The 49,293-nt window shown below is 72.5% G+C and carries 30 protein-coding genes (1 of these 30 only partly in view); 19 read left to right on the top strand and 11 right to left on the bottom strand.

All coding sequences use genetic code 11. The annotated features are described in order from the left end of the window. The 6 genes from AWX74_RS31740 to AWX74_RS31715 form a co-directional block, all read left to right on the top strand. Positions 1 to 2,283: SDR family NAD(P)-dependent oxidoreductase (locus AWX74_RS31740; protein ID WP_114476442.1), on the top strand; the 2,283-nt coding region annotated here is incomplete at its 5' end. Beyond that, positions 2,276 to 7,801: a type I polyketide synthase gene (locus AWX74_RS31735; protein ID WP_114476441.1), complete on the top strand. Its 5,526-nt coding sequence runs from the start codon at positions 2,276 to 2,278 to the stop codon at positions 7,799 to 7,801. The genes AWX74_RS31740 and AWX74_RS31735, both read left to right, overlap by 8 nt. Beyond that, entirely contained in the window at positions 7,798 to 8,142 is a 345-nt protein-coding gene (locus AWX74_RS31730) for a phosphopantetheine-binding protein (RefSeq protein ID WP_091284280.1), read from the top strand. Before AWX74_RS31735 ends, AWX74_RS31730 begins: the two co-directional genes overlap by 4 nt. Before the next feature lie 136 nt (positions 8,143 to 8,278). Continuing rightward, on the top strand, positions 8,279 to 9,265 hold the full coding sequence (locus tag AWX74_RS31725; protein WP_091284276.1) for an alpha/beta fold hydrolase: 987 nt from the start codon (positions 8,279 to 8,281) through the stop codon (positions 9,263 to 9,265). A gap of 65 nt (positions 9,266 to 9,330) precedes the next feature. Next, positions 9,331 to 10,521 carry a glycosyltransferase gene (locus AWX74_RS31720; RefSeq protein WP_091284274.1) on the top strand — a complete coding sequence of 397 codons (1,191 nt, stop codon included), beginning with the start codon at positions 9,331 to 9,333 and terminating at the stop codon, positions 10,519 to 10,521. 135 nt (positions 10,522 to 10,656) lie between these two features. Next, positions 10,657 to 12,516 (top strand): class I SAM-dependent methyltransferase, encoded by a 1,860-nt coding sequence (locus AWX74_RS31715; RefSeq protein WP_193209737.1) that lies wholly within the window; start codon positions 10,657 to 10,659, stop codon positions 12,514 to 12,516. A gap of 216 nt (positions 12,517 to 12,732) precedes the next feature. Here AWX74_RS31715 and thiC read toward each other — a convergent pair whose 3' ends face one another. Further along, complete coding sequence (thiC, locus tag AWX74_RS31710; RefSeq protein ID WP_479724504.1) at positions 12,733 to 14,628, bottom strand: phosphomethylpyrimidine synthase ThiC; 1,896 nt, start codon at positions 14,626 to 14,628, stop codon at positions 12,733 to 12,735. Positions 14,629 to 14,666: 38 nt separating this feature from the next. After that, a complete protein-coding gene (locus AWX74_RS42710) occupies positions 14,667 to 15,749 on the bottom strand; it encodes a hypothetical protein (RefSeq protein ID WP_423212984.1) in 1,083 nt (360 codons plus the stop codon). Between the two features lie 298 nt (positions 15,750 to 16,047). Between AWX74_RS42710 and AWX74_RS31700 the strand changes: the two genes are divergently transcribed. Further along, positions 16,048 to 16,932, top strand: coding sequence for a L,D-transpeptidase family protein (locus tag AWX74_RS31700; protein WP_091284270.1), 885 nt, complete (start codon positions 16,048 to 16,050; stop codon positions 16,930 to 16,932). A 179-nt stretch (positions 16,933 to 17,111) separates the two neighbouring features. On the opposite strand, the gene gnd is transcribed toward AWX74_RS31700, so the two are convergent. Further along, a complete protein-coding gene (gene gnd, locus AWX74_RS31695; protein ID WP_091284269.1) occupies positions 17,112 to 18,128 on the bottom strand; it encodes a phosphogluconate dehydrogenase (NAD(+)-dependent, decarboxylating) in 1,017 nt (338 codons plus the stop codon). Positions 18,129 to 18,401: 273 nt separating this feature from the next. Here gnd and AWX74_RS31690 point away from each other — a divergent pair, with 273 nt between their 5' ends. Further along, the gene (locus AWX74_RS31690; RefSeq protein ID WP_091284267.1) at positions 18,402 to 19,901 is read left to right on the top strand and encodes a dihydrolipoyl dehydrogenase family protein; all 1,500 of its coding nucleotides are present in this window, start codon (positions 18,402 to 18,404) and stop codon (positions 19,899 to 19,901) included. Positions 19,902 to 19,945: 44 nt separating this feature from the next. Here the strand turns inward: AWX74_RS31690 and AWX74_RS40335 are convergent, their stop codons facing one another. Together AWX74_RS40335 and AWX74_RS31685 are read right to left on the bottom strand one after the other, a co-directional pair. Beyond that, the gene (locus AWX74_RS40335) at positions 19,946 to 20,089 is read right to left on the bottom strand and encodes a GPGG-motif small membrane protein (protein WP_165615870.1); all 144 of its coding nucleotides are present in this window, start codon (positions 20,087 to 20,089) and stop codon (positions 19,946 to 19,948) included. Between the two features lie 114 nt (positions 20,090 to 20,203). Next, the gene (locus AWX74_RS31685; protein WP_091284266.1) at positions 20,204 to 22,006 is read right to left on the bottom strand and encodes a glycerol-3-phosphate dehydrogenase/oxidase; all 1,803 of its coding nucleotides are present in this window, start codon (positions 22,004 to 22,006) and stop codon (positions 20,204 to 20,206) included. Between the two features lie 655 nt (positions 22,007 to 22,661). Here AWX74_RS31685 and AWX74_RS31680 point away from each other — a divergent pair. Together AWX74_RS31680 and AWX74_RS31675 are read left to right on the top strand one after the other, a co-directional pair. After that, complete coding sequence (locus AWX74_RS31680) at positions 22,662 to 23,834, top strand: acyl-CoA dehydrogenase family protein (protein ID WP_054564530.1); 1,173 nt, start codon at positions 22,662 to 22,664, stop codon at positions 23,832 to 23,834. A 24-nt stretch (positions 23,835 to 23,858) separates the two neighbouring features. Beyond that, entirely contained in the window at positions 23,859 to 25,097 is a 1,239-nt protein-coding gene (locus tag AWX74_RS31675) for an acyl-CoA dehydrogenase family protein (RefSeq protein WP_091284264.1), read from the top strand. Between the two features lie 116 nt (positions 25,098 to 25,213). Here AWX74_RS31675 and AWX74_RS31670 read toward each other — a convergent pair whose 3' ends face one another. Both AWX74_RS31670 and AWX74_RS31665 read right to left on the bottom strand, forming a co-directional pair. Then, entirely contained in the window at positions 25,214 to 26,860 is a 1,647-nt protein-coding gene (locus AWX74_RS31670; protein WP_091284262.1) for a glycerol-3-phosphate dehydrogenase/oxidase, read from the bottom strand. After that, positions 26,857 to 27,597 carry a TetR/AcrR family transcriptional regulator gene (locus AWX74_RS31665; RefSeq protein ID WP_091284260.1) on the bottom strand — a complete coding sequence of 247 codons (741 nt, stop codon included), beginning with the start codon at positions 27,595 to 27,597 and terminating at the stop codon, positions 26,857 to 26,859. Before AWX74_RS31665 ends, AWX74_RS31670 begins: the two co-directional genes overlap by 4 nt. 152 nt (positions 27,598 to 27,749) lie before the next feature. On the opposite strand from AWX74_RS31665, the gene AWX74_RS31660 reads away from it, so the two are divergent. The 6 genes from AWX74_RS31660 to AWX74_RS31635 all read left to right on the top strand — a co-directional run bounded on the left by AWX74_RS31660 (position 27,750) and on the right by AWX74_RS31635 (position 37,040). Continuing rightward, positions 27,750 to 29,459, top strand: a complete 1,710-nt coding sequence (locus tag AWX74_RS31660; RefSeq protein ID WP_091284258.1) for an FAD-binding oxidoreductase — start codon at positions 27,750 to 27,752, stop codon at positions 29,457 to 29,459. A 103-nt stretch (positions 29,460 to 29,562) separates the two neighbouring features. After that, the gene (locus AWX74_RS39210; protein WP_131799591.1) at positions 29,563 to 29,970 is read left to right on the top strand and encodes a hypothetical protein; all 408 of its coding nucleotides are present in this window, start codon (positions 29,563 to 29,565) and stop codon (positions 29,968 to 29,970) included. 46 nt (positions 29,971 to 30,016) lie between these two features. Continuing rightward, a complete protein-coding gene (locus AWX74_RS31650) occupies positions 30,017 to 30,820 on the top strand; it encodes an SDR family NAD(P)-dependent oxidoreductase (protein ID WP_091284255.1) in 804 nt (267 codons plus the stop codon). A 358-nt stretch (positions 30,821 to 31,178) separates the two neighbouring features. After that, entirely contained in the window at positions 31,179 to 32,738 is a 1,560-nt protein-coding gene (locus AWX74_RS31645; protein WP_091284253.1) for an LmeA family phospholipid-binding protein, read from the top strand. A 606-nt stretch (positions 32,739 to 33,344) separates the two neighbouring features. After that, a complete protein-coding gene (locus AWX74_RS31640; RefSeq protein ID WP_091284251.1) occupies positions 33,345 to 35,873 on the top strand; it encodes an ATP-binding cassette domain-containing protein in 2,529 nt (842 codons plus the stop codon). Between the two features lie 345 nt (positions 35,874 to 36,218). Continuing rightward, the gene (locus AWX74_RS31635; RefSeq protein WP_091284249.1) at positions 36,219 to 37,040 is read left to right on the top strand and encodes a hypothetical protein; all 822 of its coding nucleotides are present in this window, start codon (positions 36,219 to 36,221) and stop codon (positions 37,038 to 37,040) included. Here the strand turns inward: AWX74_RS31635 and AWX74_RS31630 are convergent. The 3 genes from AWX74_RS31630 to AWX74_RS31620 form a co-directional block, all read right to left on the bottom strand. Then, a complete protein-coding gene (locus tag AWX74_RS31630) occupies positions 36,958 to 39,138 on the bottom strand; it encodes a protein kinase domain-containing protein (RefSeq protein ID WP_091284247.1) in 2,181 nt (726 codons plus the stop codon). The two genes, AWX74_RS31635 and AWX74_RS31630, sit on opposite strands and share 83 nt — an antisense overlap. A gap of 401 nt (positions 39,139 to 39,539) precedes the next feature. Further along, a complete protein-coding gene (locus AWX74_RS31625; RefSeq protein ID WP_226932150.1) occupies positions 39,540 to 41,720 on the bottom strand; it encodes a DUF6461 domain-containing protein in 2,181 nt (726 codons plus the stop codon). Between the two features lie 1,097 nt (positions 41,721 to 42,817). Beyond that, a complete protein-coding gene (locus tag AWX74_RS31620; protein WP_091284243.1) occupies positions 42,818 to 44,029 on the bottom strand; it encodes an acyl-CoA dehydrogenase family protein in 1,212 nt (403 codons plus the stop codon). A 187-nt stretch (positions 44,030 to 44,216) separates the two neighbouring features. Here AWX74_RS31620 and AWX74_RS31615 point away from each other — a divergent pair, with 187 nt between their 5' ends. From AWX74_RS31615 to AWX74_RS31605, 3 genes are all read left to right on the top strand, one after another. Beyond that, positions 44,217 to 45,176: an alpha/beta fold hydrolase gene (locus AWX74_RS31615; RefSeq protein ID WP_207550461.1), complete on the top strand. Its 960-nt coding sequence runs from the start codon at positions 44,217 to 44,219 to the stop codon at positions 45,174 to 45,176. A 119-nt stretch (positions 45,177 to 45,295) separates the two neighbouring features. After that, positions 45,296 to 45,964, top strand: a complete 669-nt coding sequence (locus AWX74_RS31610; RefSeq protein WP_054564517.1) for a hypothetical protein — start codon at positions 45,296 to 45,298, stop codon at positions 45,962 to 45,964. A gap of 337 nt (positions 45,965 to 46,301) precedes the next feature. Next, the gene (locus AWX74_RS31605) at positions 46,302 to 48,914 is read left to right on the top strand and encodes a HelD family protein (protein ID WP_091284241.1); all 2,613 of its coding nucleotides are present in this window, start codon (positions 46,302 to 46,304) and stop codon (positions 48,912 to 48,914) included. On the opposite strand, the gene AWX74_RS31600 is transcribed toward AWX74_RS31605, so the two are convergent. Then, positions 48,883 to 49,293: the end of an ABC transporter ATP-binding protein gene (locus AWX74_RS31600; RefSeq protein WP_091284239.1), read on the bottom strand. The gene runs 1,917 nt beyond the window's last position; 411 of the gene's 2,328 nt are visible here — the last part of the coding sequence; its start codon lies beyond the right edge, outside the window; it ends in the stop codon at positions 48,883 to 48,885. The genes AWX74_RS31605 and AWX74_RS31600 overlap by 32 nt on opposite strands.

Raw genomic sequence — 49,293 nt, 5'->3', positions numbered from 1 at the left:
CTGCCGGGTGTGGGTGCTGGTGGTGCGGGTTCCGGTTTGTCCGAGGTGGATGAGTCGGTGGTGGAGGAGTTGGCGGCGGTGAAGACGGTTCGGGGCATCGCGTCCTGGATCGTCGAGCGCGGGGCCGCGGGTGGCTCCGAAGCCGGCGGCGCGGGCGCTGCCCCGGCGGGCGCTGCCCCGGCGGGCTCCGGCCCGGGGGACACCGGTCGACCGGGCACTGGCCGGGCGGGTGCTGTGCCCGTCTCGGCCGGCCGCGCCGGCGGTTCCGCGGAGTTCGGTGGGTCGCTGGGGCTGCCCGAGCAGGGCGGCGGCGACCGGCCTGGCGGCGGGATCGCGCGGCCGGCTCCCGTCTCCGTGGGTGCCGGCGCCGGGCGGGCGTCCACGGCCGCGCCGGCCTCGGCCGTTGCCCCCGTCTCCCGCAGCGGGCGCGCGGGCGTCGCGGTCCTGGACGGAACGCCCGTGACCTCGGCCTCGGTGCCGGTGCCGTCATCGGCGGAGCTTGCCGGCCGCACGGCTCAGGCGTCGCTGGCCCCGGAGAGCTGGGGTGTGCTGTCCGCTCCGCGGGGCGCCACGGATCCGACGTTCGCCGCCCGCGTCACCGCACCGGCCGTGCCAGTGGCACCGGCCACACCGACCGCACCGGCCACGCTGACCGCGCCAACGGCACGGGCCGTGGGCGAGGCCCTCCCCGTGACGCGGATCCCGTTGCGGCGATTCGTGATCGACCATGTCACGCTGCCGGCTGTCCCCTCCTGGGACGCGCTCGTGGCGGCGGGCCGGGCCTCGTCGCTGGCCGGCACGCGGTTCGTCGTCGTCGAGGGTGACCTCGGCATCGGGCTGGCGTTGTCCTCCCTGCTGGAGCAGGCCGGAGCCCAGGTCCGCATCGTCTCGGCGGACAACGTGGAGGCGGTGGCGCAGCTTGAGGCCGAGCCCGGTGCGGACGGCCTGTTCTGGGTCGCGTCGGCGGGCTCGCCGGCCAGCGTGGGCAGTGGCCTTCCGGAGGCGTTCGGAGCCTTGCGGGCGGCCGCGCTTGCCGGGCCGCGGCGCCTGTTCGTGGTGACGGGCCTCGGCGGGGATCTCGGCCGTGGCGGCGATGACGCCGAGCTGGCGCCGGGTGTCGGCCTGGCCGGCCTGGTCCGGACGCTCGCGCATGAGCTGCCGGACACCGAGGTCAGGCTGGTCGATGTCCATCCGAAGGAGGCTCCGCGCCGGATCGCGGAGCGGTTGCTGGCCGAGATGTTCGACCCGGCGGCGCCGGTTGTCGTCGGCTATCGGGAGAACATCCGGATCACGCCGGAGCTGCGAGCGGTGGAGCTGGCGCCCGACGGCCGTGGCACGGCGGGTCCGGCGGGGCTGGACGCCTCCGGAGTGGTGCTGCTCACCGGCGGCGCGCGCGGCATCACCGCCCGCACCGCCGTGGCGCTGGCGCGGGCCACCGGCTGCGCGGTCGAACTGGTGGGTCGCACGCCGCTCCCGGACGGACCCGAGGACCCGGCGACGGTGGCCGCCCTGGACGCCCCGGCGTTGCGCCGGGCGTTGATCGAGACCGGTGTGCGCAGGCCGGCGGAGATCGAGAAGCGGATCGGACGCATCCTGGCGGAGCGGGAGATCCGCGCGACGCTGGCAGCGCTGGGCGAGGCCGCCTCGTCCGTGCGCTATCACGCGGTGGATGTGCGCGACGGCGCGGCAGTCGCGGCGGTCGTCGCCGACGTGTACGCCCGCCACGGCCGCCTCGACGGCGTGGTGCACGGGGCCGGCGTCCTGGAGGATCGACTGCTGAGGAGCAAGACGCCGGAGTCCTTCGACCGGGTGTTCCGCACGAAGGTCGACGGCGCGGGCGCGCTGCTGGACGCCCTGCGGCCGGATGTGGGCTTCGTGGTGCTCTTCGGCAGCGTCGCCGGGGTGTTCGGTAACCGCGGGCAGGTCGACTACGCCGCTGCCAACGACGCCCTCGACGTGCTCGCCCACCGGGCCTCGGCGCGTCTGACCGGCCGCGTCGTCAGCGTCGACTGGGGCCCGTGGGGAGTCGAGGCCGGCGCCGCGGCCGGCCGCGGCATGGTCTCCGAGGAGCTGGCGCGGGAGTACGCCCGCCGCGGCATCGGCCTGATCGATCCTGACGAGGGGGTCGCCGCGCTGCTCAGGGAGCTGCGCGAGCCGGTCCCGGGCGCGCCCGTCCAGGTCGTGCAGATGTGCGGCGACGCCGCGTCCTTCACCTCCCGGCCGTCGTCCGCCGGCTCGTCGTCCGCGGGGTCGTCGTCCGCGGGGTCGTCGTCCCATGCCTGAGCGTTCGACGCCCGGCCGCCCGCTGCCCGATCGCGGGGGCGGCGGGCACGAGATCGCCGTGGTCGGGATGTCCGCGCTGTTCCCCGGCGCGGGCGACCTGGGCACGTACTGGAGCAACATCGTCGGCGGGGTCGACGCGATCCGCGACGTCCCGCCCGGCCGCTGGGACCTCGACGAGTACTACGCGGCGGAACCCGACCGCGGTGGTCCCGGTGATCGCGGTGACCGGCGTCCCGACGGCGGCGGTTTCTACTGCCGCCGTGGCGGGTTCGTGGATGACTTCGCCACGTTCGACCCGGCGCGCTTCGGCATCGTCCCGGTCTCGGTGGACTGGGCGGAGCCCGACCAGCTGCTCGCCCTGCGGCTCGCCGCCGAGGCCATGGACGACGCCGGCGGTGTCGAGGCACTCGGGGACACCGGTCGCGTCGGCGTCGTGGTCGGCCGCGGCGGGTATGTCGGGCCCGGGGTCGCCCGTCTGGAGCAGCGGGTCCGGACGTCCCACCAGCTCGCGACGACGCTGCGCGAGGTGCTGCCGGACGTCCCGGACTCCGCCGTGGACGAGGTGGTCGACGCGTTCCTGGCCCGGCTCGGCCCGCAGCGGCCCGAGGCGTCCATCGGGCTGGTGCCCAACCTGGCGGCGTCGCGCATCGCGAACCGCCTCGACCTGCACGGCCCGGCGTACACGGTCGACGCGGCCTGCGCCTCCTCCCTGATCGCGGTCGACACCGCGATGCGGGAGCTGACGAGCGGCCGGGCCGGCGCGATGATCGTCGGCGGTGTGCACCTCGTGCACGAGGTCTCCTTCTGGAGCCTGTTCACCCTGCTGCGCGCGCTCTCGCCGACGCAGCGGATCCGTCCGTTCGACCGCCGGGCCGACGGCGTTCTGATGGGCGAGGGCGTCGGCATGATCGTCCTCAAGCGGCTCGCCGATGCCCGGGCGAACGGAGACCGGGTCTACGCGGTGCTGCGCGGCGCCGGCTCGTCCAGCGACGGACGCACCGCGAGCCTGATGGCTCCCGCGTCCTCCGGGCAGATCCTGGCGATCGAACGGGCCTGGGCGGACGCCGGCCTCGACCCGGCGCGGCCCGGTGCGGTGGGCCTGATCGAGGCACACGGCACCGCGACCCCGGCCGGGGACGGCGCGGAGCTCGCGACGCTGACGAAGGTCTTCGGCGACGACGCGGCCGGTGCCGGTCCGGTCGGCCTCGGCTCGGTGAAGTCGATGATCGGTCATGCCATGCCCGCGGCCGGTATGGCCGGGCTGATCAAGGCCGTGCTCGCGCTGCATCACCGCACCCTGCCGCCGACCCTGCACTGTGAGGAGCCCCATCCGCTGTTCGAGGGCAGCCGGTTCGCACCGGTGCCCACGGCGGTCCCGTGGGAGCCGGTGGGCGCGGCGCCGCGCCGCGCCGGTGTGAACGCCTTCGGCTTCGGAGGTGTGAACGCCCACGTCGTCCTCGAGGAGTGCCTGGACGAGCACGTGGGCGCGGTCGACCCCATCGGCGGCGGCGGCGGTCGCGTCGGCGCCGCAGCCGGCGCTGGGGCCCGTGCGGCTGCCGGCGCGGGTGTCGGCGCGGCCTGGACGGGCGCGGCTCTGGTCGCCGACCCGGCGGCCGAGCCGGTGCTGCTGCTCGCGGGCTCGTCGGCGGCGGAGATCGTCGAACAGCTCTCCGTGGCCGACGCCGAGCTGCTCGGCCGGGACGACGCGGCCCAGGCCCCGACCGGCGGGCCGGTCCGGCTGGCGCTGGTGGCGCCGACGCCGCGGCGCCTCGCCCTCGCTCGCACCGTGGCGGCCCGTGGAACCGCGTGGCGGGGCCGCAACGACCTCTGGTTCACCCCCGCGCCACTGCTCGCCGAGGCGGGGACAGCCGCAACCACAGCCGCAACCGCAGCTCCGGCCACAGCCGCGCCCGGAGCCCCGGCGGCGACCGCGGCGCCGGCGCCGCGGCTGGCGTTTCTCTTCTGTGGGCTGGAGGACAAGTTCACCCCGCGGATCGACGACGTCTGCGATCACTTCGGGCTGCCGCGCCCGGCGCTCGGCGACACCACGGATCTCGGGCTTCACGGCGTCGCCAGCGTGCAGGTCGGCCGGGTCCTCGACCAGGCGCTACGTACCCTCGACGTGCTCCCCGACCTGGTCGGTGGGCACAGCGTGGGCGAGTGGAACGCCATGATCTCCGCCGGCCTGATCCCCGAGGACTACGCCGACGACTTCATCGGTGCCTTCGACCCGGCGTCGGTGGAGGTGCCCGGGGTCGTGTTCGGCGCACTGGGCTGCGGCGCGGACGTCGCCGCCGAGGTGATCGCGGACCTGCCCGACATCGTCGTCTCCCACGACAACTGCCCGCACCAGTCGATCATCTGCGGGCGGGTCGAAAGTGTGGACACCGCGCTGGCCCGGCTGCGTGCGCGGGGCGTGCTGGGGCAGACGCTGCCCTTCCGCTCCGGCTTCCACTCGCCGTTCCTGCGTCCGCACCTTGCCCGGCTCCGCGACGGGCTGTTCGCCACCCCCCTGCGCACCCCGAATGTGCCGGTATGGTCGGCTACTACTGTGGCTCCGTATCCACCCGAACACGCAGACATCCGGGAGCTCGCTGTCCGGCACCTGCTTGAGCCGGTGCGGTTCAGAGAGCTGACGCGGAGCCTGCACGGCGCGGGCGTCCGCGTGTTCGTCCAGGTCGGGATGGGCAGCGTCGCCGGTTTCGTCGACGACACCCTGAGCGGCCCGGGCGACGAGCATGCGTCGCTGGTGACGAACACGACCAAGCGGTCCGGTCTGGACCAGCTCCGGCGGGTCGCCGTGGCGCTGTGGGCGGAAGGCGCCGCGCCGCGCCTGGACCTGCTGCCCTGCCGGGCCAGGCCGGCGAGGGGCGACCTGCCCGCGGCCTCAGCCCCCGCCCGCACACCCGGACCCGCAGCCGCGTCTGCGTCCCCGGCTGCGGTTGCGGGTGACAGGGCGGGCAGTGGTCCGCGTCAGCCGGTGAGGGCGGTGTCCGCGTCGCGGCCCGCCCGCGAGGTGCGCCTGAAGCTCGGAACCCCGCTGGTCCGGCTTGGGCCGGACGCACCGGACCTGTCGGCAGCGGTGGTCGCGTCGCGGGTTCGGCCGGCCGCCGCGGCGAGCCGCGTCCAGCCTGCGGGCGCGGCGGGTCCTGCGAGCACGGCGCCCGCCGCCGGCCCCCGCCCGGTGACCACCGGGGCTCCCGCCACTGACGGGCACCCGGTGTTGGCTGAACTGGGCGCCGCGATCGCGGATGCCTCCGCAGCGCTGTCCACCGTCACGGACCGCTGGGCGGGCCGTCAGCGACCGACCTCGGTCACCCCGGCACCCCCGACCGGGCTGCCCACCCCGGCGGCCCTGCCCACCCCGGCGGCCCTGCCCACCCCGGCGGCCCTGCCCACCCCGGCGGCCCCGGCCGCGTCGGCGGGTCCGGTGGCCGCGTCGGCTCCGGTGGCGGTCGGACCCGACGGTCGTCACACCGTGCGGCGCGAGCTCTCGCTGGCGACGATGCCCGAGGTGATCGACCACTGCTTCTACCGGCAGCCGCCGGGCTGGCCCGATCCGTCCGACCTGTTCCCGGTCGTGCCGCTGACGGGCGTGCTCGAGATGATCATCGCGGAGGCCGCCGCGCTGCGTCCGGGCCGGGTCGTGGTCGAGGTGAAGGACGTCCGCGCCACCCGTTGGCTCGCGATCGAACCGCCGGTGCAGGTGACCATCACCTGCACCCCGCTCACGCTGGACGAGATCAGGGTCGACGTGGTCGGCTACACCCGGGCGACCGTGGTCTTCGCCGCGAACCACCCGGCACCGCCCGCGACGACCGACGTCTCCACCGGGTTCGCCCCGTGCGCGGGGGCGGCGGGCGAGGTCGTGATCCCCGGCGAGGCCTCCTCGCCGCATTCCGGCCGAGCCATCTACGACGATCGGCTGCTGTTCCACGGCCCCGGCTACCAGGGCATCGAGTCCGTCGACGGGCTGGCGCCGACCGGCCTGCGGGGCCGGCTGCGGGTGACGCACGCCAGCGGCGCGCTGCTCGACAACGCCGGCCAGTTCTTCGGCTACTGGGGAATGCAGTACCTCCCGTCGGACTGGCTGCTCTTCCCCGCGTCGGTGGCGTCGATCCGCTTCTTCGGCCCGCAGCCGGGCACCGGGGCGGAGCTGTCCTACCTGGGGCGGATCCGGGAGGTCACCGACCGCTCCGCGACCGCGGACATGGAGCTGCGCCACACCGACGGCCGCCTGTGGGCGCACGTGCGCGGCTGGACCGACCGGCGTTTCACCGAGGACGACGTCCTGTGGTCGATGGCGATGGCGCCGGAGGCGAACACGCAGGGCCAGTCCACCGCGGACGGCTGGCTGGTCGTGACGGAGCACTGGCGGGATCCGGCCTCCCGGGAGCTGTCGCTGCGCCACTACCTCGACGCGGCCGAGCGCGAGCAGCTGGCGCGGCACAACCCGCTCGCGGCCCGCTCCTGGCTGCTGGGACGTATCGCGGTCAAGGACGCGGTGCGCCGGCACTGGTGGGAGCGTGGGGCCGGCGAGGTCTGGCCGATCGAGGTCGGCGTGTCGAACCAGGCGTCGGGCCAGCCGGTGGTGGCCGCGGTACCGGCCCGGCCCGGGCTGCCCACATTGCACCGACCGGCGGTCAGCGCCGCGCACCGTCCGGAGATCGCGGTCGCGATCGTGGCGGACGGGGCTCCGGAACGCGGGTCGGGCGTGGACGTCGGCGTAGATGTAGGCGTAGGCCGGAACGCGACTGCCGGGGCAGGCCTGGGCATCGGGCTGGGCCGGGTGGAACGGCGGGACCGGGCCGCGGAGGCGGTCGTGCTCGCCGAGCCGGAGCTGCACCTGCTCGACGAGCTGGCCGGGGACGACCCGGACACCCGGGCGGTGTGGTTCGCCCGGTTCGCGGCGGCGAAGGAGGCGGCGGCGAAGGCGACGGCGGCGGACGCGGGCGCGGGCGCGGCGGTATCGGGCGCGGCGGAGTCGGACGTGGCGACGTCGGGCGCGGCGGTGAAGCCGGACGGGAGCGGACCGGCCGGGGATCCCCGGCGGTTCGTCGTCGGCCGACCGGTTCAGGGCGGCCGGCCGGTGGCCGACGGGGTGACGCATGGTCCCGGTGGGGTGGTGGTTCGTCCCGTCGGCGAGCCGGGTGAGCGGCCCGGACTTCCGGCGCCGCTGCGGATTCCGGTCCTCGCGGCCGCGCCGGCGCGGATCTCGGGCGGCCGGGGTGACACTGACGGGCCGCGCTGGGTCGCGCTGCGCACCATGGACACCACCGGGCGTCCGCGGACGGACCTCGAGCCTGCCGACCGGCTGGTTGCTCAGGCCGGGGGCTACCTGGGCAACTATGTCGTGGCGTGGACCTCGCCACAGCTCCAGCCGACCGGACAGATCCAACAGGCCGAACAGCTCGAACGGACCGGACAGGGCGAGCAGGCCGGGCAGGCGGCGAGGGCCGGAGCGGAGCGGTTCGCCGACCCGCGACCCCAACAACAGAAGGAGCAGAGACAGCGATGACCACCGACCAGCCGACCGCCGCCGCGAGCGCGGACCAGACGGCCAGCGCGGAACGTGTGCTCTCCGAGGTGGCGGCGATCCTGCGCGACGTGATCGGCGAGGAGTACATCGTCGACATGTCGATCGAGATGGACACCTCGTTCAACGAGGACCTGGAGCTCGAGAGCATCGAGTTCGTGACCTTCGCCGACCGGCTGAGGGAGACCTACGGGGAGCACGTCGACTTCGTCGGCTTCCTGTCGGAGATGGACGTCGACCAGGTGATCAACATGAAGGTCGGGGAGGTCGTCGACTTCATCGTCGACAGCGCCCACGACGCCGCACCGTCAGCGGCCCGGTAGCACTCGGCAGCCCGGTAGCACTCCGCGGCCCGGTAGCACTCCGCGGCCCGGCGGCACCGGGCCGAAATCTCATCTCGTGTGGGTCCTGAGCGGACCGCGTGGGCAACCTCTGTGAACGAAGCTAGGGAGAAGGCGCGTGGCTGAGATCGTCGCCAACGGCGTTCGTCTGCATGTGCAGCGGTTGGGACCGAAGAGCGGGGCCGGCGCGGACTCGCCGGTCGTCGTCATGGTGCACGGCATGGTAGTGGACAACATCTCCAGTTTCTACTTCGCGCTGGGCAACTGCCTGGCCGGCGCGGGGTGCGACGTGATCTGCTACGACCTGCGTGGCCACGGCCGCAGCGAACGGACGCCGACCGGCTACACCATGGCCGACTCGCTGGCGGACCTTTCGGCCCTGCTGGACGAGCTTGATGTGGATCGGCCGGTCCACATCGTCGGCAACAGCTACGGCGCGACGCTGACCCTCGCGTTCGGCCTGGCGAACCCCGACCGGGTCGCGAGCCTGACGCTCGTCGAACCGCCCTTCCTCATCGAGGGGCTCGGCGAGGAGATGGCCCGCTCGCTGACCCAGGTGCTCGCGGCGGTCACCGACGACGAGGTCGAGTACTGGCTCGCCAACACCGCCGGCCGCGCCCTCACCAGGATCGCGCGCTCCGCCCAGGCGTTGCTGAAGGAGACCTCGGTCGCCGAGGACATGCTGGCCACGCCGCCGTTCTCGCGGGAGGCGCTGGCCGCGTTGCCGATGCCCGTCCTGGCGGTCTACGGGGCGAACTCGGAGATCATCGACCAGGCCGAGGGGCTCGCCGAGCTGGTGCCCGACTGCACGCTGGTGGTGCTGGAGCAGACCACCCACATGGTGCTGCGGGAGGCCGCCGACTACATGCGGGACCTGCTGCGGTGGTGGCTGTTCCAGCGCGACGAGCCGATGCCGCGCCACCAGGTGCGGGGCGACGGCTTCAACACCCCGGCCTGGATCCGGGAGATGATCCCGCCGCCCGATCTCAACGGTGAGCACCGGACGGCCTCGCTGTCAGCCGCGGCAGCCGCACCGGCTGTGTCGGCCTCGTCGGCTGTGTCGGCCGCGACGGCCGCCGCCGCGGGCTTGCCGGCGGACGCCTGAGCGTCCGAGCGCCTGAGCCCTGAGCGGACGCCTGCGGTGGACGCCCGATCTGACCAGGAGCACTGATGGGCCGCATTCTCTTCGTGGTGCCGCCGCTGACCGGCCACGTGAACCCGGCGGTGGGCATCGCGGGCGAACTGGCCGCACGTGGCCAGCAGGTCGCGTTGGTCGGGCACACGAGTGTCGTCGGACCGCTCGTGCCGCCGGAGGTGTCGCTCATCGCGCTGCCCGGCGAGATCACCGCGGAGCAGCGCGGCGAGCTGGAGGCCCGCTCCCGTTCGCTGCGCGGGCCCGCGTCGCTGAAGTTCCTGTGGGAGGAGTTCATCCTGCCGCTGGGTGACTCGATGGCCCGCGACGTGACCACGATCATCGACCAGTGGCGTCCGGACGTCGTCGTCGTCGATCAGCAGGCCGTCGGTGCGGCGTTGGCCGTGCGCCGCAGCGAGGCCCGCTGGGTGACCCTCGCGACGACGTCGGCCGAGTCCGACGATCCGTATGCCGTGCTCGCGGGCATCGGGAACTGGGTGGCCCAGCGGCTGCACCAGTTCCAGGTCGCGAACGGCGTGCCCGAACCGGAGGCGACCCGCACCGATCTGCGTTTCTCCGAGGAACTGACCCTGGTCTGCTCGGTGCCCTCCCTGCTGCGTCCCGGGGGCCACCCGTCGCACCATGTGTTCGTCGGGTGCGCGGCCGGTGTCCGCCGGGAGTCCCCGGACTTCCCCTGGACCTGGCTCGACTCCGACCGCCGCACCGTGCTGGTCTCGCTGGGCACGGTCACCAGGGAAGCCGGCGGGCGGTTCCTGCGCGCGGCGGCCGAAGCACTGCTGGGGATGTCCGACCGGGTGCAGGGCGTCATCGTCGCGCCGGCGGGGTCGCTGGACGACCTGGCCGAGAAGGCACCCGACGACCTGCTGGTCCGGTCGTTCGTGCCGCAGGTGGACCTCATGCCCTCGCTGGACGCGGTTGTCTGCCACGCCGGCAACAACACGGTGTGCGAGGCGCTCTCGCACGGCGTGCCGCTGGTGGTGGCACCCGTCCGGGACGATCAGCCGATCATCGCCGAGCAGGTGGTGCGGGCCGGTGCGGGGCTGCGGGTGCGCTTCGGGCGCTCGACCCCGGCGACGCTGGCGACCGCGGTCGGCGCGGTGCTGGACGAGCCGTCCTACCGGGCCGCGGCCACCCGGCTGCGGGACGAGTTCACCGCCGCGGGCGGGGTCGTGACCGCCGCCCACCATATTGAGAAGCTACTGCCCTAGCGTGGCCGGAGCTCGTGTGACGGCTGGAGCTGGTGTCGGGGCTGGAACTGGTGCAACGGCTCAGACCGTTGCGGCGGTTGGGCGCGACGTTGTGGCGGTTGGGCGTGACGTTGCGGCGGGAGGATCGGTGGCGGCATGAGAACGGTGCTGCTCCTGGTGCCGGTTCTGGTGTGTGTCGGGCTCGTGGCGAACGGCGTCCGGCTGCGTGGCCGGCTGCGCCGGCTGGACACCGCGGTGGCGTCCGGCCGGCCGGTGGACCCGGCCCACGTGTTCCTCGTCGCCGAGGGTGTGCGCCTGTCCGAGGCCGCATGCCGGGCCGCGAGCAACCATGCCCGCCGTGAGCGGCTGCTGGCGCTCGACCTCATTCCCGGCGATCTGACGGTCGAGCGTGCGCTCGACGTGGCCCGCATGGTCGACACCCGCACCTACCGGGCCGACCGCACGGCCGCGGGCCGGGGCGCCTTCCAGGCGATCCTCGTCCACCGCGTTCTGCTGGACCGGATCGGGATCACGCCCCGGGAGGATTTCGACCCGGTCGAGCTGGTCGACATCACCGCTCAGCTCAAGCGGTACGCCCCGGACGCGACGGACCTCGTGGTCGTGCACGGCCTGCAGGCCGCGCGGGACGACGCCGCCATGCGGGTGCGGGTCCAGCAGCGTGCCTACGCGTGCACCCCGGCCAGCCTGTACATGCCGTTCGCGCCGCACATCGGGACGGCGATCGGATCCCAGGTCAGCCAGAACCTGGCGTATGTGGCGATGCTGCTGTTCTGGTTCCAGCCGTTCTTCGTGTGCGCGGGAAAGGTTCCGCTCGCCCCGCGGGACCTGATCCGCAGCCCGATCGTGCGCATCCTCGGCATCGTGCTGTTCGTCATCCACTCGGTGCGTGCCGGGCGTCGCGCCGCCGAGGCGAAGGCCGCGGGGCTGCCCGCGGACCCGGTGAAGGAGGACCGGCGCCGCCACCGGGAGGAGACGACGGCCTGGTACGTCGCCCGCGCCCGCCGCGTCGGGCGGCTGCGCGAGGCGACCAGCACCGAATGCCCGTGGTGCGGCTCCGGGCACCTGGCTGTCCGGTTGCGCTCGGTGGATCTCACCATGGGCAAGCCCGGCAGCTTCCGGCTCGACGCCTGCCGGCGCTGTGGCCACATCTTCCTGAACCCGGCGCTCACCCCGGACGGCCAGGACTACTACGAGCGGGACTGGCGGGACGGTTTCGCCATCGAGGCCGCCGAGCACTCCCGGATGCGCGAGGCGCCGGCGGACCGCGCCCGCGCCGAGCTGCTGCGACCCCATGTCACCCCGCGGGCCTGGCTGGACGTCGGCGCCGGCTTCGGCCACTTCTGCAACGTCGCGCGGCGGCACTGGCCGATGACCACTTTCGGGGCGCTCGACGTCACCGACGCGATCGACGAGGCGTGCGCGCGCGGCTGGGTGGAGGCCGCCTATCAGGGCGAGCTCGTGCAGGTGGCGGACAGCATCGCCGGGCGTTACGACGTGATCAGCATGTTCGGCTACCTGGAGCGCACCCGGTATCCGTCCGAGGAACTGGACGGCGCCGTCAAGGCCCTGCCGCCCGGCGGCCATCTGATGCTCGAGCTGCCGAACCCGTCCTGCCCGGCCGCCCGCTGGATGGGGCGCTACTGGGCCGGCTGGGACGTGCCGCGCCGGCAGCACTACATCCCGGTCGACAACCTGCTCGCGGCGCTCGAGGACCGCGGGATGCGCCCCATCGTGGTCCAGTTCGGCCCGGCACAGCGCCCCGGCGACGTCACCCGTGCCCTGCGGCTGCTCATCGCGAACCTCGCCCCGAAGCCCGAGCCGTGGGTGCACGCCAGCCGGGCCGGGATCGGCCGGCGGGTGCTGCGGGCGGTCCTGCTGCTGGCCGCGGTCGTCCCGTTCGGGCTGGCCTGGGGGCTGGACAGGCTGACCCGGCCCGCGCTGGCACGGGGGAGACGATCCAACACCTACCGGGTGCTCGCCCGCAAGGAAGGCTGACCTCGCCCGCCACTGTCGATGCTTCCCAGCAAGAAGTGACAATTTTGGCTGCGGCAGCAACCGAAATCGGCACTTCTTGCGGATTGTCGAATGGCTTTTGCGTCCCGTTTTTACCGACTGGCGTGGATTGTTGGCGTGGGTGAAACGCGAACCGGCCGCCGCCCCGATGGGGGCGACGGCCGGTTGGGAAACCTCAGGGGTCAGCAGCCTGAGGGATCAGGTCGCCTGCTGGTCGGCGAGCGGCAGGTAGATGCGGGAGCCCTGCTCGGCGAACTCCCGGGACTTCTCCGCGAGCCCGGCCTGCACGGCCTCCTCGGTCTCGAGGCCGTGCTCGGCGGCGTACTTGCGGACGTCCTGGGTGATGCGCATCGAGCAGAAGTGCGGGCCGCACATGGAGCAGAAGTGCGCGGCCTTCGCCGGCGCCGCCGGGAGTGTCTCGTCGTGGTACTCCCGGGCGGTCTCCGGGTCCAGCGAGAGGTTGAACTGGTCGTCCCAGCGGAAGTCGAACCGGGCGTCGGAGAGAGCGTCGTCCCAGGCCTGCGCGCCTGGGTGCCCCTTCGCCAGGTCCGCCGCGTGGGCGGCGATCTTGTAGGCGATGACGCCGGCCTTGACGTCCTCGCGGTCCGGCAGGCCGAGGTGCTCCTTGGGGGTCACGTAGCAGAGCATCGCCGTGCCGTACCAGCCGATCATCGCCGCGCCGATCGCGGAGGTGATGTGGTCGTAGCCGGGTGCGATGTCGGTGGTGAGCGGACCGAGCGTGTAGAAGGGCGCGTCGTGGCACAGCTCGGCCTGCAGGTCCATGTTTTCTTTGATCTTGTGCATCGGGACGTGGCCCGGGCCCTCGATCATCACCTGGACGTCGTGCTCCCAGGCCACCTGGGTCAGCTCGCCCAGCGTGGCCAGCTCCGCGAGCTGCGCGGTGTCGTTCGCGTCGGCGATCGACCCGGGGCGCAGCCCGTCACCGAGGGAGAAGGTGACGTCGTAGGCGCGCAGGATCTCGCAGAGCTCGGCGAAGTTCGTGTAGAGGAAGTTCTCCTGGTGGTGGGCGAGGCACCACGCGGCCAGGATCGAGCCGCCCCGCGACACGATGCCGGTCTTGCGCTTCGCGGTCATCGGCACATACCGCAGCAGCACGCCGGCATGGACCGTCATGTAGTCCACACCCTGCTCGGCCTGCTCGATGACGGTGTCGCGGTAGACCTCCCAGGTGAGTTCCTCGGCCTTGCCGCCGACCTTCTCCAGCGCCTGGTAGATCGGGACGGTACCGATCGGGACGGGCGAGTTGCGGATGATCCACTCGCGGGTGGTGTGGATGTTCCTGCCCGTCGACAGGTCCATCACGGTGTCGGCGCCCCACCTGGTCGCCCACACCATCTTCTCGACCTCCTCCTCGATGGACGAGGCGACGGCCGAGTTGCCGATGTTCGCGTTGATCTTCACCAGGAGGTTGCGGCCGATGGCCATCGGCTCGCTCTCCGGATGGTTCACGTTCGCCGGCAGGACCGCCCGCCCGGCGGCGATCTCGTCCCGCACCAGCTCCGGCGCCAGGCCTTCCCGAAGCGCCACGAACTCCATCTCCGGGGTGATCTCCCCCCGCCGGGCGTAGGCGAGCTGTGTCACCGCCTGGCCGGCGAGTGCCCGCCGCGGCGCGCGTGCGGAACCGATGAACAGGTCGGCCTCGGGTGCGCTCGTCCTGCTGCGCCCGTCATCGGCGGGCTGGACGGCCCGACCTGTGATCTCCTCGGTGTCTTCACGGTCGATGATCCAGCTGGACCGCAGTGCCTGCAGGCCCCGCCGCACATCCACCCCGGCGCCCGGGTCGGTGTACGGCCCGGAGGTGTCGTAGAGGACGAGGCTGTCTCCGGTGCTCAGCGCGACCTCGCGCATGGGCACCTGAAGGTCGGGCCGGGAACCGGTCAGATAGGTCTTGCGGCTGCCGGGGAACGGTCGGGCCAGAATCCCGTCCGCCTCGGCGCCGACAGGGCCGGGGGTGGGGGCGGGGGCGGGAACCGCGGCCGTTGGCCGCTGGGACGCAAGCCCCGACTCGGAAGAAATCGGTGCATTGTCGGACGAAGCGGACTCAGCTTGCGCGGGCTGGATGGGACGCACCACCTTTGATCACTCCCTACGCCGGAATTACCCGGACAGGTTCAGGCGGTCGGCGGCACCGGCTGTTGCCTGGCCGCCCTCTCAGCCTCCCAGGGTGGAAGCTCCCGCATCTGCCTCGACGCTACGGCAGGCGCCACCCCTTCGCCACCCCCTTGGTCATCTTCGCCAAGTTCGTCACGTACCGGTTCGTGCCATTCGCCGGACGGCACGGCGCGGTCGGCACAGGCATGGGGCCCAGCGGCGGGACGGATCGGAGCGCGCTCCCGCAACGCCGCCCCGACCAGGGCGGCAACCTCCTCCGGGGTCTCCCACAGATGTTCGGTAGGCACAGTAAGGACCACTTTCGTGGTCGAAAGCACCCGGGCTGGGCCGGGTCTGCCGACGCGCACAAGCACCCGCCAGGGCCGATACCAGACGTCGAGCCGGCCGGTGGGAAGGTCGGGGGAGCCGACGGCCACTGTCTGCCCGGTGGGCAGCGAGAAGGCGATCTCGATCTGCCGGTAGAGGCGGGACAGCAGTTTCGGGGTGCGGCGGCTCTGATCGTCGAGAGTCTCGCCGATCAGGGTGCGCCGGATGATCGGCCCGCGGCGCGCCAGCGCCCGCCGCATCGCCTCGACGGTGACGAAACCCTGGCCCAGGGCATCGACGACCACGGTGCGGGCCGCGCCACGGTCGCCGGACCACTCGGCCAGGTCGACCACGGAACGGGCCGGCACGGTGCGGGGTGGCAGCCGGGCGCGGTGCACGTCCGCCGGGGTGAGCCGGGCCGTGCGGCGGAAGGCCACGCCGGGCACCGGCGCGTTACGGCGCTCGGGTGGAACCAGCACCGTGACGACCTCGTCGTCGTGGTCGACCAGACCGTCCAGCTCGGCGGCGGTGGCCCCACCGAGCACCGCTCCCTGGCCGCCCGCGAGCAGGCCGGCCCAGGCTCGCTGGACCAGGGCCGGCCCGGCTGCCGTCGTGATCAGGACTCCGGGCGCGGGCTGCCGCCACGTGCCGGCGGTGACCCGCGCCCGGATGTCGGCCCGGGTGAGACCGGCGCCGATCGCGTCGCGCTCGCTGATGACACCTGACTGGAGGTCGGCGATCTCCTGCCAGGGGAGTCGGCCGGGACGGGCTGTCATACCCAGACAATGGGCATTGTCCATCCATTGTGTCCATGGTGGGTTGCCGGCCTGTGGAAAACTACTCCTGGACTGGCTCCAAGCTCCTATTCCGTAAACGCATACAACGATTCGGTCGGGCCAGGTCGGGAGCGGTGCGAGGGCCGGTGTCGCGGGCCCGTATCGTGTGCGACCGACACCTGCGCGAAATTGTGGGTGTGTTGCCGCGCGGCAGTCTGCTTGCACGTGTGATGGTGGTGTCCAGTGCGGGGCGTGGAGGTGGCCGGAGACGCGCGGCTTCGGCCCGGAGGTCGGAGGAATGTCGACACACCGAAGGTCCGGCCGGTCCTTGGGCCGCCGGGGAGGAGGCGGGGGCGGCGGTCGCGTGCCCGCGCAGTCGATTGCGATCGGTTTGGCCGCGGTCAGTGCGACACTGGTGGTCGGTGCCGCCGGCGCGATACATGTGGTCGACTCCGGAGCGGATCCGGAGATTTCGGCGGCGGCCGCCCGCAGTGAGGTGCCGTCGGCCAGTCCGGCCCCGGCAGCTTACGGAGCATCCGGCCTCAAGGAAGAGGGCACGATCGGGGACATGGCAGGCGGCGCGATACCAGGTGTGGGAGATCTGATGATGTCACGGATCCCCTCATCCACCCGGCAGGCCATCGTCGTCACCGGAGCGGACGAATCCGCGACGGTGAACCAGGTCATGCTCTGGCAGCGCACCGACGAGGATTCGCCCTGGGCGCCTGTCGGCGCCCAGATCGCGGGTCGCAACGGTGCCAACGGATGGACGCGCGATCACGTCGAGGGTGATCTGCGTAGTCCCATCGGCGTCTTCAGTCTCACCGCGGCGGGGGGGCGTTACCCGGACCCCGGCACGGCGCTGCCCTATGAGTACCGTCCGTCCTTCTACCAGGCCGGCAGCTATGACGGTGACCCGATGGGCGAGGCGTTCAACTACGTCGTGGCGATCGACTACAACCGGCTGCCGGGCCATCCGCCGTCGGATCCGACCCGCCCGCTTGGCGACTCGGCCGGGGGCGACATCTGGCTGCATGTGGACCACAACACGCCCACGCGGGGCTGCGTCAGCCTCCCGCAGGCCTCGATGGAGACGGTGCTCCACTGGTTGACACCGAGCAGCCATCCAATGATCATCATGGGTGACCGGACGAGCGTCGAGGCCTCTCCCGACGTGCGGTGAGCACACGCCCTGCCGCCCGCGAGGGCCCCGCACCGTGTCGACAATTCACGCTAATGGGGCCAAAAGGGGTGGCGGGGTCCCTGGTGACCCGCAAGAAGTGAGGATTTCGGTTGCTGCCGCAGCCATAATCCTCACTCCTTGCGTCGGCAGCACCAGCACCAGCACCAGCCGCAGCTCGGCTACGCCTTCTTCTCGGCGTGGCCGCCGAACTGCTTGCGCATGGCCGAGAGCAGTTTGTCCGCGTACAGCGACTCGCCCCGGGAGCTGAACCGCTCGTACAGCGACGCCGTCAGCACATGCGCCGGGACACCCTCCTCGACGGCGGCGAGCACCGTCCAACGGCCCTCGCCGGAGTCCGAGACCCGCCCACTGAAGGCGGCCAGCTCCGGGTCCTCGACCAGCGCGGTCGCGGTCAGGTCCAGCAGCCAGGAGCTGACCACGCTGCCGCGCCGCCACACCTCGGCGACCGCGGGGAGGTCGAAGTCGAACTGGTAGTACTCCGGATGGGCCAGCGGTGTGGTCTCCGCGTCGTGCTGGCCGGCCTGTGACCGGCCGATGCCGGCCTTCTCCAGAATGCCCATGCCTTCGGCGAAGGCCGCCATCATGCCGTACTCGATGCCGTTGTGGATCATCTTGACGAAGTGGCCTGCCCCGTTCGGGCCACAATGCAGATAGCCCTTCTCGGCCTGGGTGACCTCACCCGACCGCCCTGGCGTCCGCGGCGCGGTTTCCACGCCCGGCGCGATCGTCTCGAACAGAGGCTCGAGCCGGGAGAAGATCTGCGGCTCTCCGCCGATCATGAGGCAGAAGCCGCGCTCCAGGCCGAACACGCCGCCGGACGTGCCGACGTCCATGTAGTGCACGCCGCCCTCGGCGAGCTTCGCGGCCCGGTCGATGTCGTCCCGGTAGTAGGAGTTGCCGCCGTCGATGATCACGTCGTCGGCTTCGAAGTGCTCGGCGAGGTCGAAAACGGTCTGGCCGGTCAGGCCGGCGGGCACCATCACCCACGCCGCCCGCGGGGTGCGCAGCGCCCCCGCGAGGTCCGCGAGTGAGTGCACGCCGACGGCGCCCTCGGCGGCGAGCGCCTTCACCGCTTCCGGATTCACGTCGTAGACCACACATTCGTGCCCGTCGCGCATAAGCCGGCGAACGAGGTTCGCGCCCATCCGGCCGAGTCCGATCATTGCGAGCTGCATGTGAACTCCCGGTGGTCCTGCACGGACCGGTCGAAGGTGAGGTCCTCACCCACCATCCTGCCGTTGGCCTCGGGGCACGACAGCGCGGCCTCGGTCACTGTTGGTGCATCGTGCGCCGCGTGCCGGACCGGCGGGGCGCCGGAGGGTGAGAGGGTGGGTCGCAACGGTCGCGTGCGACGGGCCGAAGGCGCCGCGGTGCTCGCACGCCTTGCCGGCTGCACGCCTTGCCGGCTGCACACCATGCAGGTCGCGCGCGACGAGGAGGGCGTACTCATGAGCAGAGGCGACGTGCCCGGGCCGGAAGATCCCGCCGGTGCCACGAGCCAGCCCGACGTCGTGGTGATCGGGGGCGGTCCGGCGGGTGAGGTCGTCGCGGGGCGGTGCGCCGAGGCTGGGCTGTCGGTGGTGGTCGTCGAGCGGGAGCGGGTCGGCGGCGAGTGCTCCTACTGGGGGTGCATACCCAGCAAGACGCTCATCCGTCCGGGCGAGGTCCTCGCCGCGGCCCAGGTCGCGCCCGGTGCGGCTGGCGCAGCCGGTGCGGGTGGCGTACCCGGCCGGGTTGACGCGGCTGCGGCGTTCGCCCGCCGGGACGAGATGGTCGGGGGCTACTCCGACGAGGGCCAGCTGCCGTGGCTGCGTGACCGGGGCGTGGCGGTCGTGCGGGGGATCGGCCGGCTGGCCGGTGAGCGCACCGTGGTGGTCCGTGCGGCCGACGGCGCCGAACGGACGCTGCGCCCCAACCGTGCGGTCGTGCTGGCGACGGGGACGAGGGCGACGATGCCGCCGATCCCGGGCCTGGCCGAGGCCGAGCCGTGGGACAACCGCACGGCGACCGGTGCGCGGGCGGTGCCCCGCCGGCTGGCCGTGCTCGGCGGTGGAGCGGTCGGCTCCGAGCTGGCACAGGCGTTCCGCCGGCTCGGCAGCGAGGAGGTGACCGTCATCGAGGGCGGCCCGCGACTGCTGGCGCACGAGGAGCCGTTCGCGGGCGACGAGGTGCGCGCGGCCTTCGAGGCGGAGGGCATCGTCGTGCACACCGGCCGCCGGGTGGTCACGGTCCGGCGGGACCGGTCCACGCAGGGGTCCGCCCGCGGGCCGGTCGTGGTGGGGCTGGACGAGGCCGGCGACCCCCGCCAGATCGTGGCGGACGAGCTGCTGGTCGCCGTCGGCCGCACGCCGGCCACGGCCGACCTCGGTCTCGAGGCGGTGGGCCTGTCCACCGCGCCGCACGGTTTCGTCGAGGTCGACGAGCAGCTGCGGGTCCGGGGTGTCGAGGGGGGCTGGCTCTACGCCACGGGTGACGTGAACGGGCGCGCGCTGCTCACCCACATGGGCAAGTACCAGGCACGGGTCGCGGCCGACGTCATCAGCGGCCGGGTCGATCCGGCGGGCCGGCCGGCCGCGGACCGGTGCGATTCCGCCGTGATCCCCCGCGTGACCTTCACCGACCCGCAGGTCAGCGCGGTCGGGCTGACCGAGCAGGCCGCGCGTGCCGCCGGCCTCGACGTGCGGGCGGTTGCCGTCCCGACCGGGTCGGTGGCCGGTTCGTCCGTTCGGGGAACGGACGCCGTCGGCACCTGCCAGCTCGTGGTGGATGTCGCCCGGCGGGTGCTGGTCGGCGCCACGTTCGTCGGCCATGACACGCAGGAGCTCGTGCACGGCGCGACCATCGCCATCGTCGGGGCCGTCACGCTGGAGGACCTGTGGCACGCGGTGCCGTCCTTCCCGACGGTGAGCGAGGTCTGGCTCCGCCTCCTGGAGGCCTACGGCCTCTGACCAGCCGGTGGCGCCGCGACCACCGCGGTCGCCCAAGCCGGAGATCAGGTGAACACCGAGACCCCGCCCGGACCGACGAGGAGACCGACCACGATAAGCACAATCCCGTAAAGGATTGCGCCACGGACGAGAGAGACGATGCCTCCGACGACGAGGACCACGGCGATCAGCCAAAGAATGAATTCCATGGTCTTCTTGTTCCGATACAAACGGCAACAAAACCCCGCGCCCTGGTCGGATCGGTCTCAGGCCGGACCCGGCGGCCGGACCGGGAACCGGTCAGGCCCGCGGTGAGCGTCCGGTCAGGCGGGAGCGGCGGCGCCGTGGCCCTCCCGCAGGTCGCGGCGGACGATCGGGCGTGGCTCCGGGGCGTCCAGCCGGGCGGCGTCGGCGGTCTCGTCGTCGGGCTGGCGCTGGGACGCGAGCTCGGCGGCGACCCGCGCCCGGTAGAGCTCGATCTCCCGCGTCGTCGTCTCGGTGTTCCAGCCGAGCACCGGCGCGATGAGCTCCGCCACGAACGGAGCGGCTTCCAGCCCGCGGTCGGCGGTCTCGATCGAGATGCGGGTCCGCCGGGTCAGGACGTCCTCGAGGTGCAGCGCGCCCTCGTGCGATGCGGCGTAGACGGCCTCCGCGGCGAGGTAGGACGGAGCCCCGGGCAGCGGCTGCCCGAGCTCGGTGCGGGCCGCGACCAGCTCCAGCACCTCCTCGACGAGGGTGCCGTACCGGTGCAGCAGGTGCTCCACCCGGGCGACGTGCAGCCCGACCGTGCGGGCGAGCCGTTCCCGGGCGTTCCACAGCGCCGGGTAGCCGTCCGCGCCGAGTAGCGGGATCCGTTCCGTGCACGACGGCGCGACGGTGTGGTTCAGGGCCGCGACCGCCGCGTCGACGGCGTCCGCGGCCATCACCCGGTAGGTCGTGTACTTGCCGCCGGCGACCATCGTCAGGCCCGGAACCGGGCTGATCACGGCGTGCTCCCGCGACAGCTGGGCGGTCTCGTCGGACTCGCCGGCGAGCAGCGGCCGTAGACCCGCGTAGACGCCGATGATGTCGTCGGTCGTCAGCGGCGTGCGCAGCACCCGGTTCACGGTGTCCAGCAGGTAGGTGATGTCCGCGCTGGTGGCCGAGGGATGGGCGAGGTCGAGGTTCCAGTCGGTGTCGGTGGTGCCGATGATCCAGTGGCTGCCCCACGGGATCACGAAGAGCACACTCTTCTCGGTGCGCAGGATGAGCCCGGTGGAGCCGTGGACGCGGTCGCGCGGCACCACGATGTGCACACCCTTGGAAGCCCGGACCGACAGCCGCCCACGGCCACCGACCATCGCCTGGATGTCGTCCGTCCACACGCCGGTCGCGTTGATCGTCGTGGCGGCGCGCACCTCGAGGTCGACACCGTTCTCCAGGTCCCGCACCCGGACGCCGGCCACCCGCTCGCCCTCCCGGACCAGCCCGGTGACCTGGGCGCTGGTGGCGACCAGCGCGCCGTACCGGGCCGCCGTGCGGGCGACGAACATCGTGTGCCGGGCGTCGTCGACCTGGCCGTCCCAGTACTGGATGGCGCCGACCAGCGCGTCCGGCCGCAGCGAGGGGAACTCGCGCAGGGCGGCCTTGCGGGTCAGGTGCCGGTGCAGGGGGACGCCACCGCTGCGGGGGGCACCGGCGTCCCCGCCCGTTCGGGGGGCGAGGGGGGCGATGCGGCCCAGCCCCTGCCCCAGGGTGTCGTAGAGCAGGACACCGCTGCCGATGTAGGCGCGTTCCCATCCGTGGTGGGTCAGCGGGAGCAGGAAGGGAATTGCCCGGACGAGGTGCGGCGCCAGGGTCTCCAGCAGCAGCGAGCGTTCCCGCAGCGCCTCGCGGACGAGCGCGCCGTTGAGCTGCTCCAGGTAGCGCAGCCCGCCGTGGATCAGCTTGCTGGACCGGCTGGACGTCCCGGCGGCGAGATCCCTGGCCTCCAGCAGCGCGACTGACAGGCCGCGAGAGGCGGCGTCGAGCGCCACCCCGGCCCCGGTGACACCGCCACCGATCACGACGACGTCCAGCGGCTCGGCGCGCATCCGCCGCAGCGCTGCTGCCCGGTTCGCCGGGTCGAGGCGTGCGGTACCGGTCATCGTTTGTTGATCCCCCTTCGACCGTGCCTCAGGTGCCCTGGTCTGTGCTTCCTGGTGCCCTGGTTCCTGGTGTGTCTGCGGGTGTCCGGTCGGTGCGTGTTCTGCTGCCGCGTGCCCTGCTGGCGCGTGCTCCGTCGGTGCGTGCCCGGCCGGCGGGTCGGCGATGCTCACGTGCGGGAACGCGGACCGGGCGGCGGCGAGCGGGCACCCACCCATCGTGCCGGCAGTTGGTGCACACCGCTCACGCTGCGGTGAACATCAGGTGGAGATCGGGTACCTGCCCGGTTGCCGCCTGTCACGTCAGGTTGTCCGTCTCCATGATGCCCAGCGGGTCCCTGCCCGAGAGTTCCGATAAGTGATGAATATGTGAAATGTGGCCTGCCCTACAGGGCCCGCAGGGCTCACAGGACATGCCCGGCGTGCATCCGTCCGTGCCGGGGCGCGGTGAAGCCCGTGCGTCTGTGGGCACCGCCGTCCGGTCATGGCTTCGCGACCACCGGATTGGTCGTATCGCGCGGATGATCTCGCGCACGGCACGCGGGGGCCCCCGATGGGGGATGCTTGGGCGCGAATCGTTACCGATCTAGTCGTGCGCCGTCGGGGTACCTCCTCTCGGGACGGCCCGGTACGGCCCGATCCGAAAGGAGGCGGCGGCATGGACCTGACCTTCAGTGCCAAGGAGGAGGAGTTCCGCGCGGATCTCCGTGGCTGGCTCGCGGACAACATCCCCGCCGCGTGGAGCCGTCCCGGCTTCTGGGCAGGTGTGCCCGAGGACGAGGGCTTCGAGATGCGCCGTGACTGGGAGCAGCGCAAGTTCGACGCCGGGTTCGCCGGCATCGACTGGCCGACCGAGTACGGCGGCCGCGGCGGAACCCCCGGCATGAAGGCGATCTACGACGAGGAGACGGCGAGCGCCCGGGCACCGTCGACCGTCAACGCGCTCGGCCTCGCGTTCCTCGCGCCGACCATCATGGCGATCGGGACGGACGAGCAGAAACGCGAGATCATCCGGCCGCTGCTGCGCAGCGAGGTCATCTGGTGCCAGGGCTTCTCCGAGCCGGACGCCGGCTCCGACCTGGCCTCGCTGCGCACGGCCGGGGTGGCCGACGGCCCCGAGATCATCGTCAACGGCCAGAAGGTCTGGACAACGAACGCGAGCCACGGCGACCGGATCTTCACCCTGGTGCGCACGGAGGCCGGCAGCCAGCGCCACCGCGGCCTGTCGATGCTGCTCATCGACATGCACCAGGAGGGCGTCGAGGTCAGGCCGCTGCGTCAGATGAGCGGAGCGACCGAGTTCGGCGAGGTGTTCTTCACCAATGCCCGGGTGCCCGCCACCGAGTGCCTGGGCGGTCTCGGTAACGGGTGGGCCACCGCGATGCTGCTGCTCTCCTTCGAACGGGGAGCGTCCGGGATTCTGCAGTACACGTCGTTCCGGCGTTCCTACGACGAGATCGTGCGGGCCGCCCGGGCGCTGGGCCGGGACTCCGACCCGGTGCTGCGCCAGGAGCTCGGCCGGCGGATGGTCGAGCTGGAGTGCCTGCGCTACCACGCCATGGACGTCCTGACCAAGGTGGAGCAGGGCGTCGACCTCGGCTCCGAGTCGTCGATGACGAAGCTGCAGTGGTCCGAGACGTACCAGGACCTGTTCGAGACCTTCGACGACCTGCTCGGTTCGGATGTGGCCATCGACGCGCCGCTGGCGGACCTCGACGTGACCGCATTGCAGGCCGAGGGGTTCTGGAGCAGGTCCGTGACGATCTGGGGCGGTTCGTCCCAGGTGCAGCGCAACATCGTCGCCGAGCGGGTGCTCGGCCTGCCCCGTTGAGCCCGTTCCGGAAGGATCACTGAAGTGTTCTTCGCGCTTACTGACGAGCAACGAGCGCTGGGCGACACCGTCCGGGACTTCCTGGCGGACCGCTTCGGCCTGACCGCCGTCCGGGCGGTCTTCGAGGACGCCGCCGGTGACGGGCACCCGCCGGAGCTGTGGAAGGCGGTCGGGGAGCAGGGCTGGCTCGCCGTCTGCGTTCCCGAGAGCTTCGACGGGCTCGGGCTCGGCATCCTCGACGCCCAGGTGGTGGCCAGGGCACTTGGCGCCGGTGTCGCGCCCGGACCGTGGCTGCCGACGGTGCTGGCGGCGGAGGCCGTCCGACTGGCCGGTTCGGACGCGCAGCGCGCCGAGCTGCTGCCGCGCCTCGCCTCCGGCGAGCTGGTGGCGACGGTCGCCCTGCGCGGGCCGGGCCGGGCCTATGACGCCAGTGGCGTCGCGGTGACGGCCAGCGTCCCGGAAGGGGAGTCCGCGCCGTCCGCCGGCACCGGCACCGGTGCCGGTGCCGACGCCGACGCCGTTGCGGAGGCCGGCCTGCTCACCGGCACCGCGTCGCCGGTCGAGTACCTGGAGGTGGCGGGCCTGGTCGTCGTCGCCGCGACCGAGCCGGGGCGGGTGGCGGCCACCTCCGCCACATCCGGCACCGGCGCTGGGGCCGACGTCGGGTCTGCTGTCGGCCTCTACCTGGTTGACCCGGGAGCACCGGGGGTGACTGTCACGCCGCTGACCAGCTACGACGGGACCACCCGGCTCGCCACCCTGGCCCTGGACGGGGTGCGGGCGCGCCGGCTGCCCGGGTCGTCGACCGCGGTTCTCGACGATCTCCTCCGCCGCGGCGCGGTGCTCACCGCGGCCGACCTCGCCGGGATCGCCCGTGAGGCGCTCACCAGGACCGTGCGCTACGACCAGGAACGGATCCAGTTCGGGCGGGCCGTCGGCTCGTTCCAGGCGCTCAAGCACCAGCTCGCGGATCTGCACGTCGCCGTGACGATGGCCGAGCACGCGGTGATGTACGCCGCGTACGCGATCGACGCGGAGCTGCCCGACCTGCTGCTGGCGGTCGCCGTGGCGAAGGCGAAGGCGAGCCAGGCGGCGCGCGACGCGACCAGCACGATGATCCAGTTCCACGGTGGCATCGGCTACACCTGGGAGCACGACGCGCACTTCTTCTACAAGCGGGCGCGCCGGCTGTACGGGGCGTTCGGCGACCCGACGGCGCACCTTGAGCGCGTCGCGGCGCTGACCGTCGACACGGTGGTCTGACCACGCTGGTCTGACCACGGTCCGCCGACCACGGTCCGCTGACCGCTGACCGCGCCTGACCGCCCGGACAGGTGACCTGACCGGCGGCAGGCGGCTCAGGCGGCGGTGCGGGCGGCTCAGCTGGTGTGGGCGGCGCGGTAGGACAGGGCGTCCCTGGCCGCGTCGAGCGCGGCCGCCCGATCGGCGGGCACGAGCCCGATGCGGGTCCGCCGATCGAGCAGGTCACCCTCGTCGAGGGCGCCCTCGTGAAGTACGGCGAAGACCAGCTCGGCGCGGGTGACGTCCACCCCGGCGGTGATCGGCTCGAGCAGCCGCGGGTCGTGCCGGGCCAGTTCCAGCACGGCCGGCGCCTGGGTGCCGTAGCGGGCGACCAGCCGGCGTGGGGCCGGCACGCTGGCGAGCGTGCGGCGGGAGGCCGCGCCCACCAGCGGGAGCCGGCCCGTCCGACAGGGGCCGGCGTCCAGGCTGGCCTGGGCGACCGCGGCGTCCACCGCGTCCTCGGCCATCCTCCGGTAGGTCGTCAGCTTGCCGCCGACGACGGTGATCATTCGGTTGGACCCGACGTGGACGGTGTGCCGGCGGGACAGGTCTGCCGTGCGCCCGTCCGGTCCGTCCAGCAGTGGCCGCAGGCCGGCGAACACCCCCAGCAGGTCGGCACGATCCACCGGGGTGGCCAGAACCCCGGAGACCACGTTCAGCAGCTGGGTGATCTCCTGGTGGTCCGGCACGGGCAGCTCGGTGACCTCGTCGGTCGGCACGTCGGTCAGACCCACGTACACCCGGCCGTCACCCTGCGGCAGGACCAGCGCGTACCGGTTGCGCTCGCCGGGAATCGGCACCGACAGCGCGGTGGGGGTGCCGCCGAAGACCGCCGCGGGCAGCACCAGGTGGGTCCCTCGGCTGGGCCGCAGCCGGATCTCCGGCGCCAGGCCCGGCGCCCAGACCCCGGTCGCGTTCACCACGGCACGGGCCCGTAGCCGGCAGTGCCGCCCGGTGAGGGTGTCGAGTGCCTGGACGGCGATCGGGGCGGGCCCGAGACCACCGCCGGAGCGCACGCCCGCTCCCGTTGCCGTCCTGGTGCCCGTTCCCCTGTCTGTGTCCGGGCCCGTGCCCGCGTCGTCCCGCACCGTGAGGACCCGGACCCGGGTGAGGATCCGGGCGCCGAACGCCGCCGCCGTCCGGGCGATCGTGACGACCAGCCGGGCGTCGTCGACGAGCTGCCCGTCCCAGTAGAGAAGCCCACCGCGAAGCCCCGCCTCGCGCAGGCCGGGGACCATGCCCAGCGTCTCGACCGCGGACAGCCGCCGCGGCGGCGGAAGCACCGTGCTCGGCGTCCGGACGCCGCGGCGCAGCAGATCGCCGAAGCCCAGGCCCGCGCGGGTGACCAGCGCCGAGGTGGCCGGGACGTCCGGGGTGAGCGGCAGCACGATCGGCAGCGGATGCACCAGGTGCGGCGCGGTGCGGCGCATGAGGATCTCGCGCTCGGCCGCGCTCTCCCGTGCCAGCCGCAGGTCGCCGGAGGCGAGATAGCGCAGCCCGCCGTGCACCAGCTTCGAGCTCCACCGGCTCGTGCCGAAAGCGAGATCACGGGCCTCGACCAGGGCGACGGACAGCCCCCGCGAAGCCGCGTCGAGCGCCACCCCGACGCCGGTCACGCCGCCGCCGACGACGAGGAGGTCGACGACCTCACCGCCCGCCAGCTCGGCCAGCTCGCGGGTGCGGCGCTCGGCGGTCAGCGACGCGCGTTCGAGAAGACCGGTCATTTCTGCGCTCCAGGGTGCTCGCGATGCTCGGCCGGCCGGCTCCCGCCTGGCGGGGGGCTCTCGACGACCGGAGGAGGACCTTCCGGTGGTGACAGATATCCGTCCAACATCAGGTACAGCTCGTGCGCCAGGGCCTCCCTGGCCACCTCGTCGCCCAGCGCGCCCGCGGAGAGAACGTACGACTGCGTCGCCAACAGCACCATCCGCGCCTGGGCCGCCGGGTCACCGGCCCGCACGGCGCCGACCGCCCGCGCCGCGGCGAGGCGCTCACGGAGCAGGTCGAGCACGAGCAGCTGGGTCGTGCCCAGCCGTTCCAGGATGTAGGGCGCCAGCAGTTCGCCGTCCGTGGCACAGATCCGCAGGAACAGCGGATTGGACTGGAAGGCCTGCGCGGTCGCGACCAGGGAACGCACCAGCTCGGCGCGCGTCGCGGCCGGATCGGTGCCGGCCGTGCCGTCGCCGGCTGCCATCGCCCCCGGCACCACGATCCGAGCCCATTCACGGGTCATCACGTCACGGACCAGCGAGCGCAGGTCGGGCCAGCGGCGGTAGAGCGTCATCCGGCTGACGCCGGCCTGCCGGGCGACCTCGGCGAGGGTAGTCCGGCGCACCCCGATGGTCATCAACAACGCCGCCGCGGCGTCGAGGACGACATCGTCGGGAACGGCTGACGTCGCGGGGCGCTGGGCGGCGGCAGGTGCGGCGGTGCCGGGGGGTGGGTGGGTCGGTCCATCCATCGGTCCTGCTCCTCCCCCGCCGCTGTGCCGGTCCGCCGTGTTGAGGGTGCTCCCGAAGCGATCGTATGTGACACTGTGCCGTCAGGTGTCACAGTGTATCGACGGCGCCGTCTCGATCCAGGCAGAGCGGACGAGCGGGCACGGGAGCGCAGATGACGTCCGAGTCGGGGGAGCACAGCGACGCGCCGGGCGGCGATCCGGTCTGGTGGGGCTGGGGGGCGGCCGAGGCACACCATCCACTGCCCGCCGCCGTCCGCGATCTGCTCGCCGCACTCGGCATCGCGGCACGCCCGAGCCCGCCGGTGGACCTCGCGGACGTCATCCTCGCCCCGGCGCGGCTCCCGGTCGAGGTGCTGATCGAACTGCGTGCCGTCGTGGGCGCCGACCATGTGCTGGAGGACCGCGAGGCACGGGTGCGCCACTGCCGGGGGCGCTCCACCGTCGACCTGCTGCGGCTACGCGCCGGCGACGCCTCGGACGCGCCGGATGTCGTGGTCGTCCCCGCCGATCACGCCCAGGTCCTGGCCGTGCTGCGGATCTGCTCCCACCACCGGGTGATCGTCGTCCCGTTCGGCGGTGGGACGTCCGTCGTCGGCGGGCTGGTGCCGAGCACACCGACCGGGACGTCGCCGGCCGATGTACCGGCGGATGCCCACATCGGTGTCGTGGCTCTTGACCTGCGCCGTCTCGACAGCGTGCGCGAGGTCGATCCCGTGTCGGGCACGGCGGTACTGGGCGCGGGGCTGCGCGGGCCGGCCGCGGAGGCGCTGCTGGCCGAGCACGGGCTCACCCTCGGGCATGTCCCCCAGTCCTGGGAGTACGCCACGATCGGCGGCTTCGCCGCGACCCGCTCCAGCGGCCAGGCCTCGGCCGGCTACGGCCGGTTCGACCAGCTCGTCACCGGTCTTCGGGTGGCGACCCCGGTGGGCACCTGGGAGCCGGGGCGGGTGCCCGCCTCGGCCGCCGGGCCCGATCTGCGCCAGCTCGCGCTGGGCTCCGAAGGGGCCTTCGGGGTGATCACCGAGGTCAGGGTCCGGGTGCGGCCACTGCCGCGGCGCCGCCGGTTCGAGGGCTGGCGGGTGGCGAACCTGGCCGCCGGGCTGGATCTGCTGCGCGAGCTGGCCCAACGGGACCTGCTGCCCACGGTCTGCCGGCTCTCCGACGAGGTGGAGACCGCCGCCGGCCTGGCCAACGCCGTCACCGCCGGGACGGACGTGACCGTCCCGGCGACGTCGGCGGTGACCCCCACCTCGCTGCCCGTGATCGCCGGCTGCTACCTGCTGACCGGCTACGAGGGGGGCGACGCGGACGTGACCGAGCGAGCCACCGCCGTCGGGACGGTGATCACCGCCGCGGGTGGCCTGCCGCTGGGCGAGGGAGTAGGGCAGGACTGGCTCGCCGGCCGATTCCACGCGCCCTACCTGCGCGACGCGCTGCTCGACGAGGGCATCCTCGCCGAGACGTTGGAGACCGCGGCCTACTGGCGGGACGTGGCGCGCCTGTACGCGGCCGTCGGCCGGGCGGTGACCGACGCCATCGAGTCCGACGGGTCACCGGCCGTCGTGCTGTGCCATGTCTCGCACGTCTACCCGGCTGGAGCATCGCTGTACTTCACGATCGTCTGCGCCCAGGGACCCGACCCGATCTCCCGCTGGAGCCGGGCGAAGCAGGCCGCCGGAGACGCGATCATGGCGAACGGCGGGACGATCACCCATCACCACGCGGTCGGGACGGAGCACCGGCCCTGGGTGCGGGCCGAGATCGGGGACGTGGGCGTCACGGTGCTGCGCGCGGTGAAGGCCGCGCTGGACCCGGCCGGCATCCTCAACCCGGGCATTCTGCTTCCGCCGCAGGCCGAGTAGCGCCGCGCCGCAGGCCGAGTAGCGCCCTGGGTGCCGTTCACTCCTCGGTGCCGACCTTCGCCGCCGGGAGTGACGTACCTGGTACCAGGGGTACATAGGCCGGGTGAGGACATTCGCCGCCGTCATTGTGGCGCTGCTGCTGATCTCCATGGTGGTCGGCCTGGTGCTGACCGCGCTCCTGATCGCCTACCGCAAGGCCGCACCCACCCGAGCCAGGAACGCGGCGGCCCGGCAGGCGGCCGCGGAGGCGGCCACCGCCACCGCCGCGACCACCGCCCGCGGCAGACGTGGCCGCTCCGCGGCCGGCGCCCGGCCGGTCGAGCGCAGGGGCGGCGATGGTCGCGGCCGGGTGCCGCGGCGCCGCCGGCTGCTCACCCAGGGGCTGCGCGCCGGGCGTCGCACGGTCGGCCGAAGCCGCTCCAGGACCCGTGCCCGCCGTGCCGGTCGCGTCGAGGACGCAGGCCGGAGGGACCGCGTGAGCACCGGATCGGGGCCCCGACCGGGCGAATGAGGGACATCGCGCCACGGCCCCCGTCGGCGCCCGTCAGGATGGCTGCATGGACAACGGCGCGGTCACGATGGATGCCGCGGACGGCAGCGCGACCGGGACTGCGGTAGGCGCTGCCGAGGCCGCGACCGGGACCGGGGCGGCGACAGGCGCCGGGGCGACCCGAGGGCTGGTCGTCGTCGGCCCGGGTGCCGCGTTCGGAACGGCGCTGCTGCGCAGGTTCGCCGGTGAGGGCTTCGCGCTCGGGGTGATCTCACGTTCGTCCGACACCATCTCCCGGGTGAGCGCCGAACTGGGCGAAGCGGGGCATCCGATCGCCGGCGCCGTCGCCGACGTCACCGACCAACGTGCGTTCTCGGTGGCGGTCAGCCGGCTCGCGGCGGAGATCGGTGGCCTCAACGTCCTCGTCTACAACGCGAAGCTGAGTATCCGGGGGACGGCCTTCTCGGTGCGGGCCGACTCCATGAACCAGACACTCGCGGTGAACGTGACCGGGGCGCTGATGTCCGTGCAGATCGCCGCGCCGCTGATGGCGGACCGGCCGGGAGCGACCATCATGCTCACGGTCGCGGGCCCGCGCAGCGAGCCGGCGGCGGGCCGGTTCGCGCTCGCGGTCGGCAAGGCAGGCGTCGCGGCGATGGGCGAGTCGATGGCGCCGCTGCTCGCGGCACAGGGCATCCGTCTGCGCACCGTCGTCATCGACGGCCGGGTCGGGCCCGCCGGACCGCTGCTGCCCGACGCCGTCGCGGATCATTTCTTCGACGCGTTCGCCGCGCCTGGGGGCACCGCGTTCCGGCTCGCGCCGGCGGCGCGGCGGCGGCGAGCCAACACCCAGCTGCCCCTCGAGGTCTGAGCCCGCCCCAAGCTGCCCTGTCTCGACGCTGCCCTGCCTCAACGCTGCCCTGCCTCGACGCTGCCCGCGCCACTCCGCCCGCTCTGCCCATCACCCGCTGTCAGCGGATTGGGCGGCTTGTCACAAAGTCTCGGGACGGTGCGTGACTGGTGTGCCGGCGGGTCGGAAATCCGACACGGGCGAGACACAGATGATCGCACCCGACTTCACTGTCCGCCCCTTCCACGTGCGACCATCCTTTGATGGGCCGACGGATTGGACGCCGGTTGGCGGGTCGGACGCTCTTCGACATGACCGACTGTGACACGGCGGCGCCATGCCGGGGGGCCCGGTGCGGCGCGGAGCGGGAGATGTTCCGGTGAACCACGGCCGCGGCGACGACGACGCGCAGGACCCTGCGGACGTCACCCATGTCATGCCTCCCGGCGGGCCCGCCGGGAGCGAGCACGGAACCCGGCCGACCCAGGACGTGCAGCGTCGGGCGCGGCCCGGTGCTCCCTCGGCGCCCCCGCCGCCCGCCGCCTCCTTCCGGCCCGCGGGCCCGCCGCCGCCCGCGGACGCGTTCCGCCCCGGCCGCCCGGTGCGCCCCGCGGACGAGGGCGATCAGGACGACCCGGCCGGCGGCGCGACCCAGGTGCTCGGCGACGCGGTGCTCGGGGACGCGGTGCTCGGCGACGCGGTGCCCGGCGACGCGACCACGGTGGTCAGGCGGGGGAGTGTCCCGCGGGCCGCCGGTGGCCGGCCGGCGGCCCCCGAGCAGTCCGGGCCGCATGCCCAGCCTGGCCTCGCTCCGCCGGGTCTCGGCTATGACCGCCGGCCCGCCCCGGGGTACAACCAGCCCGCTCCGGGTCAGAGCCAGCCGGGTCCGGGCTACGACTGGTCGGCGCCGACGCCGGCTCCCGACCGGGCCACGACGTCGTTCGAGCGCCCGGGGCCCGGTTACGACCGGCCCGCGCACACCGGCGGTAGCTACACCGACAGCGGCGGCCATGTCCGGCCGGTTCCCGGCGGCGGTGGGTTCGGTGAGGCGGGTCGTGGTCCCGCGGAGGCCGACGTGCTGGCCGGGGGCCTGAGCGCCGAGCAGCCGCCCGGGGGGCCGGGTGGAGGTTCCGGTGGCGACCCGGGAAGAGGTGGCCAGGGCGACGGTGCGGCGGCCGGGCCGCCCGCCCGTCGCAAACGGCGTCGTGGCCGCGTTCTCACGCTCGTCGTCGTGGTCCTGCTGGTGCTCTTCGTCGTGGCGGACCGGGTGGCGGTCGCGATCGCCAAGGACCAGATGGAAAAGCAGATCGCCGAAAGCGTCGCGGCGAGCCTGGAGCCGGGTGACACCCAGCCGACGGTGCGGAAGGTCTCGATCGGCGGGTTCCCGTTCCTCACCCAGGTGCTGTTCGGCAAGTTCACCAACATCGGTGTGACGATCGACGGAATTCCGACGCCCGGTCCGCGGATATCATCCGTCAACGCGAATCTGAAGGGTCTTCATGTCCCCTTCAAGGACGCGATCTCGGACAACATCGGAGAGGTCCCGGTGGACGATGTCCGGGCGACGGTCCGGATCAGTTATGACGACCTGAACACGTACCTGGCGAAGCAGGATCCACCCACCAAGGTCACGCCGGTCGACGGTGGCAAGAAGGTGGAGATCTCGGCGAGTGTCGCGGGCCAGCAGGTCGGCGGTGTGACCACCTTCCAGGTCGACGAGAACAAGCTCACCCTCATTCCGTCCGAGATCAAGGTGCTTGGGTTCGAGATCCCGCTGCCGGGCGGCGTCTCCATTGATTCGATACCCATCCCGATCGCGGGGCTGCCGTTCGACCTGAACATCGTCCAGGCATCGACGGGGGCGGACGGGCTGTCACTGACCGCAACCGCGAAGGACGTCACGCTCCCGGCGGCTCCCGAGTCGACCGGCGGCAAATGAGACACGCGGCGTGGTCGATCTGGGTGGATCATCCGATTTGGTCCCCCTTTCGGGGGTGCGGATGAGCGTCCGCCGGGACCGCGACGGCGGCCTGGGCTCACCGCGGCGAGCCCAGGCGGCGCCGACGCGGGCCTCCCGACGGCCGGTGCGATCGGCCGCCCGGCCCCTCGGTCGGGCGCGTACGGTAGCGGGTCAGATCGGCGACAGAAGTAGCTTCCGACAGTTCCCAGCAGGCATTGTCGGTGGCGCGCGGAGCGGCCCGCCTCGTCGGTGGCCGTGCCTGACTTGCCACACCCGGTCACGGATCCGGTGCCGGCAGGATAGGAAAGGCTCCGGGCGTGAACGAACGACGTGAGGAAGGTTAGAGGTGTCGACCCCAGAATCGGCTGAGGCGGTCCGCTCGACGGTGTCCGCGTCACCCGGGCTGGATCAAGGTCGGTGCGCAACGCTACGATCTGCGACATCCCGCAAGATCGGTCAAGGTAGTGAGGATCCATCGGTGGTGGCACCGTTGCCCGTCCTGTTCGGAGACCGATCCGGACGACGTGCTGAAGAGGGTTTCGGCGGGGCATCCCGGCCTGCGTCCCGTCGCGAAGGGGGAGAGACGTGCAGACGACGTATCTGAGAGTCGTCACCGAGGCCGGTGCCGCCACTGTGCCTGCAGGTGAGCCGTTCATCATCGGCCGGGCCCGTACCGCGGACTACGTCATCGCGGACAGTCGCGTCTCCCGCCGGCATCTCCTGGTCGAGCAGACGGGCGCGGGCTGGTCCGTCCGCGACATCAGCTCCAACGGCACCTGGGTGGACGGGCAGCGGATGCCCGAGTCGGTGAGCGTCCAGGGCGAGGTCCGGTTCAGGCTGGGCACGCCCAGCGGCCCCGAGGTCGTCGTCATGCCCGAGTTCCCGGCCGGTCGCGGCGGGTACGGCGAGAGCGACTACGACCCGGGCGCCTACGAGATGGAGACCATGCTCCCGGGCTCCAGCAACTACCAGCCGCCGCGGCCCACCGCGCCGACCCGAGGCCAGGGTGGCGGGCGTGGGCAGTCGGCTCAGGTGGGGCAGGGCGTACCGGCCGGCCGCGGCAGCGCCCCGCAGCAGGGCTACGACCCGGCGCAGACCCCGTCCGGCTCCACGAGCCTCGACCAGGAGCACGAGCGGCGGACCACCTACCGGCTGCGCCCGGGAACGATGACGATGGGCCGCGCCCGCGACAACGACATCGTCATCACCGACCTGCTCGCGTCACGGCGGCACGCCGAGCTCTACATCGGCCGCTCCGGCCTGCAGATCGCCGACCTCGAGTCCGCGAACGGTGTCTTCGTCAACGGCCGTCGTATCAACCGGGCGAACGTGAACCAGGGCGACGTGATCGCCGTCGGCCACCACGTCTTCCAGCTCGAAGGCGACCTGCTCGTCGAGTACCTCGACTCCGGTGACGTCAGCTTCGAGGTCGACGCCCTCAACGTCTGGGCCGGCGAGAAGCAGCTCATGCACGACATGACCTTCAAGCTTCCCGGGCGTGCGCTGCTCGGCGTTGTCGGCCCGTCGGGTGCCGGCAAGTCGACGCTGCTCAACGCGCTGACCGGGTTCCGTCCCGCGGACAAGGGCAACGTCCGCTACGCCGGCCGGGACATGTACTCCGAGTACGACGAGCTGCGCCGCCGGATCGGCTACGTGCCGCAGGAGGACCTCCTGCACACCTCGCTGACCGTCCGCAAGGCGCTCGAGTTCGGTGCGGAGCTGCGGTTCCCGCCCGACACGACGAAGGCCGAGCGCCGTCAGCGCGTCGACGAGGTGCTCGCCGAGCTGGGGCTGACCCACCACGCGAACACCCAGGTCTCGCGGCTCTCCGGTGGCCAGCGCAAGCGGACCTCGGTGGCCCTGGAGCTCCTGACCAAGCCGACCCTGCTCTACCTGGACGAGCCGACGTCCGGCCTCGACCCGGGCATGGACAAGAACGTCATGGAGTCGCTGCGCAAGCTGGCGGACGACGGCCGAACGGTCATCGTCGTCACGCACAGCGTCGCCCAGCTCGACCTCTGCGACTACGTCCTGGTCCTGGCGCCCGGCGGCTACGTGGCCTACTTCGGCCCGCCGGCGGACGCGCTGCCCTTCTTCCAGGCCAGGGACTACCCCGACGTCTTCCTCACGCTGGAGGCGACCCCGGGGGCCGAGTCCGCGGCCCGCTTCCGCCAGTCGCGGTGGTACGTGCCGGCGTCGGTCACCGCTCCCTCCGCGCGGCCCGCGCCGGAGGACCTGCCGTCGATCCGGCAACAGTCAGTGGTGTCCCAGCTTGTCACGTTGAGCAGACGAATGATGGCCGTCGTCGCCTCCGACAAGTCGTACCTCCGATTGATCATCGCGTTCCCGTTCCTGCTGGGAGCCATTCCCAGAGCGATTCCCGGGGACCTGGTGTTCATATCCGACACCGAGCCCAACAGAGACGCACCCACCGTGCTGTTGGTTCTGACTCTCTGTGCCTGTTTCATGGGTATGTCGAACTCGGTGCGAGAGATCGTCAAGGAGAGACCCATCTATCGCCGAGAACGGGCGATCGGTCTGTCCAGAACGGCCTACATCGGTTCGAAGATCGTGGTGCTGATCCTCATCACCACCCTGCAGGCCGCGGTGTTCACGACAATCGGTCTCGCCGGCCGGAAGATGGGCGACGGCCTGTTCGGCTTCCCGTTCTTCGAGGCGATGGTCGCCGTGATCGCGCTGTCACTGGCTTCCGCCATGCTCGGTCTGGTCATCTCGGCGCTGGTCGACAACGCGGACAAGACGATGCCGCTGCTGGTGCTCATCACGATGGCCCAGCTGGTGTTCTCCGGCGGTCTGGTGCCCGCGGAGGGAACGGCCGGCCTGGAGCAGGCCAGCTGGATCGCGCCCGCGCGATGGGGATTCGCGGGGCTGTCCTCGGTGATCGACCTGAACAAGATCTCCGGCTTCGGAGGCCCGCTGAACCCGGACTTTCCGGCCGACCCGCTCTACAGGTTCACGACCACCCAGTTCGCGATCGACATGGGGGGCGCGCTCGCTGTCGGCGTCGTCTGCGTAGTGGTCACCTCCCTGCTCGTCCGCAGGATGGACCCGAAGACCAACAAGCGCCGTCCGGCCGCCGCTCCCACGCGCTGACGCGGGCGCACCCGCGGCGGGCCGCCGGCCCGCGGTGTCCGCGGGGCACACAGCAACGAATTCGAAGGGGCGACGCTCACCCGGCACCATGCGGGCGGGCGTCGCCCCTTCGGCGTTCCCGCTCCCGGGCGGCGGGCAGACGGCGTCGGTGGCCGATAGTTGGTAGCCGGTGCCCGGCGAGCCGGTCGCCGGTCCGCCGGTCCGCCGGTCGCTGGTCCGCCGACGTCCGCTGCTCCGGCGAGCCGTGCGGTCGCGGGCCCGGTGGATAAGCCGGTTCCACTTTCGTTCGTCCACAGCGGCCGGCGTCGGCCGCCCGGCCGCTGCTCGGCGCCGCAGACTCGGCCCATGCCCGATGCCTATGCACACGTCGTCGCCCTCGCCCGCCGGCAGGACGACATGGTCACCCGGTGCGAGGCCCGGCGGCTCGGCATGTCCGACGCCGCGATCGCCTCGCGCCGGCGCACGGGTGGCTGGTGGGCTCCGATCCGGGGAACCCTGCTCGTCCCGCCCGTGCGCGATCGGGTGCGTGCGTATGCCCGAGCCGCACTGGCCGCCGCGGGCGGCGTGGTCTGCCTACTGACCGCGGCCCGGCTGCACGGCGTCCCCGGCCTACCGCCGTGGCAGGCCGCGGAGCCGGTGGATGTCGCGTTCGAGGATCCCGCGGTTGCGGTGCGGCGCCGACGCGGCTGCCGCCGCCACCTCATGACGCTGGCCCCGCCAGAGGTGACAGATCTGGGCGGTATCACCGTCACAGCGGTGCACCGCACCCTGCAGGACGTCGTCCTGTGGCTGGATCGAGCGATCGCCGTGCCGATGCTGCGGGCGGTGCTTCGCCACGGCTGGCTGCGGGAAGCCGGCGGGCACCCACCTCGGGCCGCCGTGCCGGTGGGGGAGAGTCGGCCGGGAGCCGAACCCTCCCCTCACTTCGTCGCTCTCAAGGACGCTGTCCTGCGGCGACACGACAGTGGCGCCGGGCCGGGTGGGGGTCCGGAGTTCTGGCGGCTGGTCCAAGCCGGCATGGCCGAGCCCGGCGACGCCGGCCGGGCCGATCAGGTGCATCGGCCCGGCCGTGGCGATGGCGAGATCAGCCGGTCGACCAGCGGACGTGGAAGCTCGGAACGGTCGTCAGCTGACGATCCGGCGTGGTCGTGTCAGCCGGGTCCGTGAGGAAGATCCTGCGGGGCGCACCACCCCGCTCGCCGGTGAACACCAGCCACTTGCCGTCGGGGGAGTAGGCGGGGTCCTGGTCCTGCCCCTTCTCAGCGGTGACCCGGGTGACGTGGGAGCCGTCGGTGTTCATCTGGTAGATCTCAAGATCCCCGTCCTTCTCCTGGCGGCTGAAGGCGATCCGCTGGCCGTCCTGGGAGAACGTCGGGTCGGCATCACGATTGCCCTGCCCCTTCGTCAGCGGTGTCGGGGTGGAGGTGGGCGTGGCCAGGATCGTGACGATGAAGCCCCGGTCGCTTTCCGACTCGGAGGCCCAGTAGGCGATGCGCTCGCCGCTCGGTGACCAGGCCGGGTCGGTCGCTTGCTGGGCGGTGTTGAGTCGGAAGACCTTGCCGTCGTCGAGCCTGGCTACGTACAGCCCGGCGTCCGGCAGGCCGTCCGCGTTGGTCGTCGACCTGACGACCACGAACTTCCCATCGGGAGAAAGAGACGGCCGGGCGTCGTCGGCGATGGTCAGGTTCTCGGCCGCACCGCTGGTGAACAGCTTGACGGGGTCCTGCGAACCGTCCGCTGCCACCGCGTACAGGGCGTTCTCGGTCTCGGATTCCTCGCGGAAGAAGACGACCGTCCGGCGGTCCCTGCTGATCGAGGGCAGCAGCTCGTCCTGGGACGCGGTCGTGATCTTCTTGACGCCGGTGAGCTCGCCCTGGTCCGGCAGCCGGCCGGTGTACAGGTCGTAGTTTCCGCTGTCCTTGGTGGCGAAGACCATCGTCTCGGTATCGAGCGGAACCTTCGCCTGCGGCAGGGCGAACTTCTGTGGCGGTGCGCTGCTGCTGCCGGCGACGGTCGTCGTGTCGTCCTTCTTGTCGCCGCCGGTCTGCGTGATCAGGATGGCGGCGACCGCCACCACGACCGCGGCCGCGGCGCCGCCGACGGCGATCGCGGTGCGGCGCCTGCCGCCCGTGGGCGATCCGCCGACCCGGGTCCGCGACTGGGTCGGAGTATCCACGGTCTCGGTGCCGGCCCCGGGGCCCGTTCCAGCCCCGACTCCGGCGCCGCTGGCGAGGGCGGTGACGGCGGTGCGGTCATCGGGAGTCTGCGCGCCGGCCGTGGCGTGCCGGCCCGTGCCTGCCCGCGGGTCGGTCGTCGGCGACCGGGGCGTCGGTGTGGCGCCGAGCGCGGCACCGGCGGCGGCCTGAAGGTCCCAGCCTTCGAGAACGTGCGTGACCTGGCTCGGGTCGACAGTGGCGTCCGGGTCCGCGGCGGAGTCACCGAGCAGGCGGAGCATCAGCTGCTGCGCGGAGGGCCGGCCCGCCGGATCCTTGCGCATCGCCTGCCAGACGATGGGACGCAGCGCCGGGTCGATGCCGTCGAGCTGGGGATCGTCATTCAGCGCCCGGTAGAGCAGCACCTGGGAGGTGCCCTCCCCGAACGGGTAACGGCCGGTCGCGGCGAAGGTGACCAGGCCACCCCAGGCCCAGATGTCGACGGCCGGGGTGACCGCCCCGCCCTGGATCTGCTCCGGGGACATGAAGGCGGGCGTCCCGAGCTGCTGGAGGTCGCCGGTGATGCTCGTTGCGGCGTCGAGGGCGCGCGCGATGCCGAAGTCGATGACGCGGGGGCCGAACGGGGAGAGCACCACGTTCGACGGCTTGAGGTCGCGGTGCACGATGCCGGCGCGGTGGATCGCGGTGAGTGCCGCGGCGACACCGACCGCGAGCTGCTCGAGGTTGGCGGCGGCCAGCGGGCCGTTGCGGGTGATGAACCGGGCCAGCGTCTCGCCTTCGATGAACTCGGTGACGAGGTACGGCTGCGGGGCGTGCGGCTCGGCCTCGAGCACCTCCGCGGTGCAGACCCGGGCGACCTTGCGCGCGGTCTCCGCCTCCGACCAGAAGCGGGCACGGAACTCGGGGTTGTCCGCCACGTCGGCACGAATCACCTTGATCGCGACGAGTCGGCCCTGCTGCGACCGGCCCAGGTAGACCGTGCCCATTCCGCCCTGGCCGAGCTTGCCGAGCAGCTGGTAGGAACCCAGCTGGCGAGGGTCGCCACTGCCGAGCGGAGTGGTGCGGGCGGTCACGCCGGCATCCGATGACATCGAATTCACCCTCACCTGTGGCGGCGGGGTTCGGTGCCTCACCGCAGGAGGGCCGCCGCCGCGTTCCGGTTCCTGATCCTGCCGTAAACAATGCCACCACAAGCGGCCGCCGTACCGTTCCGGCGGAATCCGGAAAGGAAACCGCCGGGAACAGGCAACACTGTATGCGGGCGCGGTGATGGCGGTGCGCCGACCCCGCTGTCCGGAAGCTGTCTGCGCCCAGCCGTTCCTCCGCGAGCAGACTGGCTCTTTTTGCGCTCCTGCCGGTGTGGGGCGATGCCGGCAGGAGCGCGTCGCCGGCCTGCGCGGTGCTGGAGTGCATGGTGCTGGAGTGCATGGTGCTGGCCAGCACCGTGCCGGCGCGCGGTGCTGACGGCGAGCCTCTGGCGGATGTCGGGGCGTTACGACCGGATGAGGTAGGCGCGGTCGGCTTCTTCGATGCGGGTGAGGTCGGCCGGTCGGACCTGGTATCCGGTGAAGCGTGCGACGGCGGCCAAGCCCTTGGCGGCCCCGTCACGGTAGTCGGCCAGATCCAGGTCGGCGAGATAGGGCGCTGCGGCGGCGGGGACCGGGCCGTCGTGGGGAAGCTCCAGCGTGGCGAGCAGCTCGCCGCCCTCGGCGAGGTTGAGCCGTCGGACCGTGTTGATGTTCCAGAAGATGCTGGCCGCGCGGCCCTGCGCAGACAGCGGGCGCAGCACCTCGGCGGCGCTGCCCATGAAGCCGTTGTCCTCGACGGCGAGCACGGCGCCGTCCACGGCGAGGAAGGACACCGAGAACCGGTGGCCGGCCTGGTCCCGGGCCGACTGCAGGGTCGTGGCCGACTGCGGGTCGGCCTGGAACGCACGCACCACGTCATCGAGACCCAGGCCGGTGATCACGGTGATCGTGGCGGCCTCGCTCAGGCCGCTTCGCCCGATCCAGGAGTAGCTCTTCTCCGGCCGTGGCGGGGTCGCCGGCTCCTGCTCCCCGCGAAGCCGGTAACCGAGGCGGTCGGTCCGCTTGTGCATGATCGGGGCGGTGGCTGGCGCAGCCCACACCGTCAGCAGATATGACTCGGTGCGGCTTACGATGTATCCGCCGGCTGGCGCCAGTGCCTGCGTCGCGGCAACGTCACCGTCCACCGCCCCCGCGTCCACCGCCCCCGCCGCCTCCACCGCGTCGTCCCGGCCCGTTGCGTGTACCCGTAGCCGGTACTCGCCGGGCCAGGGGGGCGTCTGCTGCGCGAGGCCGCCCGGCTCCACCGGCGCCCCGGGCTGTGCCGGGCCCAGCACCGAGGCCGCGCCGGCCGCTGCGGTCCAGCTCACGTCGACGACCTCGTCCCACCCGACGAGCTCGACCTGCTCCGGTGGACCCGCGAGGACCTTGATGGTCACGTGGACGACCGCGGCGGCGGAACCGGCCCGGATGACAGCGCCGCCAGGGACCACCTGAACCAGGCCGTTGCCGGCGAAGGCACCGTCGCCGGGAACCGCCGCCACCGGAAAGGCGCCCTCGAACAGGCCGAAGCAGTGCCCGGCCAGCTGGACCTGCCCGTGCGCCGTGCGTGGCAGCAGATACTCGGCGCGCCGCCTGGCGAGTGCCGCCTGCGCGTAGGCGGGCGGCATCGGTGTGTTGGTCAGCAGTTCGACCGCCGCGCCCAGCCCGACACCGATCACCGCCGCTGCGTCGATTCCGACGCCGGGCACGGCCAGCTCGCGCAGCACCACGGCGGCGGCCGCCACCCCGAGGGCGAGATGGGCCGCACCATGCCGCGCCGCCACCGCCGCCTCGGCAGCGGCCGCGTCCCGGGTCGGCATGGTTGGTCCGTCGGATGCGGATGCGGATGCGGGTGCGGGTGCCTCGGGCGTGGGTGCGGGTGCGTCGGGTGCGGCGGTCAGCAGCGGTGCGATCTGAGGATGCCCGGCCAGTGCCCAGGTCAGGTCCGCCACCAGCGTGGTCGCGCCGCGACGGATCTGATCGAGAGTGATGACGGCCCGGCCCGCCTCATCGTCCTCGCCGACATAGACACCGGCGTAGAGAACCGAGCCCGACGGCGGAGGCGGCAGGAGCCCGGCCACCCCGGTCGGGGCGCCCGCGGTGGGGAGGACGTCGACGGCCAGCTCCAGCGCGCCGAGCAGACGGTTGACGAGTGGTGACCCGAGCGCGCGCAGAGCCCGCAGGACAGGCGACTCTGCGGGGCCTGCCGGCCACGGCGGCACGAATACCTCTGGCCCAGGCACACGCACCCCCGACCCGGGAACACGCGGGGTGGGCGCGGGTCGCGGCGGCATCGGCCCGCGCTGGCCCACCTGAACGCCGAGCGGCCATTGCCGTGGCGGCGGTGCCCCGGCCCGCCGCGATCCAGGCCGGATGCCGGCCTCGATCGCCTGCACACGGAGGCGCCCGAGCTTCGCGGCCGGCCCGAGTGGTACCCGCCCGGCGAGATCTGGCAGCACCGCCGCGACGGCCAACGCGAGAGCGCCCAGCACCGGCGCCGGAGCCTGCATCCGATCGGCGGCCGAGGCAGGGCCGCTGCCTAGGGGCAGGGGCCTGCGGGTCGCCCAGTACTGAGCAGGGTTCGGAGGGCCAGCGAAGGCCGCCATGTCCGTCACTGCATCGCTCCCGATCGTCGTCATCTGTAGCGGCCGGCGACCATCGACTGCTCCTGGTGGTCGGGCCGTTCCCCGATGGCGTGAACGTAGCGGGCGCCACCGACAATTCGTCGCTGCGCGGACGGATGCCGCTTCGATGGCCGGTTCCCGGGCCCGCAGGCTTCGGCGCACCAGACGCGGAAGAACATGGGAGGCAGCGAACCTGAACGAGACGGCCTGAACGAGACGGCCTGAGTCGGCCGGGGATGACACGACCGCGGTCACCAGCGGCGCTGGGGCTGGTGCTTCGCGGTCGGTCGCGGTCGGACCGCCGACGCGGCAGGTGCCCCCGAACACCCTCCCCGTCCCGCATCGGCGGTCCGACAAGTCTGATCCAAGACGGAACTGTGCCGTCGAACCTCGTAGCTTGCCGGTTTTTGTCCATCTCGCGGGGAAAATTGTTCTGCGACGACTGGTGCGGCGAGTGACGCCTCTGTCGCGGCCTCCGAGGTGCCATCGTGGATGACTGATGGATCTTTCGTCGGTCAGGTGTTGTGTGCGGGTGTCGCGCCCGGTGGTCGTGATGCTCCGGGTCGAGACGGTCTCATTCTTGAGGTCACCCGGGTTGCCTTTGGCCGTCGAATCTCTGGGGAATCTTCAGGAATCGTATAAATTTTCTCGTGTGGAGATATTATTTCGATAGGGTGTCCGGTTGTGGATGGCCCCGTCGGGCCTCGGGTCGCTGCCCCGTCCGGATGTCCGGGGCTCGGGACGGCGGTTCGAGGGGCTGAGGGCGTTCGTCGTCCCAGAGTCCGTCGTCGACTGGCGGCGGGGAGCTCTGACGATCGCTGAGGGGATTCCGTGCCGCCGCACCGCTCCGTAAATTTGTAGCAAAAGGCGCGAAAGGGGTGCGGGGCGAGGTAGTGATCGGCAAAAGGTGAGGATTTTGGTCGTTCACGTAACCAAAATCCTCAATGCCTGCCCACCGGCATGTCGGCCAACGCGAAGCTCGTGATCTTGTGGCGGACTCCCCGGCGATCAGAGCCCTCGGAGCTTGTCCAGCGGCAGCGCCGGTCGCGGTGGTTGGGACGCGCCGGCCGGAGGAAGGGTCAGGACAGGCGCATTCCGGAGATCGCTCGGGCGACCACGAGCCGTTGAATTTCCGACGTGCCCTCGAAAATGGTGTAAATTTTTGCGTCTCGATACATTCTTTCGACGGGGTGTTCGCGGCTGTAGCCGGCTCCGCCGAGGATCTGGACGGCCTTCTCAGTCGCCCATACCGCGACCTCGCCGGCCTTCAGCTTCGACATCGAGCCCTCGCCGGCCGTGAACTCGCGTTCGTTGCGCCCCATCCAGGCCGCGCGCCAGATCAGCAGCCGTGCGGCGTCGATCTCCATCCGCATGTCGGCGAGCGCGAACGACACGGCCTGGTTGGTGATGATCGGGCGCCCGAACTGCTCGCGGCCGCGGGCGTAGTCGAGTGCGTACTCGTAGGCGGCGCGGGCGATGCCCACCGCCTGGGCGCCGACCGTGGGGCGGCTTATCTCGAAGGTCGCCAGCGCGGTCTGCCCCGCCGAACCGGTGCCCTCCCTGGCGCGGGCGAGCCGCTCGTCCAGCTTCTCCTTGCCGCCGAGCAGGCAGCGCCCCGGGACGCGGACGTCGTCCAGGAAGACGTCGGCGGTGTGGGAGGCGCGCAGCCCCAGCTTCTTGATCTTCCGAGTGGAGCTGAGGCCGGGAGTGCCCGGGGGGACCACGAACGACGCCTGGCCGCGTGCCCGCAGCGCCGGGTCCACCGAGGCGACGACGACGTGCACGTTGGCGATGCCGCCGTTGGTGATCCACGCCTTCTGGCCGTTCAGGACCCATTCGTCGGTGGCCTCGTCGTAACGAGCCCGGACCCGCATCGACGAGACGTCGGAGCCGGCGTGGGGCTCGGAGACGCAGTACGCGGCCACCTTCGGATCGGCGGCGTCGCCGAAGCAGGCGGGCACCCACTCACCGACCTGCTCCAGTGTGCCCGAGGAGGCGATCCCGGCGACCGCGAGGGAGGTGCCCATGATGGACATGCCGATGCCCGCGTCGCCCCAGAACAGCTCCTCGGACAGGATCGGCAGGGACAGCCCCGTCGGCTCGAACCAGAGCGTGGACAGCGTGTCGAAGTTGTAGAGGCCGATCTTCGCCGCTTCCTGGATGACCGGCCAGGGAGTCTCCTCCCGTTCGTCCCATTCGGAGGCGGCGGGCCGCACCACTTCCTCGGCGAAGCCATGCACCCACGATCGCAGCTCCGTCTGCTCGTCGGTGAGGTCGAGACTGAAGCTCATGGTGTCCCTCCGTCATCCCGGCCGGCGTTCCGGCGCGCCCCGGATCGACACGTGACGCGCCCCGGATCGACACGTGAAAGGCCCGACAGGTCCTACATTCTCCTTGAACTCCTTGAACCTACCGCCGGGTAGCCTTGGCCGCGATTCCCGGCGACCGAACTGACGGTGACGAGAGCGAGGCGGCAACGTGACGGATGCGCCGGGTACGAACGCGCCGGGTGTCGAGCACCCTGATGCCACCATCGACTACGACGAGTTCGGGCTGCTCCACGAGAACGCGGAGGAGCTGGGCCTTCCGCACCATGGCCGGCCGGACGTCCGCCGCGGTCACCTCGAGATCGAGCCGGGGCGCCGGCTGAGCTACCTGCGGTGGGGCTCGGTCGAACCCGAGGTCGTCTTCCTGCACGGCGGCGGACAGAACGCCCACACCTGGGATTCGGTGGTGCTGGCGCTCGGCCGTCCGGCCGTTGCCTTTGACCTGCCCGGGCACGGGCACTCCTCCTGGCGCCAGGACCGGGACTACGGGCCGTGGGCGAACGCCGACGCGATCGCGGCGGGCATGCTGGCCGTCGCGCCGAAACCCCAGCTCGTCGTCGGGATGTCGCTGGGTGGCGCGACGGCCATCCGCCTGGCGGCAACCCGCCCGCACCTGTGCCCACGGGTGGTGCTCGTGGACGTCACCCCGGAGTCGGCCGCCAGAGTCCAGGCGATGAGCACGACACAGCGTGGCGCGGTGGCGCTGGTCGGCGGCCCGCCAACCTTCGACTCGTTCGAACAGATGGCGCAGGCCGCGATCAGCCTCAGCCCGCACCGCCCGGCGTCGGGCGTGCGCCGCGGGGTACGTCACAACGCCTACCAGCGGCCCGACGGCCGGTGGGCGTGGCGCTACGACCTGGGTAACGCCAGCACAGGAAAGAACAGTCTCCTCGACATGGGGCAGCTGTGGGAGGAGGTGGGCGCGATCACCGCTCCGCTGCTGCTCGTGCGGGGCGGCGAGTCGCCGTTCGTGCACGACGAGGACGTCGAGCGGTTCCGCCGCCACCTGCCGTCGATGCGCACCGTCGTGGTGGCCGGTGCGGGGCATTCGGTACAGAGCGACCGGCCGCACGAGCTCGTCCGGCTGATCGAGGACTTCTGGGCTGGCTGAGACCTCCGGGACGACTGAGACGTCCGGGGCGACTGAGACGTCCGGGCTGGCTCAGGATCGGGGGCACCTGGGCTTGACAGCCGAGCGTCGGCCGGCCTGACGGCGGGTAACCCAGCTTCATGGCTGGAACAGACCCCGAGGTGGTCGTGGGAGAGCTGCTCGCGCGGCACGGCCGCACCTTCGCCGACGAGCTCGGTGTGGACGTCCCCGCCGACACGGCCGAGGCGATGTTCGAGCTGTTGCTCTTCGCTCTGCTGGCGAGCGCGCGGATCCGTACGTCAGTCGCCGTCGACGCCTTCCGGGCGTTGCGCGAGCAGGGCTGGACCACCACGGCTGCCGCGATGAGCGAGACGAGCTGGGCCGACCGGACCCGCGTGCTCAACCAGAGCGGCTACGCGCGCTACGACGAGAGCACCTCGCGCATCCTCGCCGACGCGTGCGGCTATCTGCTGGACACCTACGACGGCGACATCCGGCGCCTGCGGGACGAGGCGGACCACACGCCGGAACGCGAACGGCTGCTGCTCCAGAAGATCAAGGGAATCGGGCCGGTGGGCGCGGACATCTTCCTGCGTGAAGCCCAGGCGGCATGGGACGAACTGGTGCCCTACGCGGATCAACGTGCGTTGCAGTCGGCGGGCGACCTGGGGCTGCCCAGAGACGTCCGGACACTGAGCGCGCTGGTCGAGCGCGAGGACATCCCGCGGCTGGTCGCGGCGCTGGTGCGCACCCGGCTCGAGCACGACGCCGAGGAGGTGCGCAGGCAGGCGGCCTCCCACGGAGGATGAGGCCGGCCGGGCGTCCGGGAGAAAACGTTCATCGTCACGTCTTCCATCCGTCCTCCGCCGGCCGGACGGACGTAGCGTGTGTGGTGGGACGAAAGTCGCGTCCGCGGCCGCGCGTCGATGCCTCGCCCCGCAGTGGTCGATGTGTCGGCGTGTGGGGTGCTGGCCTGGACGGCCGCCTGGCGGCGGTCGGGCCTCCAGGACACGTCCTGGCCGGGGCGTCGTCAGACGGGATGATCAGACGGGATGATCTGAGTGTGGTGGGCTGTACGGGCCCACCATCGGCCATCCGCCGCCCGTTTCGACCTCGGCCAGCCAGCCGTGGGGAAGGAAACACAAGGTGCCGACGACACGTGACGCGGAGCTTGCGCGCGAGCAGGCCTACGTCGACACCCTCTACACGCGCCTCGACGAGATCCGCGAGACTACGCGTGCCCAGCTCAGGCAGGTCCTGATGGAGGCCGGCACCGGTACTCCGCAGTCGATCGTGGAGCGCGACGTGTTTGCCGCGACGCATGCCGACCGGCTTTCGCGGCTCGATGCCGCCGAAGGGCGGCTGTGCTTCGGAGCGATGGACAACGTCGACGGGGGCCGTACCTACATCGGCCGGATCGGGCTTTCCGACCAGGAGCAGGAGCCGATCCTGGTGGACTGGCGTGCTCCTGTCGCGACCGCCTTCTACCAGGCCACGATCGCCGACCCGCGCGGGCTGGTGCGTCGGCGCCATCTGCGGACCCGCGGCCGGCGGGTCACCGGCATCGCGGACGATCCGTTGGACCCGCAGGCGTTCATGGCCGCCGCGAGCGCCGGCGCCGGAACCGGTGCTGGAACCGGCGCTGGAACCGGTGCTGGAGTTGGAGCTGGCGCTGGGGTTGGTGTTGGCAGCGACGTGCCCGAGTCGGGGGACACGATGCTGCTGGAGGCACTTTCCGCGCCCCGCACGGGACGCATGCACGACATCGTCTCGACCCTGCAGGCGGAGCAGGACCGGATCATCCGCGCCGACGCGAACGCGGTGCTGGTCGTCGACGGCGGGCCTGGCACCGGAAAGACCGCGGTGGCTCTGCACCGGGCGGCCTACCTGCTTTACACCCACCGCGACCGGTTGCTGCGTTCCGGTGTGCTCGTGGTCGGCCCCAGCCCTGTCTTCCTGCGGTATATCGAGCAGGTGTTGCCTTCCCTCGGCGAGACCGGGGTGATGTTCGCGACGCCGGCGCGGCTGTTCCCCGGAATCGAGGCGACCGGCGAGGAACCGGTCGCGGTGGCTGTGCTCAAGGGCGACGAGCGGATGGCCGCGGTGATCGCCGGCGCGGTCCGGGACCGGCAGCGAGTCCCCGGCCGCGGGCTTCGGCTGCGCCACGGTGAGTACGAGCTCCAGCTCGATCGGGACACCATCGCCCGGGCCCGGACCAGGGCCCGCCGCAGTCGCCGCCCGCACAACTCCGCCCGTGGGATCTTCCTGCGCGAGCTGCTGAACGTGCTGACGAACCAGGTCGTGACCCAGCTGCCGAAGGGGCTGTTCGACCAGGAGGAGCGCGGCGAGATCCGGTCGGACCTGTGGACGGACCGCGAGGTGCGCCGGGCGCTGAACGACCTGTGGCCGGTGCTCACCCCGGCCCGGCTGCTGGCCGACCTCTATGCCTCGCCCGACCTGCTCGGTCGCGCGGCGGGCACCCATCTCACCGCGGCCGAGCGTGCGTTGCTGCGCCGAGCCAAGGCCGAGGAGGTCCGCTGGACCCCGGCCGACGTTCCGCTGCTCGACGAGGCGGCGGAACTGCTCGGCGACCTCGACGAACAGGCCCGCCGGGCGGAGGAGCGGCGGGTGGAGGCGGAGCGCACGGCGGAGCGCGAGTACGCCCACGGGGTGCTGGAGATGCTCGGCCTGAACGACAGGATCGACGCGGACACGATCGCGCAGCGCTGGACGGCACCGCGGCAGCGCCGTGCCGCCGCCGAGCACGCGAGCGGTGATCGTTCCTGGACCTTCGGGCACCTCATCGTCGATGAGGCGCAGGAGGTCTCGCCGATGCTGTGGCGCCTGCTGTGGCGGCGGTGCCCCGGCCGGACGGCGACCCTCGTGGGCGACCTGGCCCAGGGTGCCCGCCCGGGGGCCCCGACCAGCTGGGGCGAACTGCTGGGGCCGGCGGTGACCCACTACGCCGTTGAGCGGCTCACCGTGAACTACCGCACGCCCAGCGAGATCATGGACGTCGCGGCCGATGTCCTGACCGCCGCCGACCCGGCCGCCGAGGCGCCGCGCTCAGTCCGTTCGGTGGGGCGGCGCCCCCGCGTCGTGCGGATCGCCGTGAGCGCGGGGGAGGTACCGGCTGGGAGTTCCTCGGTAGCGGCGGGTGGTTCGGCGGCCGAGGGCGAGCTTGTGCGCGGCGTGGTCGCGGCCGCCATCGACGCCGCGGCGGAGGTGAGCGGCGGGCGGGTCGCGGTGATCAGCGCACCGGGGCGGGTCGCGGTCCTTCGGGCGGCTCTGCGCGACGCGGCACCGGCGCTTGCGGCACCGGGCCAGCCAGACGAGCCCGAGGCAGACGGGTCGAGCCACGCACGTGCAGGTCGGGCCCGCCCGGAGCTCGACCTGCTGGACGCCCCGGTCGTGGTCCTCACTGTGGCCGATTCCAAGGGGCTGGAGTTCGACGCGGTGGTCCTGGTCGAACCGGCCGAGATCGTGGCTGGGCCGACGCGGGGCCTGGCTGACCTCTATGTGGCGCTGACCCGGGCCACCCGGGCTCTCACCGTGGTGCATGCCGAGGACCTTCCCGAGGTGCTGCACAGTCTGTCGCCCTGCGCCCCAAGCCCAAGCCCAAGCCCGGGGTCGGGGTCGGGGTCGGGCGAGAACAGCGTGGCGACAGCGGCCGCGGCAACTGATCTCGAGCGCGTGGCGCCGGCGGCCGAAGCCGGCGAGGAGACCATCACGGGACGCCAGCTTCATCTGCTCTGGTGACATCGTCGGCGGCCGCGTCCGCATCTCCGCGGATCTGACGGTTGTACAGGCGCGCGTAGGCACCGCCAGCCTGAACGAGATCGACATGGCGGCCCTGCTCGACCACCGAGCCGTCGCCCATGACGTAGATGCGGTCGGCGTCGACGATGGTGGACAGGCGATGTGCGATCACGATGCGGGTGCGCCCGGCCCCCAGCCGGCCCAGTGCCTCCTGGACGGTGTGCTCGGTCGCCGCGTCGAGCTGCGAGGTCGCCTCGTCCAGGATGAGCACGGGTGGGTCGGCTATGAGCACACGGGCGAGGGCCAGCCGTTGGCGTTCACCGCCGGAGAGCTGGTAGCCCCGAGCCCCGACCTTCGTGGCGATGCCCCTGGGCAGCCG

The organism is Parafrankia irregularis (assembly GCF_001536285.1).
GTDB lineage: Bacteria > Actinomycetota > Actinomycetes > Frankiales > Frankiaceae > Parafrankia > Parafrankia irregularis.
This window is presented reverse-complemented; position numbering and strand designations above follow the sequence as displayed.

Bases quoted from the DNA above. Each gene is read 5' to 3' on its own strand.
- AWX74_RS31680 (WP_054564530.1), top strand. From the start codon at position 22,662: ATGGACCTGACCTTCAGTGCCAAGGAGGAGGAGTTCCGCGCGGATCTC.
- AWX74_RS31665 (WP_091284260.1), bottom strand. From the start codon at position 27,597: ATGGATGGACCGACCCACCCACCCCCCGGCACCGCCGCACCTGCCGCC.
- AWX74_RS42710 (WP_423212984.1), bottom strand. From the start codon at position 15,749: ATGACAGCCCGTCCCGGCCGACTCCCCTGGCAGGAGATCGCCGACCTC.
- AWX74_RS31685 (WP_091284266.1), bottom strand. From the start codon at position 22,006: ATGACCGGTACCGCACGCCTCGACCCGGCGAACCGGGCAGCAGCGCTG.
- AWX74_RS31660 (WP_091284258.1), top strand. From the start codon at position 27,750: ATGACGTCCGAGTCGGGGGAGCACAGCGACGCGCCGGGCGGCGATCCG.
- AWX74_RS31700 (WP_091284270.1), top strand. From the start codon at position 16,048: ATGTCGACACACCGAAGGTCCGGCCGGTCCTTGGGCCGCCGGGGAGGA.
- AWX74_RS31690 (WP_091284267.1), top strand. From the start codon at position 18,402: ATGAGCAGAGGCGACGTGCCCGGGCCGGAAGATCCCGCCGGTGCCACG.
- AWX74_RS31620 (WP_091284243.1), bottom strand. From the start codon at position 44,029: ATGAGCTTCAGTCTCGACCTCACCGACGAGCAGACGGAGCTGCGATCG.
- AWX74_RS31735 (WP_114476441.1), top strand. From the start codon at position 2,276: ATGCCTGAGCGTTCGACGCCCGGCCGCCCGCTGCCCGATCGCGGGGGC.
- AWX74_RS31625 (WP_226932150.1), bottom strand. From the start codon at position 41,720: ATGGCGGCCTTCGCTGGCCCTCCGAACCCTGCTCAGTACTGGGCGACC.
- AWX74_RS40335 (WP_165615870.1), bottom strand. From the start codon at position 20,089: ATGGAATTCATTCTTTGGCTGATCGCCGTGGTCCTCGTCGTCGGAGGC.
- AWX74_RS31730 (WP_091284280.1), top strand. From the start codon at position 7,798: ATGACCACCGACCAGCCGACCGCCGCCGCGAGCGCGGACCAGACGGCC.
- gnd (WP_091284269.1), bottom strand. From the start codon at position 18,128: ATGCAGCTCGCAATGATCGGACTCGGCCGGATGGGCGCGAACCTCGTT.
- AWX74_RS31715 (WP_193209737.1), top strand. From the start codon at position 10,657: ATGAGAACGGTGCTGCTCCTGGTGCCGGTTCTGGTGTGTGTCGGGCTC.
- AWX74_RS31720 (WP_091284274.1), top strand. From the start codon at position 9,331: ATGGGCCGCATTCTCTTCGTGGTGCCGCCGCTGACCGGCCACGTGAAC.
- AWX74_RS31670 (WP_091284262.1), bottom strand. From the start codon at position 26,860: ATGACCGGTCTTCTCGAACGCGCGTCGCTGACCGCCGAGCGCCGCACC.
- AWX74_RS31635 (WP_091284249.1), top strand. From the start codon at position 36,219: ATGCCCGATGCCTATGCACACGTCGTCGCCCTCGCCCGCCGGCAGGAC.
- AWX74_RS31630 (WP_091284247.1), bottom strand. From the start codon at position 39,138: ATGTCATCGGATGCCGGCGTGACCGCCCGCACCACTCCGCTCGGCAGT.
- AWX74_RS31610 (WP_054564517.1), top strand. From the start codon at position 45,296: ATGGCTGGAACAGACCCCGAGGTGGTCGTGGGAGAGCTGCTCGCGCGG.
- AWX74_RS31650 (WP_091284255.1), top strand. From the start codon at position 30,017: ATGGACAACGGCGCGGTCACGATGGATGCCGCGGACGGCAGCGCGACC.